Below are 57,671 nucleotides of genomic sequence, written 5' to 3'. Positions count from 1 at the left end.
AGAGCTGACTCAGATACCGCCTGACGTTGAACCTGCATTAATGGCAGATATTAAATATATGTCTCGGGTAATTGAACAACTACTTGATTTATCTCGTGCTCAAAATCAAGCCGGATTTGCCCACAGCTTGGTTGACCTTAAGGAAATTGGAAAAGATGTATGCATGTTGCTAGGTCCACTATCGGTTACGCATAAAAAAGAACTGTCATTGGACGCAGACAACATGCCTTGTGAGATTATCGGTGACAAGGGTGCATTAATCATTCTGACAAAAAACCTATTGGAAAATGCACTAAAGTACGCGGATAAAAACGCCAGCGTACAACTTATTATTGAACAAAAACGGATCAGTGTGAAAGATTCAGGCCCAGGTATAAGTGATGATGACCGAGTGAAGTTATTTGAGCGATTTTGGAGGAAGGAGCAATCAGCATTAACGGGAAGCGGTCTAGGACTCTCTATTGTCAGTGAAATTGCACATGCCCATAACGCTGAAATTGAAGTGATATGTAAAAATGACTTAGGTGGCGCAACATTCAGGGTCACTTTTACGTAAACCAATAAGGTGAAATTGACATTGCCCGAAAACACGATGATTTTGGGCTTTTAACTACCGATAATAGAGAATATTGCGTCAATTCATCAGTGTATCAATACAGTTTAGTTTTTTTAACCAATAAATAACCGGTAATTGATACAATTAAACACCCTAATCCTAGAACAAGATACACGTACTTTTCATCCTGTATGCCTAATGAAACCAGAGCGATACCTATGATTAAATTTACACCCTTTCCAAACACATTTTTCGCCCTATTTACATGAGATATTATCTAAAATTTGCTTGAAACATATCAGGGCTCATCACCAAATAACGGTTAAATTAACCTTATACATCTCCGGACCTAAAATTAACACAAACTAAGGTGTAGCTAAAGTTTTTCTCGCCGAAATAACCCAATGTTTGTAAATAAAAGTAAACCTATTGCTATTTTAATAGATTCTTACACACCATTTCTTGGTTCTAAACACGTGATAAAACAGCGGGCTTTGAATAAAGCCAAGTAATTTTTATTATTTATAAAAAATGCCATGACACTAAAATGTCGTTATTGCCAGGTTTATTTTAGAAAGGTAATAATACGGGGAGAGACACCATTTCCTGCACTTCTAAACTATAACGTATAAGTTATGTAGAAGCACTACAAGCATCATTTACTATACATCACTCATATTAATTCTCCGTGCGCTTTAATTCATGGGGCATTCCAATGTTTTAACTTTTGAAAATGCATAAATTTCATATAAATAATAAAGCAGGCAGACCATTACAATTCATAAAACTAACGTTAATTAAGGTGATCATCTCACAGTCTTGGCTAGTGTGCTTTACGTTATAAAATCATACAAGTTAATATAGGTATACCTATATTAACTTAATTTTTCCTAACCACCGCATAAAAGTTTGGCTATCTTCTGTACATGCATTCGAGTCATCATTTGGGCATTTCTTATTACGGTAATATGGGTACTAGAAGCTGCAGGTTTGCCAAAAACATTACCATCAGCATTGGTAACAATAACTTCTGAGTCAATGCTATTTTTACCACCAAGAACCCAAAAAATAATTCTATTGAAACCCCCTCTCAATCAACAATCAACAATCAATAATCAATAATCAATAATCAATAATCAATAATCAATAATCAATAATCAATAATGTTAGCATGAATATTATTACCGAGATTTTCACTTTATTAAAAACTCTTTCACTCTTCATTTTTATCTACGGTATAATTTAACCATTTTAGAAAACTCATTCTAATTTCACTATCAACCTCAACACCAGAATAATTATCAAGTCTTTGACTGCTTAAATTAACTTCCTGAAATACCGCTGTTGAGCTAGAGCCCCTACTCATCAATATAGTTGAAAAATAACAGTGAAAACTTCGTTAACTTTATTTGACAAATTGCAAGTTAATTACATAGTGTTTTTTATTATAATAAAAAGGTGGTAAAAATAAAATCACTCATTTAAATATACTATTGGCACAACTTAATGTGTTGATGTTGCTTGGAGAAATCCTGAATAACACTAATATCACTACTAATGCGTATATCAATCATAATAGTCACAACTATTTTAGTCTTCAGGCCCTTCTAACGTAAAAACAAGGTGATTGCGCATCTGTTTTAGCACGACTCCTTTTTTCATCATTGCTGCGCTCAATGACTTTTGCCATTTTAATAAATTTGGCTTCGCTGCAGTTAACGCTTGTTCATTTTCAAATTGAAACCGTAGAAGCAATGAACTTGGAAATAAGTGATATTCCATACTAAACCAACATTGCACCATGCCGGGGATCTCAGTACGAGCCTGCTCTTCTAATTTGTCCGCGATGTCTAACACAACCTTTTGTTGCTTTCTTTGTACTGCAGAGAGCTTTTTCATTAATACATCCAATATATAAATATAACTTTTGAAATGACGTCAATCATATCAAACCAAACACTGCTCAGACAGTTATTGGTGCTACTTAGCTTATTAACTTTTGAGTCTTGATGAAATAAAAGCCGAACTTTTGCTTATAAGGCCTACAATATCACCTGAGTAAGTGTGTAAGGTAATATATTTTTGAGCTAAATTACTCATTCTTTTTCTATACAAAGCAATTCCTTTCACAACTAATCTTAGCTTTTTTCTGATCTGCGCCTTCAGTAATGAATTTTGTAATATTTACCTAACAGATATTTTTCGTTGCACAGTACAATATGCAATCGTCCATAGAGCTAATACCGCACCCGTAATATGCATACTTTTTATTTATCTGTTCAGCCGCTTTTTCACCATTATGCACCGTGTCGTTGAGCTCATCCTGGAAACTACTCGATGTAAAAACTCAATAAATGACGAATTTCGCTCTCAATTAAGTCAAAACTACTGAAAACCCTTCTAAAATTAGCGCTTGCCAATCTGAATGTGCCTTTGGCAAAAACAACCACAGTTTAAATAAGCAAGGTACACACCATGAATCGCCAACCGTTCAAGCTAATATCATTGTTATACAAAAATATACCCAACACATAAATATTCGGCTCGGCCAGATTAAAATAAAGCCCCAAAAGGGGCTTTATTTTACTATTTTTAGAAGTGGTAAGTCACACCGAGCGATAGCTCATTAATGTCGTTTTCAGACAAAGGATAACGTGTATATTGCGCATCTAAGTTAACAGAGTCTGACAGGTGATATGCTACACCAACACCATAGTAAAGATCTGTTTGTTGATCTTCATATCGGGTGTGAAAACGTCCATCTCTGGTGCTATCCAGATGATACTTCCAATCAAACGCCCCTAAGAAAAGCTTGCCTTCAAATGAGTTGACATTAAACACATCGTAACCCAATTGCATCGCAAAACCTTCCGGTAAAATGGGCGCTACTCGATTCACTTGCGACTGTGCATCATCTGGCGCAATAACATTACCATTGAAAGTTACCCTACCTTGCCCTAAATCGATATACCGAATACCAATTGTGAATTGTGGAAGTAATTCATAATAAATACCCGCTGACCAACTATTGCTGCTGTCATCAATATTTGAGGCAGCTAATGACGAATCATAGGCAAAATTAGCACTTGATTTACCAGCCGTACCTTGAACAGACCAAGTATTAGCCATAGCCGGAACACTCATTAAACATGTCGCCGATACGAAAGCGAAACTCGGTAGCCCTAGTTTCCTTCTGCGGATCACAAGTGCCGAAATCATTAACACAATTATTCCTCCTAAACTTCCTGATGATTTGTTTTCTATAGAAACTGCTTTTAATGCAGTCACTGTGACTTTTACGACCCCTTGAGACACCGCGCCTTTCGAGTCTTTCAATTGATATGTAATGGTGTCTATGCCTTCAAAGCCCAATTTAGGCGTATAAGTAAGGGTATTATCAATATTAACAACCGCAGTACCTGTTTCTGCGCTTGCCGATATAACAGATAACACATCACCATCAGCATCCGAATCATTTGCTAATACGTCAATAACAACATTACCAGAGCCAACCACGTTAGCTGTATCAGATTGGGCTACTGGTGCTGAATTTGAAGTCAAATTCACTGTAGCAGTGCTGTTAGACGTACCACCCTTACCATCTTTGATACTGTACTGAATCGTAGCCTTTCCTAGAAACTTCACCGGTGGTTGATAGACTAGCTTTTCATTCACAATCGCTACTTGACCAAAGTCTACCGTTGCACCCGTTATTGACAATACGTCACCATCGGCATCACTGTCATTAGCAAGTACATCAATAATGACCTCTTGCCCTGCTGAAATCGTCACCTCATCACTATTGGCAACCGGTAACTGATTCGAGCTAACAGGCACTGCAATCCCACCTGGATCAATAACACTGCGGTTGGCAATGCCATCATCATCATTCGGGCCACCATCAACAATTTGTAACTGCACACACCATGCACCTGCTACCAAGCCACTTTGCCACTCACTGCTTCCTGGTGGTGGGCAGTAACCCGGCTCTCCTTGTGTTGACAATATGTTGTTGTCGCCTGATTCATCAAAGTTTACCCACTGATCATTACGGAGTTTACGATATACCCCATTTTCTGGCACTGGATTCCTTTGTGGTATCACTAAACTATACGTATCACCCGCTTGAGGTAGACCATTAGCAATAAAGCCAAACACACCACCAATATTATTTGCATCTTGGTCTTCAGGTAATTCAGTTACCAATAACTGAACACCGCCCGTGGTGTTTTGAGGGACTGTTGCGCCTTTGCGTAAACACACCCCAGGATCGCCTTCTATTAAGAATTGCTGTGACTCTGCGGCCTGCTCTTGCATTACATTACAATCACTAATGGCATCTTGAAAATCTGGAATACCATCTCCATCTGAATCACTATGCCCCTCTTGATCATCTGGTATGAGATCACCATCCGTATCGTTACTCCCTAACGCTTGTAATTCTGGCACTATTTCAAGGTAGATATCTTGTTGCGTGGATAAACTTGGTACCGCATTATCGGCCGCAATAACTGATAACTTATATACCCCTGATGCAATTCCTTGCGGTGAAAACTCGAACTGTTCAGCTTGATTGCTTTGGTTAACCAACACCGTATCACCAGACCACGTTGTCGTGACTACATCTGATAAGTTTGCATCAAATATACTGGCTGTAACCGTTACTAAATCCTGATTCGATGTTAATGTAAGTCGTTTCTCACCTGCTTGCGCAACAGTCGTTGAAATAGTTGGTGCAACGTTTTGCTCTACAATGGTCACCGTTGACGTTGATTTAGCACCAACATTCAGCGCGTCGCTCAAACTTACGATAATGGTCTCGTTGCTTTCGGCAATGTTGTCAGCAAATACAGTGAATGATATTTGCCCTTGAACACCCGATTCAATGACAAACTCACCCGCGGTTAAATCATGGTCATTGCCATCAGCCGTACCTGATACAGTATAAGGTACCGTTAATGGGTATTGCACAGCAGGACCGTTCAAATAAACATCAATGGTGTGTGTTTGCTCTTCTGCCACCTGACTGTCTTTTTGTAACGATATAAGCGGACGAACTGACACGGTTTGTGTCGCTACAGCTTGCTGACCCTGCTGATCGGTTGTTTGCCAGTAAGCAATATGATTACCCGGCACAAATATAGGTTGCTGTCCAACCAAGGATACTGGTAATGAATTACCCTGGTTGTCTGTGGCTATGGCGGTCCCTAGATCCACTTTAGTGAATAGCCCTGTGGCATCAACACTTATATCACCAGGTGCGGTTATCGTTGGAATAGCCGTTGACTGACTTGCGCTAAACGTGACCGTTGCACTTGCGCCGCTGCGCGCTCCCTGTGAGTCTTCAATTAAATATTTAACAATCACGGTCCCTTGCGTATTGTCTGAACCAACGTATTCAATTTGGTTGTTAACAATCGTTGCGGTTCCAAGTGATGCACTCGCACCAATAATGGTTAATACTTGGTTCTCAATATCTGTATCGTTTTCTAATACATTTAACGAATACGTATTGCTTGAATTTGTATTAAATGCAAATACGTCATTTTGTGCAATGGGCGCGTCATTCACCGCGCTCACCGTCACAAACACCGTCGAAATATTCGACGTTAATTCACCATCAGAAGCACTGTAAGTGAAACTATCGACCCCAAAGAAGTTCGCAAAGGGTTGATAAGTAAACACATCACCCTGAACGGATAAAGTACCATTTTGCGGTTGAGTATTGATGTTTATTGTAAGCTGATCGTTATCTATGTCTTCCACGACAGCGCTAAAACTGGTATTTGCATCTTCCGTTACCGTCGCCTGAATGTTACTTGATGTAGGTGCCGCGTTCACTGCCTCTACAACTAAGTCAAAACGCTCAAGAGAGGCACTTAACTGCCCATCAGAAACTGAAATTTGAATGCCTGAGTACACACCAACATTGTCTCTGCTAGGTGTACCAGTTAAACTCCCTGTTGCTTCATCAAAACTTGCCCAATTGGGCAAGCCCGTTATTGTAAACGTTAACGATGCAGAGTCTTCATCACTCGCTTGAGGCGTAAATGTGTAGCTCTCATCTTGTAAAACACTCAGTGCTGGGATCCCTGTAATAACAGGTGCATCATTAACGTTGTTTACTGTTAGCGTAAATTCAGGTAATGCATCACTTAACTGCCCATCACTCACACTGATAACAATACCCGCGTAACTGCCAACATCACTATTTGTTGGCGTACCACTGAGTGTGCCTGTTGTCGAATCGAAGGTTGCCCATAATGGTTGATTCGTAATAGAGAAGCTCAAGTTGTCTTGGTCGTCATCTCTTGCAGTCGGTGTAAACGTGAATAACACATCTTCGTTTGTATTTAAGGTCGGTGCGCCAGATATAACCGGTGCATCATTAACGCTAGAAACCATCATAGTAACCGTTGCAGCATTAGATGTAAGACCTTCTTGGTCATCGACCGTATATGTAAATGTGTCTTCACCGAAGAAATTTGCATTCGCGACATACGTGATTGCACCCGATGAGCCTATTGATACTTGACCATTTATGGGTTGAGTAACAATGGCAACAGAACTTGCGTTAAGTGTACTATCAACATCGGTATCATTACCTAATACGTTAACCTCAAACTGCCCGTCTTCTAACAACTGCGCGGTATTATCTACTGCCACTGGAGCATCATTAACAGCATTAATACTCACTGTCACCGTTGCTGCTGTTGAGGCAAGATTATCACTATCTGTCAAAGTGTAAGTAAACGTTTGTTGCCCATTTAGATCTGCTTTAGGTGCAATATTCAGTGTGCCATCGGTGTTCACTGTCACCGTTGCAAGTGAATAATTTCCAACACCTTGTCCTTGGTCCTCAAGGGTTATATTGGCGCCGTTAAACGCTTGATCTTCTACATCTGAGTCATTACTTAATATTGCAAGTGTAGTCGACGTGTCCTCAGCGGTTGTCACTGTGTCATTACCAGCGACCGGCCTATCATTTATTGATCCGATATTAACCGTTACTGTGGCGGTATTTGATGCCAACCCAGCTGAATCGGCAACAGTATAAGTATACGTATCAGTGCCATTTTCATTAGCATTCGGTGTATACACCATAGTGCCATTAGTTTGGTCTAAGCTAACTGTACCTCTGGTTGGCTGCGACACGATGCTAATCGCACCTGAGGGGTTGGTATCTTCGACATCTGAAGCATTGGATCTTACAGTTAAGGCATTAGTTGCAATGTCTTCATTCACTGTTTCATTAAAGTTTGCGGCAACAGGTGCATCATTAACCGCGTTTATGGTCATAGATACAGTGGCTTTAGCAGACACAAGCCCTGTGCTATCTTTAACATTATACGTAAATGAGTCAGCCCCATTTTCGTTACTATTCGGTGTATACGTTACAACCCCATTTGCGATTGTCACCGCACCTTTAGTTGGACTGTCTACAATTGCAGCTGACGCCACAACCATATTATTTTCTGCATCGGTATCATTGGCAACAACACTGAAGGTGATTGGAGTATCTTCATTGGTTGAAGAAGCATCTGCCACTGCCTCTGGTGCATCTTCAACAGCGGTCATAGTTAAAGTCACTGTCTGAGTGGCTGATTCCGCATTCGAGGCATCTCTTACTTTATAGGTAAAACTGTCACTGTGGTTTTCGCTGCCATTATGCTGATAACTAAAGCTGCCATCACTATTAAATGTAAGCGACCCATATTGCGGATCTGTTACCTTCACGGCCGATAGCGTATCGCCACTATCGGTGTCATCGTCAGTCGCATTGCTTAATACCCCATTAGCAACTCCCTTCGTTAGCAGTGCACCTTCATTTAAGCTAAACGCGAAACCTTGCCCTACTGGTGCATCATTGGTATTAACTACTTCAATGTTAAACGTGAGTGGGTCGCTATCTTCCGTACCATCTGATACTTTTATTGACACGTTATTCGTAGTGCCTACATGTTCATCAGTCGGCGTGCCCGTTAACGCGCCTGTATTGGTATCAAACGCTGCCCAAGTGGGCTTATTTGTAATAGCATAAGTATGTGTATCACCGCTATCTGAATCAGTTAACGTCGGTGTAAAGCTATAAGCTGCATCTTCATTTACTGAGGTAATTGCTGTACCAGATAAAACCGGTTTTACATTATAACGTTTTGTTGTGGTCGCAGTAACGCTGCTAGCTGCATTGCCTGCAACGTCGCTCACGGTCGCTGAAAGTGTCAGTGTTCCTTCATTCAAGTTTGACACATTAACGTTTGTAACTTGCGCTGTAGACCCAGTAATTGTTGTTGCTGAGCTGCTAGAAACCGTACTTGCACCATCAGAGATTTGATACACAAATGATCCCGAACTTTCTAACCCACTTAATGTAAAGCTTAACGCAGCTTCATTACTCGCATTTATCAAGCTCTGATCTATCGCTGCGGTTTGGCCTGTGGGTGCGATGTTATCGAGTGTAATTGTGTGTGTTGAAGAGTTTGACGTATTGCCTGCACTATCTAACTGTGTCGCTGTAACCGTCAAACTACCATTATTTAATGCGCTAATATCTAACTCATTGCCTGACAGCGTCCAGTTACCGCTTGAATCAGCCGTGGTCGTTTTACTGACTCCCCCAATATCAATAGTCACTGTAACACCCGACTCTGCACCAGTACCCTGAACCAATACATCACTATCTTCACTGGCATTCACAATGCCATCACCTTCAATTGGCGTGGTGATTGTTAACGTACTCGGTGCTTGGTTATCAAGCGTTATGGAAGTGGTTGCTGCAGTAGAAGTGTTACCCGCCGCATCCGCTTGGCTGGCCGATACCGTTAAGCTGCCGTTATTAAGCGCACTGATATCTAATTCATTGCCTGACAGCGTCCAATTTCCGCTTGAATCTGCCGTGGTGGTTTTACTCACCCCGCCAATATTAACCGTCACCGTTGCACCCGACTCCGCACCACTGCCTTGCACCAATACATCGTTATCTTCGGCGGCATTCACAATGCCATCACCTTCAATCGGCGTAGTGATAGTGACTGCACTGGGCGCTTGGTTATCAAGTGTTATTGACGTGGTTGCTGCTGTAGAAGTGTTACCCGCCGCATCTGCTTGGCTGGCCGATACCGTTAAGCTGCCGTTATTGAGCGCACTGATATCTAACTCATTACCTGACAGTGTCCAATTTCCGCTTGAATCTGCCGTGGTGGTTTTACTCACCCCGCCAATATTAACCGTCACCGTTACACCCGACTCCGCACCGCTGCCTTGCACCAATACATCGTTATCTTCGGCGGCATTCACAATGCCATCACCTTCAATCGGCGTAGTGATAGTGACTGCACTGGGCGCTTGGTTATCAAGCGTTATTGACGTGGTTGCTGCTGTAGAAGTGTTACCCGCCGCATCCGCTTGGCTGGCCGATACCGTTAAGCTGCCGTTATTTAATGCGCTAATATCTAACTCATTGCCTGACAGCGTCCAATTACCGCTTGAATCTGCCGTGGTTGTTTTACTCACCCCGCCAATATTAACCGTCACCGTTGCACCCGACTCCGCACCACTGCCTTGCACCAATACATCGTTATCTTCGGCGGCATTCACAATACCATCACCTTCAATAGGTGTGGTTATACTGGGTGTGCTTGCACTAGTATCAATGTTAATAGCAAGTGCGCTCGATGCACTGCTATTATTACCGGCCAGATCTGTCGCGACGACCGTAATTAAATGTGTGTTTGCAGACAATGCAGATGATGGCGTAAAGCTCCAACTTCCACCAGCAGGCACCACCACCGACCCTAACACACCATCCTTATCTGAAGTGAGTGTTATCGTGTCTCCAGCTGTCGCCGTTCCATCAATGGTCGGCGTAGTATCTGATGTAATATTATCCGTATTTGAGCTACCTGTATCACTTGCACTGTTTAAGTCTGGGATGCTTGGTACACTTGGAGCTGTTGTGTCTAGTGTAACACTCAAACCCGATGAAGTTGACGATGTATTATTACTAGCATCCGTTGCTGTTGCTGTAATCGTGTGTGATGTGTTAGATGTTAGCGTGCTTGTTGTTATCTCCCATGTACCACCGGTTGCGGTGCCTGAGCCAATAACAGTCGTGCCTGACACACTGCTAAATAGCTTAACCGTTGACCCTGCCTCTGCAGAACCTGACAATGTTAAAGTTGTATCATTGGTATAATTATCAGTGCTTGAAGCGCCCGTATCTGACGCTGCATTTAAATCTAATGAAGTGGGTGCATTTGGCGCTACATCATCACTGACTGTAATGGTAAATGACTCTTGAAAAGAAGACGTACCATCATGAGATTGTACACACACAATATAACTGCCAGCGCTGATTGCTGCTTGTGTTTCTAATATGCTGCCATTTATCTGGAAACTGCTGTTGCCACTATTGGCTGCACACGTCCCGCTTGTTGACGTACCAGCATTAACTAAAGTGTATGTATGACTACTATCATCCACATCCGTGGTACTTAATGTACCAACATCAGCCCCCGCACTTGTGCTTGATTGGGTCATACTTGATGAAGACAGTGCAATATCGGTTGGCGTATCATCCACTGCAGAAATCGTGACAGTCGCTTGGTTTGTCCCTGTACTATCAGATGTACCATCATTAAAGGTGTAATCTAATGTCACACTACTTGACGGGTCTTCAGACGTATTAGCATAAGTAAGTGATGAAATAACCGAATCAACAATACTTGATGTTGCACTGCTATTAAATGTGAGTTTAATCGTACCGGCAGAATTGGTCGTTACGGTGCCGACTGACACACTATTATAAGTAAAGCTATTACCTTGGGTCAGTGCTCCTAATAAGCCAGTGTTAGCAAATACATCAGTGCTATTTGCACCACCATTTCTTGTTATTGTTAAACTGGCATTATTATAATCACCGGTATTGCCGTTGAGCGCATCTAGTTCTGTGTCAGCAACGGTTACATCACTGTCTATTGTGATTGCACTGCCGTTTTCTGTGTATGTTGTCCCTCCATTTAATGAAGAAAAAACAGGTACATCATTATTAGCAACAAAGGTGATCAAAGTATTCGCGCCACTGTCTGCCACAGTAAATGATAAACTTGATGCCGGTGCGTTGGTCAGCGACAGTGTCAACTCTGATATATTAAAATCCGTTGCATCGGTATCAACTTCTAATGTACTTGAGCCATTAAAGCGTACATTGTTAGTCGATAACCCAGTGACACCTGTTATCGTGATCATGTCCCCAATTGCTAAGTCTACGATGGTATCGCCCGACAGGTCAGACGCACTGCCTATGAAGTTGTCATTGCCACCGTTACCCGTCATTGCATCTGTGCCGCCTCCAGGGCGAATCGTATCGGCGCCAGAACCACCCGTGTACGTGTCTGCCCCATTTAAGTCAGTCGCTGATATAGTTAACACATCGCCACTAAAAGCACTTGCATTTAAGGTAATAGCGCCCGTTACAGCACTGCCAGTTGCATTGGTTATATCAACCGTCCCCCCATCTGAAGCAAAGTTATCTGTTAAAGTCAGTGTAAAGTTACTATTAGTCCCTATAGCAACGCCTTCAACAGATGATACAGATGTACCACTGAAATTAAACGTGCCACCATCCATGACCTTTAGTATTTCGCTCCCAGCCCCACCAACAATTGACGTACTAAAATTACCAATATTGGCAGCGTCGATAGCAACCGTTGCACCGCTACTTAAGCTCAGGGTCCCTATATTAAAGTAGCTGCCACCAGACACATCTGCGCCATTAGAGGCTGATACAATATCCACCTGCGAGCTATCGCCTGTTAATGTGCCCGTGTAAGCACTTGAGCCTATATCAAACGTTATTACATCTGTTGATGAGTTAGCTGTCACATTCGTTGTACCATTACTAATAGTAACTGTTCGCGTATTAGTACTATCATCACCTATGGTATAGGACTCAACGGACGAGAATGTGGTTAAGTTACCATCCCCACTGATAATAATTGTCTCAGAGCCTGCCGCAGTCACTGTTCCACTAAACGCGTTGTGCTGACTGGCAGTCATAGTCACTGAGGCGCCCGACGCTAAGGTGAGGTTATTCACATTAGAAATAGACCCTGCTGATATATTCGCACCACTGCTTAAGCTGAGCGTATCTGCAACGGTATTGTCACCCGTAATAGTGCCTGTAAACGCAAGCGTGCCTAAATCAAACGTAATGGCATCAGTCGCTGAGGTTGCAGTAACAGAATGCCCTGCACTGGTTACAGTCACCGACCGATCGTTTGTACTGTCATCATTTAAGGTATAATTCTCAATGGCCGATACGGTACTCACATTACCATCACCAGAAACAGATACCGTTTCTGTACCGCTGCCAGATATCGTTCCAGTAAAACTAGACAATTGGGCTGCATTAATTGTTACAGTACCACCAGCAGCAACCGATAGATTCTCAAAGCCACTGACGGTCGCACCCGATATATTTCCGCCGTTTGTAACAGCCAATGTATCTGTGCCACTTCCACCCGCTAAAGTCCCTGTCGCACTCAGTGCATTCACATTAACCGTGTCATCGTTACCACTACCCGTTAGGTTTTGTGACGCGCTGCCTAAAGTAAATGTATTCGCTGCACTCAACACATACGTTTCAATCGCACTGTTCCCCGTTAAGCCATCTGTCGCTGAGCTTATGGTGATTGAATCAGTGCCGGTTGCAGTTACTGTTGAAAAGTTATCGTGTTGCGCTTCCGTCATTGTGACCGATGCGCCACCGCTCAATGTTAAAGATTCGAATGCACTGACTGTTGCATTGCTGATACTAGCCCCTGTGCTCATTTGCAGCACATCTGTATCAGCACTACCAGCAAGCGTACCCGTAACGTTTAACCCAGCAATATTAACGGTATCTGCGCTACTACTACCTGTAATATTTTGCGCCGCACCAGATAAGGTAATATTAAAACCGGCATTGAGAATATATGTTTCGATATCCGCATCAGCAGTCACCGTGCTATCCCCATCGGCACTTGCCAAAGTAAACGTATTTGTTCCGGTACCATTTATGGTTGTAAACCCATCGTGTTGCGACTCACTGAGCGTTAATGAGCCATTATTAAAAGTCGAAAGAGTTTCAAAGGTGGTTAAACTGGTAAATTGCGTCAGATCACTGCCGTCTATTACAATAATTTCATCTGTACCACCGCCACCTTGCGCGGTTGACCCTGCAATATGACTGGCGGATGCTATGGTCAGTGTTTCATTGTCAGCACTAAATGATATAGCTGGGCTTAAGTTGGCACCCGATGTAGTATTAAATGATGCTGCGGAAGTACTGGCCGCTGTCACATTGGCCACACTTAGTACTGCACTTCGTGACGTACTGTTATCAGTACCATCGTTAACAACAACAGTGACTGTTCTAGATGTAGTATTAGGCGTCGAACTCGTATTATTATAAGTCACCGCTTGTAAAAATGTTGCTACTTCAGCGGTCGTCGCAGTTGCGCCCGTAATTGAAAGTGTGTCTTGTAGTGAAATATCAGCGGCACCACTTACCCCTGTCAATGCATTTTGCGCACTTGCTGATACATTGAGCCCTTCCGATGCACCATCTTGATCATTCGTTAAACTCACTGTAATCGTTGTGATTGTATCTGTATCAGTAACCGTCGGGCTCGTCATGAAACCAACTGCACCTGACCCTTCAGAAAACGAGGCTGTAGTATCGTTACCTGATGTGCCACTATTTAAATCAACCACAGGTGCCGCATTAATCGTAGTGAAATTAAAGGTCGTATCATCACTGATACCTGCAAAGCTATTGCCTGCTGAGTCATCAACTGCGGTTGAGTCCACACGTAATGAATAGTTATTGCTGCCCGTTAAGTTACTCGTCGGATTAATATAAATCTTGTCGTTTACAATGCCAATGCGGCCCGCACTTGGGTTGGTCGTTGCGCCATCACTTTCAGTCGCAACGTTAAACACCTCAAAATCACTTGACCCTGTGACATCTCGAATCGTTATATTACCCGTGCTTAACGCCACATTCTCACTGAAATCAATGACGATGTTATCAGACACTGAGACATTGGTAGAATTATCTGCAGGCGTTGAGTTTGCGCTGTTAAATGTCGGCGCCGTAGCATCGGTACCCGTACCACTTAGGGATACATTATATGAGCCTTCATCAGCATCATTACTCGTTACTCGCAAGTTGCCTGACACAGCTCCTACTGTAGTCGTTTGTAGCTGAACAACAATCGTACACTGCATGCCAGATGTTAACGTTTGCCCATTACTAATACATGTACTTGCATTAGTAATAGAAAAGTCGCTACTACCACTGGTTATAGAAACAGCTGATGTAGTTAAGCTGCCCGTCCCTTCATTTTTAACGGTAAATGTTTTTGTAGTAGATGCTGCGCCATTCGCTGCGACATTGCCAAAGTCTTCGCTGGTTGTTGTAGCCCCACTTTCTTCAACATCTATTTCTGGAGATGAGCCACATGCACCAACAGTACCACCTCTCAGTGTACAGCTAGACGAACTTAGATTAGTACATGCACCACCTGGCAACACACAGTTTCCACTAGCAAACACCTTCCTTATTAGTAGATCACTTTTTACCAGAGTGTTGTCGCCAGAAACAATACTCACTTTCTGCTCGTGAGTTTCAACTAACCCCTGCTTCTTTAAAAAATTTAGTGTATTAGTGCTGTCTGAGTTGACTAAGGCTGGCTGAGTTTCAAGTGCTCGGCTAAATACTGAGAATGGGTTGACTGGCCCTGTAGCCATTTTTGCAACGCTTGCTTCTCGTACCGGTTTTTTTAAGGTTTGCTCTGACTCTAACTGGTCATTCACCGTTTTTGCGTATGCCCCATTCGCTATTATCGCAGGGATGGCTGCCCCTAAAAGAGTTTTATTCAAACTTAAACGTTCCATGGTATTTACCCTCGACAAAATTCAAAAATATGGCTAGACAAGGCGTCTGCGCTTTGAAGTAGTTCTGGCTTTTTACTGTTCGGCACAACTGCAATGTCGTAAATCTGTTTAACATCACCTGAAAACGTCAAATTGCCAATCACCTCACCTGTATTTACATCCACTAACCACACTCCACACTCACTCTGTCCATCTAGTAACCTCGGATGTGCTTTAAAACGAATATGTTCTTCTGATTTGCGTAAGGTGCTCGTACCGACAAGCATTAAGTCACCAAAGAACGTCATCCCTCGAGTGAAACCTTGAAGTTCACACAAAACTCGACTAACTCCAAGTTTTGGATCGTATACATGTATATCTCCATCCCCAGATGCACAATAGTATACTTTGCCTGCATGGCACCGCGGGGAGTGTGGCATTGAAATACCAGACTTTACGACTTTATTTGCAACAATATCTATCAGAACCCCATTACTTCCTAACTCATCTCTCCAGCCTTCTGGCGTATCCGATTCACCAAACGCTGTTGCATAGCGAGGCTCACCCTCGAGCATTGCCATGCCATTTAAATGGCATCGGTTATCAGGTTTTAGCTCTGAAATAAATGATGGTGTCCATGCGGCAACAAAACTATGATTAGGGCTTAATTTACAGAGGCACGAAAACATTGAATTAACTACCCACAAGCCATCATTTCCCCAACCAATATCATGAATATTAATCATACCAGTTGACAGCGTGGCTCTTTCCATAAACAGACTATCGGCAGCCTTTACGCTTTGAATTTGCTCATCCCACTGTTCTCGAAATTCGGTTATATCTTTAAGTTCACTATCTTGTAGCTTTTTTGGCAACTCTTCATAACTGTCTAAATCGCCATTAATTACATCAGCATAACCACTGTCTGCTCTTTGAAAATCGATAACTTGATTTAGTGTTCCAAGGGTAATCCTATTTGAATCGGCATAAAGCCCCATAGGCCTTGGAAATGCTTTTAGTTTTGTTTCTAATTTACCATTATTTGAGCGTACCAAAATAACACGCTGTGACTGGTAGCTTGTTACAATCAACGATATTCCCAACTCAGATAGTATTTTAGGAAAATTATCGCTATAGGTACTGCTAAAATCCAAAATATTCAACTCAGAGTCCATTAGTCTTACTGCCTTTAAATCTACTCAAAACCACATACTCCTTTTTATTTTTTTTCAACTGTATGCGCAGGATATATATTGTCAATCATGCTTAAACTCGATAACGGATGTTCAATTCCACATGCTTTTAACTGCGCCAAAATACCTGTGAATATAGCGGCAGATGACGAGGTTCCGCCAAAATGAGCGTACCCATTTAATGAGGTTGATTCAATTGAAGAAGGGGCATAATAGTCAACACACTTTCCGTAATTAGAAAACTTTGCGCGCTCACCATTGTTTATTGATCCAACTGTCACAGTTGCTTCTAATTCTGACAGTTGATTAATCTCACATGCCTTTTTACCGCTATTACCCGCGGCTGCAACAATTATGGGGTTATTTGGCAACGCAGAAAAATCTTCAATAACTTGGGCTACAATATCTGACAAAAACGGTAAAACCCAACTGCAATTAACCACATCTGCTTTCATTAACTTTGCAACTTGAAACGCCAATATAAGTGAAGAAGTCCACGTAGATACTTGTCTAATGGCGATAATCTCACTTGTAGGTGCAAACCCTTCAATCCCTTTATTATCGCGCTTAGCCGCAATAACCCCAGCGACAAGTGTCCCATGCTCATCAATCGGCCCCGCGGCCTTTGCGGTCATCACTTTCTGCTCTGCATCATATTCAAGTAATACCTTTAGCTGGTCGAATTCTGGGTGTGTAAAATCAAACCCATCATCAATAATTGCAACCCGAACCCTACTTACGGGGTTTTCACACAGTGAAAGCTTTTGTAATTCGGTTACGCTATTATCGATTTGCAGCTGTTTTTTGCTTGAAAATAGAAGTTTTCTGACAGGTGCAATATCAGGCTCTATCGCAAGGATCCCTTGATGCTTTCTCAACGTGCTATAAACATTAAAATACTGCTCTGTAGTTGGTGTTATCCAATAAACCGATTCGTTGCCTATATTTGCAATAACTTGAACTTTATTTATGTGATCGTGTATCGCTGAAACTTCTCCAACTGATAATAACGACTGTATTATAATTTTTTTGTTAAAAGCATACTTTGTCCCTGTATCATCTATCAAAAACCCGTCATCATGCTTGGTAAGAACAATATCATTTTTAGAGTATTTAAATTGCACCTTACTCAAATTCACCTGACCATATATTTCTTTGACATATAAGCACCCACCCAAAACTAAGCAGCCATAGAACATACGCCAGCTTAGAAGTAAATTATTGCCCATACAACATCTTAAAAAGATATACATCTAACTTCCTTTACGAACATCGCCTCTTTGTCCGTAATACTAAAAAGCACAGGCTTTAACATGAAAACCTGTGCTTTTTACATCAATTTCTTGGTGGATAAATCCCGTCTAATGCAATACAAAAATTGAGCGCTAACGCCGGTTGCATATTTTCATGCGGTAAACTCGAGCCAGACGTTGCTAAACTGCCACTACTCATAACACTCGCATCACTATCAAGTGGTGCAGTATATCTAAGCGCTCCACCCGAGGAAGCTACGTCAATCGCAAGTTGGTTGTTACTCGGCTGATCTGTATTTCCGGCTTGAAACACGCCAGAAATAATATGGTCATGTGCGGGGAGCTCCAATGGAATCAGTGCAACTTGACTAATTCCTCCAAAATGAGAAAAAAACCTAGGAGTCAACCCAGGAGCTTGCCCAGCCTGCAGTGGCGCCCGGCCTTGTAAATCAGGGATCCCAAATGTAGTGCGTCCATTACCACCAAAATTAGCGCCTATTAAACTAAATATCGCTGTAAATTGCGATATGCTCATAATTTGCCCAGCGCATTTAGTCCAAGACTCTGGGCTATATGTTTGGCCAAAAATTCGAATCTCGGCCATAAATGGTTCTGCCATAATAAGTCTCCTTTAATTTCTTGATGGGAAAGTGCCTGCTAAGCTAATAATAAAATGTATTGCTAAGTAAGGCATCATATTGGTATGCGCTTGACCAGCTCCCTCCGTTTCGACAGCTGCCTCGTTTAGCTCCTGCTTAGTTCCCGTAACAGTTCCAGATATATAGGTTGATTCTGTAGTTGGGCTCATTGCTAATACATTACCAATTGCATTGGAAGTATTCGCTCGGTTATTACTCGCTTGCAAACGATGTGTATGAGGAGGAATTTGTTCTGGCTGAAGCACAACTGATTCCACGCCAACTCTTGCCCCTAATGGGTAATTGCGCAGTCCTGGCCCTTGCCCATAATGGACGGGTACACGACCTCTCAAATCAGGTAACTGAAAAGATGACCGTCCATCCCCCCCATATTGCGCACCAATAAGTGCAAACAAGGCTTGATTTTGATTTACTGTAAGAATAGAGCCACTACAAAATGCCCATTGTCGGGGTGAATACGTGGTAGCTATCATTTTGATTTCACCAATAAAAGATTCTGCCATACCTTTCTCCTTATTAATTTCTTGGTGGAAATATACCATCAAGTGCAATACAAAAATTAAGCGCTAATAAAGGCTGTAAATTAGTATGTGATGCACCACTCCCGCTACTACTAACGACATCCTGAGAAAGCTCAGTTAAGTTTGAAGGTGAGTTATATACAAAGGGTTCTGCCGATGTACCTTTTTTATCTTTTGATTCAGAAAAAATACGATCAGTGAACGCTGGGCTGTCGGCAGCACTAGTGGCAGTGGCTTGCACATCATGGGTATGGGCTGCCATTTCAGCTAAACTTATCGTTACATCCTCTACCCCAACACTCATTCCAGCAATAAAAGAGCGGCCTTCTGTGCGCAAGGTCCCTTCTCCTATAGGTGTTCTACCGCGTAGCTCCGGTAATTTAAAATTAGTTCGACCATCGCCTCCAAATTGAGTCCCTAACAAAGCAAAAAGTGCCCCGTTTTGTGTGATCGAAATGATCCCACCATTACAAAACGCCCAATCTTTTGGGGCAAAACTAAACGCAAATGGCCTTATTTCTGACATATACGGATCTGCCATAGAAATCTCCTTACTTACTTAATTAAACGGATAAATTAGTCTGTTAAACTCAGAATACGGCAAACTACTTTTGTGTCGTAATGTATATCTCATACTCTGTTTCACTATTTGGAGATAAAAATAATTCAGCTTCACCAAACGCCTCATGTGTTAATCTATATGTGCCTTGCTCTAAAGGTTCATCTGCTTTGCCTTTGAGCATGACGCGAAATGCATCCCATTGCTCCCCATTGAGTTTCGTTCTATCAACTGTTGATACCTCTAACTCTACTTCTCCATCTTGACCAGCTACTTTGACAACAGCCCCTTGTGCACTTTCAACATTTTCAAACGTAAATTTATCCATATTAAACCCCTATGCTTACTTTTACTTAGTTACACACCGCTCATTAACTTCACTGGGTGCGGGTACCACACCATAAATTCATATGGTGGGCTAATAGATTCAACTTGAAACCCTAAACGACAATATAACTGCTTTGCTGCCACATTATTTTGTTCAACACAGAGCGTTAAAGGTGCACCCGACTGTAATGCCGCACTTTGAAACGATTGAATGATTGCAGAACCAAAGCCATGTCCACGGGCGCTGGGTAAAAAGCCTATGTCTACTATGCGAATTTCGTTCGGGCCAAAATCGATGGTTGCTTTACCTATCGCTTCATGGTGCTTTTCAATAATAAAGTACATTGCATTGGGAAACTTATCTCCATATCCTTCGGTTTGAGCCCGGAATTGCATTTCCACAATCGACTCTACGAAATCTTTTTCTCCATCAATTAGCTGTAAATCCTGGCGCATCGTATGGTGCAGCTTTTCTAAAAAAGGTTTATCTGCTGTATTAGATGGCCTTATATTGAGCCCTTTTGGAATATTAAATTTCATTACCTCATTATCTCCTTAACTTACTTTTTTACAGCAATATGTTTTGTTTTTAGAGTTCATAATTAAGTCAAATAGCCACTCATTAACATTGCAATCTATGACAAGGTTAATCCTTGACGTATCTCCGGTGTTTTTCACTGAATGTTCCGCATCGGCATTTATATACCAAACACTATTTACAACCATCGGCACAGTTGCGCCGTCTACTTGAAACTGAACTTCTGGAGAAATCTCTAAAGGAATATGAATACGCGCTTGTGATGAAGCCTCAAGACTGAGCCCTTGATCTCTATGGGGTTTAATATATGAATTAGCATGTAAACGCATCAGACGTACAGACAAAACGTCACATTCGAACCGATCAATAAGGGCCCTAATAGAGGGCAAACGTTTCAAATACTGACTTTCTACCCAGGGGCTTTCACAATTGTGTGAAAATGCTTGTAAAATGATATGGCTATCTAGGTGCTCTTTGGGAATTATTAAAGGCAATACATCCCAATCTCCGTCATAGCAAGAGGTATTTACGTGGCTTACCCAGTCATGGCTTTTTGCAGCTTCAATATCAGATGATAGCTCCAAGCCTTCTAACAATAGGTCTAACGTTGCAAACGCCAAGATAGGCTCAGACATCCAACTTCCTTATAATTATTTGGGAGATAATGTATGCCTCTACATAATCTGTCCATAATCATACAATACGATTAATTGCTTTAATATAAATAATTACACAGTTTGGCGTAATTCCAAATTACAGTACATTACACTGGCAAAAACTGCCTAAATATGTGCTTAACTCTTTCTCACTATTACAAAAAGCGTATTGCTATCTTTTAGTAGCTGCATCAAAATATAGCCTACTTCTAGCCATTATCAACTATTGATAGTCCATTTCAATCGCATGTATTTCTTGCTCCGACACAGCTTTAAGTAAGCCACTTAGTATCACTGCCTTTTCATGATTTTGATCTGAATAACCTATAAACTGTCTTTGTGAGTGAACCAACTCAGGTAGAATTGAGACAGGTAAATTAAATTGAGAGATGATCTTTTCAGCCCAGCGTCTGTCTACTAACACCGCACCTACACGATTAGATGACAAAATGTCAAACAGTGCCTTGGCGTCTTCATCTGAACCTTCATAGTAAGAACGTTTAATAATAACCGCGTTGATATCCGCCAAGGTCTTTAGTGCTGCTTTTGGGTAGGGGTATTCTTGTGCTATTACTACGCTGAATAAAGGTAACGACTTGATTTTTTCTAACGTTAAAAACTGATTATTAACGTTTACCGCCAATGCCATTTCCCATACAGATACGCCATGCTCTACGAGATTTAAAGAATCTGAATGGTCTAGATGTAACGTAAAGTCATATTTACCACTTAAAACATCATCAATACAACGCTTGTAAGGAAGTTCAGTAAACGAAGCCGACATATTTTCATTGTTTAACACATACTTTAGTAAATCGACTTGAATACCTTTCGCATCTCCAGCTTCTTCAACGAAACTGAATGGCCACCATCGCGAAAAACAAAAGCTATACGTGTCTGACTGGGCAATTACATTACAATGAAATAGCCAAATAAAAATTACCACCCATTTCATGCCTAACAACCTATGAACTGCGCTAATACTTAATTAAGCGTAATCGGTTTTAGACTAGGTGCAAATAAACACACTGTATTTTATTTCAATTACCCCAACCTTCAAGGCTAGCGTATGATCGGCAGGGTATTACTTAGCAGCACACATAACACAACACCCAGTGACATAATAAACCATAGCTTTGCAAATTTTGTTTGTTGACATGCATTGTAATAACACTGGGTGGGGTTATCCGGGTCAATCAAAATAAACGTAGGTTCGTTGGCACTAAATGAGTCACATAACTGGGTTCTATAAGCAGTTTGACAACTATATTGTTTATCTAAAAAAGTAAATTCAACTAATAAACTTTGCTCAGACAACATTTCCATCGGACCCGTTTTATGCTGCTTCACTTTTATTAAATTATTGACTTGTACTTGTCGCCACACGCGTTTTTTTAAGCGCTTTCTTTTACCTTGCCAGTATAATAACGACGCCATAACCAGCATTACTGCGCCTAAAACCAATAGCCAGCTCATAAAACCAACCTATACACTAAATGCGCCGTTAGCAAATCACTTAACGCCATCCCGACTGATTTAAACACAGTAATATCATCACCTGAACGTACAAAACTGACATCATGTAGCTCACTTAGTTCAGCAACAACAAACGCGCTATCGATCAGTCCTTCCGAGATCGGAATGAGTACTTCCCCCGCTTCATTAAGCACGTTTACGCGGCTATCTACAAACAATTTAGAGCGGGTAACCGTTATCGAGTCACACTCTCTGTATTGTTTATGATGATTACCTATCAAATCAACATGGGCTCCAGGCTTTAACCAAGCGCCATTAAAAAGTGGTTCATGAGATCCAGTTGCACAACTGACTATATCTGCACTGTTTATTGTCGCTTCGTTTGCATTTCCAGATATAAATTTAATACCTTTAAACTTAGTCGAAAGTGTTGAAATTAATGATGCTACTTTTGCTTTATCACGAGCAACCAAGGTCACTTTTTCTATCGGTCGTACGGACAAGTGCGCTTCTATCATATAAAGTGCCAAATTACCGGAGCCAAAAAATACCAAATGACGGCTGTCAGGGCGAGACAAGTAAGAAGATGCTAAAGCAGACACACTTGCGGTGCGCCAAAACGTCACGCTTGTACCGTCAATCAAGGCTAATGGTTCACCGTGTTGTCTGTCGAAAAGCATAATTTTCGAGTATAAGCTTTTAAACCCTTTTTCTGCATTACTTGGAAAATAAGTGAATGACTTAACCCCAATGACTTCATTGTTCCATGCCGGTAACACCGCAAAAGCATCATGATTGTTCGCATCTTCTGTAAGAGGAAACACCTGTCTTGGTGGCGTACCAGCAGGCTTTGCAAATCCTATTTTTAGCGCTTCAATCACAGCCTTAAAATTTAAACTGCTGTGTACTTGTTGCTCTGAGATGATATGCATATCTCTGTTACTCCACTATAAATTGTTTCGGTGCATGAGTTAAACACTCAAATCCCTCGTGCGTTACCAAAATGTCGTCTTCAATCCTGACACCTCCAAACTCTGGAATGTATATCCCAGGCTCTATCGTAATTACATTTCCAGCCTGTAATACAAAATCTGTTTTCGGTGTGATAAATGGTGTTTCATGCAAATGCAACCCTAAACCATGTCCGAGCCCCTTACCTGCATATTCCTCATAGCCTGCGCCAAATAAAACGTGTTCTGACGCTGCGTTCAATGCAATACAATTTATGCCTGATTTAACCAGTTCAAGACTGCTATTTTGCGCCGCAATAACCGTATCATAGATATGCTGTTGCTTAGCTGTTGCTAATTGATAAACATAGGTGCGGGTCATATCTGAGCGATATCCATTAACCACAGCGCCAAAGTCAATGAGGATCATGTCACCCTCTTTAAGCTGTGTGTTGCCAGGCTTACCATGAGGCAATGCACTACGAGACCCAAATAATAGTATTGTATCAAAGCTAACACCATCAGAGCCCAGCTTCTGCATCTTGTAGTCAAGCTCAGTGGCAAGTTCTTTCTCTGTTACGCCTAAACGCACATGTCCTAACATGTCAGCAAGTGCAAGATCAGCTATTGCAGCCGCTTTTTTAATGCTTGTGACTTCCCATTCACATTTTACCGTTCTAAGTTGCTCTATCAGACCTGTTATCGGCCTAAGTACTCTATCTAGTGTGGTTGCGATTTCTTGCCATAAATTCACTGTAATATACGCAGCATCAAATCCTGTATCGCCGCTGGGTAAATAACGTTGAATACACGCCCCCAATGTTTCACTGCTGCGATCTCGGCACACAATTTCGCAATGTTGGCACTCTTGCTGAGCTCGCTCAAAGTAACGGTAATCTGTGATTAAAATGTATTTTTTTGGGCTAGCAATCAGATATGCTGCGTTACCGGTAAACCCTGTTAAATAGTTAATATTTTCAGGGCCAAACACCAGCATGCTATTGAGCTTACTGTCGTTCAAAGTCTGATTAAATTTGGATTGTCGAGAAGTGTACCTTGAGATCATTGCGCTATTAGAGTCGTTTTCCATGCGACACAACATAGCGCAATATTAAATTGCATACAATATTAAATATTCAATAAGTTCACATATTTGTTATTTTGTTTGCTCTGTTTTTAGTAATAATTGCTTAATGTCATCTTTGGCAGCACTAATATGCAGCTTCAAGTACTGGCATGCTTTTTCTGCATCTTTGGTTTTGCACAATTCAAGTAAAGTACGGTGCTCTTCCGGTGCGGTTTTAATACCACCCGCCAATAATATATGCATGCGCACGTAACGCTCTGAATTTTTGCTATACATAGCAACTAACTCCGCCGTTTGCGGACGATTCGCTCTGCTATACAACTTTACATGAAACTCGGCATTAAGCTTACCTGTTGCTAATTGTGTATCACCAGCTTCTGTGGCTTCTTCTAAGTCGTATAATATAGCTTCAGCTTCAAGTAAATCTCGAGGCGTTAAATTAGCGATTGAATGACGTAATAGCTCAGCCTCCAGCAATGCCCGTAAATCAAAGATTTCATCAATTTGATCTGCGCTCAGCATTGTCGCCGTTGCACCTTTATGCGCTTCAAAATTAACTAACCCTTCTGCTTCAAGTTGTAACAAGGCTTCTCTAACAGGAATGCGACTCACGTTTAACTCGTCCGCTAACGCAGCTTGACGTAATGGGTCGCCGGCTTTAATTTCTCCTGAAAGAATTTTCTCTCTTATTGCTTCTGCGACAAGTTGTGTACGTGTTTTATGCTCAATTCCCATGAGTGCCCCTATATTTTGCATTTAGCATACATTATACATATATCAGCTATTGCTGCTACATTTGACGGATAAACATCACAAATGCTGTATGATTTAATTATTATTAAGCTACAACGCGCTGGCTTAATTTATCTTCTGCCAAACCTCTCGTTCAACCAGTTTACCATTTTTATGAAGTGTATGGTGCCACAAGTCTTGCTCTATTTGATACGTAAATGCCATCGACTTACCTATCAAATTGTTTACATTGCCATATTCAACGTGCTCGGTGAAATGGGTATTATCCAATTGGTACGATCCACCTCCTGCATACAAAAATTTTCCGTTATTTTGTGTTATGTAACTAAAGTGACTTTTTGAAATTATCTTTACGGAACTTAACTCAGGCGCGCGTGCTGTAACCAGCCCTTTATCAGTTGCGTACTCTCCTTTAACAAACTGCCACGTGCCTATTAATGGATTTGCTATCACAACATTGATATTTAAAACAACCATTGCCAGCCCTAGCTTTAACCTTATCATAAATTAACCTATTGATTTTATTAAAAAACAACCAAGATATTAGAGCATATTCCATCAATTTTATCACTTGAGATACTTTCATATACTAAGCAAGCTCTCAATATAATGTAATTTTTATATAAAACACAGGTCTATTATTAATTAGTCGTAGTTCAATTAACAATAGCGAAAAATAATGTATATGAACCTCAACAAACTTCTCATGCTGGTGCTTTCTATCACTTTTATTTCACGTGAGGCACTCAGTATAGAATTGAAGTATCAAAACTTTGATGCGCTGTCTACTCAACAACAGTCTGTTGTTAAATCTTGGATAGAATATGGCGTACTGGCTAGCGAAAATACATTGGGACCATTATCCCAAGATTATGTCCCCGTTAAATTAAAACCACGATACTTTGCATTTGAGCCAGTTCCTTGGGCAACAGTAAATAGAGGTAACCCTGACGGTATTGAGCTACACTTCAACCGCTACGCAGCAGAATCTACCTTAAAAAAAGATTGGACGCTCTATCACGAAATTGCCCATTTGTATCATCCACTATTAAACTACGAAGACTTTTGGATAAGTGAAGGGTTAGCCACTTACTTGCAAAATATTACCATGTTAGAAAATGGCATTATTTCTTACCATGATTTTAAGAATCGCTTATGGTCTGGCCTCTCAAGAGGGAAACAACAAACTAAAAGTAAGCAAGGCAAATTATCCAGCGTATCAAGTAACATGTGGTCACTACGCGCACAGCAAAGAGTCTACTGGAGTGGTGTAGCATTTTTTATTGAAGCTGAAATTGCGCTAAAATCCAAAACACCATCTGCGCCCTCAGTTGCTCAACTGATCAAGCAATATCAACTATACCGCAAAGACCCCACCCAAGATACTAACCACTTTATTAGTAAGCTTGATCAGTTAAGTCACAGTGCTGTTTTTACAAACTTATATCGTAAATACATACACAGAAAAGACTTTCCAATCATTACCCGAACTCAAATTGATCAGTTGAGGCATTAATAAATGATAAAATATCATGACTAAAAGCAGCCAATGACTGCCCCGAATCGGCACTTCTTTCGTATATGGTAATATTTATATAAAGAGTAGAGCGATGAATTATAAAGAACCAGACATTTCACGAATAATTGAAATGGCGTGGGAAGATCGTACTCCTTACGAAGCAATTGATAATCTATATGGGTTATCTGAGCCTCAATTAACTAAGTTTATGCAAAACCACCTGTCTCGTCGCAGTTTTGTTACATGGAGAAAAAGACATCGAGGTCGCAAAAATAAGCACTTTCACCTGCGCCTTACAACAGTAACTCGTAGCCACTGTAAAACTCAATACAAATTAAAATAGTCTCCCAAAAAAGCCCAGTGCAATGGCGCTTCATATTATTGGCTGGCTTTTTTACAGATGGATTGCCTCTGAACAACACCAAAGCATTCATTTTGAGTTCAGAATGCAATTTAAAAAAGATTGTTTCGGTCTATTACACTATAATTGCAACACTTTTGCTAAGATTACAATTAGTTGCGCTTCATTCAATCTTATATGGGTATCAAATTGGACTATTTATCAACTTTAAAAGTAAAAACACGATTGGGAATAGGATTTGGCTTTATATTAAGCTTGCTGATTCTACTCACTATAATGGGTATCATTAAAGTTAACTTTATTGATCACACGTTGGCAGAGATTACCGATGTTAACTCTGTTAAACAACGTTATGCCATAAATTACCGAGGCAGTGTACACGACCGAGCTATTGCAATCAGAGATATCGCGATGGCACGTTCACCTCAAGAGATAACACGCTTTCAAAACGAAATTAAAGAACTCGCCGAATTCTATTTAGAATCTGAAGAAAAGATGTCAAAAATGCAAAGAGACGGCATACACTTTTCCAGAGATGAACTGCGCATCCTCAATAACATTGATAAGATCCAATCACAAACCTTACCTCTGATTGAAAGTATCATTAATGATAAACGCCGTGGAGAGGTCATGACGACAACCATTTTAGACTCGGCCCGTCCCGCGTTTATTGAGTGGTTAAATGCAATAAATGAATTTATCGATTTCCAAGAAGTTAAAAACCAGCAGTTGACCCCTGAAGCTCGCTCCGTTGCAGGTGGCTTCCAAGAGCTCATGTTGTCCCTTTGTGCACTTGCCATCGCAATATCCATTTTCGTTGGGCTTATGATAGAGCGTAGCTTTAGATCTTCCTTGGGAGGAGAACCGTTTGAGGCAGAACAAGCCATAAAAGCTATGGCCAATGGTTCCTTAACACATACTAATACGGATCACCCTACAGGCAGTATTCTCCACTCTTTATCCGAAATGAGTAAAACACTCACAACCACAGTGCGCAACATCGTCACTGCATCACAAAATGTGTCAGTGCAAGTCAATGATGTCGCTCAAGGTTCAGCTTCTGTGTTAGACGCGGCCCGCCAACAAGCATCCTTAACTTCCGATACGGCATCTAAGCTCTCTGACATGCGCCACAGTATTGATCAAGTCTCTCAAATAGCGCATTTAACGGAAAACAACTCGTCAATGACAACTGACAATGCCAAGCAAGGTCGAGAGCTCGTATTCGATGCAGCCCAAGAAATGGAAAAAATTGCCACGACAGTTGATGAAGCAGTAAACCAAGTAAAAAAATTGGAAGAAAGAACCAAAGAGATTGGCGGTATTGTTAATGTGATCAGTGGCATTTCTGAACAAACCAACTTACTAGCGCTCAATGCTGCTATTGAAGCGGCCCGCGCCGGAGAAACCGGCCGAGGATTTGCCGTTGTCGCCGACGAAGTTAGGCAGCTAGCACAGAGAACAGGTGAGGCAACCTCACAAATTGAAACAATGATCTCTGAAGTGCAAACCGAGACAGCGGCCAGCGTATCAGCAATGGAAACAACCCAACCCCAAGTGGAAAGTGGTAAAGAACGTACAACTAAAGCAAGCGAGCTTCTCGCTAATATTGAAGAGCAGGCTGCAGATTCACTTAACAGAATAAAAGAAGTCGCCAAGGCCACCTCGGATCAAGTTAATGTAGTCAGTGATATAGCCACTGCGATGGAACAAATATCCGCGATGTCATCAGACGCTATTCATTCAATGCAAAATAATGAAAAAGCCGTAGATTCGCTGAATAACCTATCTAGTCAGCTTAAAGGGGAAGTGGACTACTTCAAAATTTAACATTCGACGCCTGAAATCTAAATAAGCATTCAGGCGTCTTTTTTCCACTATAATTGGGTCTAAACAACATAATTGGATAGACTATGGGATTGAATTGGATACCTTGGGTTATTTCAATGACGCTTTCTCCTGCACCATTATTTAATGCGCTAAATGAAATTAAATCGCTTAACCGAACCGCACCAAATAAAGCGCTGCAATACTATGAAGAAATCATAGACCGCATTCCAGTCATCCCCTCAAAAGGTTCAATGGAGCTGCATTTGGCTGGACTAGAAGCCGCGATTCGAGCTAATAATAGCCAACTCATCTCACATTCACTGGGTATCATTACTCAGACCCGCTGGCTTGATACGGCTACAGATAGCCATTTTCGCATATTCGTACCAATGGCCATCCATCATCGCAGAATAGGTGATTATGACTATGCAAAATATTTGAACTTATGTGCACTTAATTGGGCTGCAACAGCCCGTGACTATACCAAAGTAGTTGGTAATTTGACCGTTGTATATCGTTATACCGGACAACATGAAGAAGCGGTCACATTACTCCAAAAATCACTACTTCGCGCCAGCACTCAAACTGTAAAAGCAGGAGTTTATAACAACCTCGGTAACTTTTATCTACTTGAGAAAGACTATGAACAAGCCGAGTCTATGTATAAAAAAGCGCTAAAAATTCATAATTTAGAGAATGATACCTTGCTGTCGTCAAGTGTTGGTTTAAACCTTTTGTACATCATGACCCAACAACAAGATTGGCAAAGCTTTGCGCGTTACAAAGACGCTATACAACAAACCGTTACACACAGTGGAAAAGCTGACTTTATTGAGTATCTAAATTGGCTATTACTCGTATTTCGCACGCGCGGTGATGGCACATTATTAGCAACTGATGAGGTTGACAGATTAAATACACATATGTCCATGTTAGTCACGACTGAAATTGCACCGTCAATTGCCGAGTTTGTATTATTGTTTGACCATAAAGAATTAAGCGCGTCGTGGGACCAAGTCTACCCTTTACCTATCAACAAAATAGTTAGCACTGGCAAACGTGCTCCTATTGAACTCTCATGCTCACCTCAGGCCCAGTGAATTACTGCTATAACGGTTTCAATAATCATAAATAGTACTTATAATTACATTAATTTATTTAAAAACTCAGTGAGCAAAGATGAACAACAAAGATCTATACCGGAGCAATCCATTAACCGGTGTTAAACTTGACCAAGTGATTAACGAACTTGTCGAGCAGTATGGTTGGGAGCTTCTTCATGCATATTTACAGCTTAACTGTTTTAAAAATAACCCGAGTACCGAATCAACCGTAAAGTTTTTAAAAAAAACAGTATGGGCACAAGAAAAAGTGGAAAATTTTTACCTGTACCGCTTAAAAAACCTACCTAAGCCTGATGATGTACAATACGAACTGCCCCCACGCGACCGTATTATTCCTGAAGGTCATGTACCAGGCACACCGTGCGAGTTAAGCTTTTCGGATGCAAAACGTATCCAAGAAAAAAAAGCGGCTAAAGATAGAGCCCGTACAAGAAAGCAACGTTCATCTGCACAAAACCCCTGGGGTAACTAATCATGTATCGCTGGGCAGCTGCCCAGCTTATTTTTGTATTAATGTTACGCTTTATAAAAGCAGCAATATTTAGCAATAACCTCACCTTTCACCCTTGCTCATAGCGTTTCACTAAATCATCAATTTTAGGCTTTAAACTTTTGATAATATGATTAATTTCTTCAACTTGCTCTAAGGTGAAACGCTCTTTCCTAAGTAGAAAGTGCACATCATTGTCATGTACTGGATATGGCCAAACTTTCAACTTATCTAGTGCCAGTTTACTTGCTATGTATTGACCTGTAATCTTATCTTCAATAATGTAATCAACTCGTCCTATCGCTAAAAGCTCTGCTCTGCGTTTAATGCTCGCAATCGCAATAAACTGCTCTTGATATTTATCTTGATTAGCCAAATCTTTGACTTCTTCTCCATAATACGAGCCTAAGCTCACACCAATACGAATGTTTTGAGTTAGAATTTGTTCTAAAGAAGTGATATTAACCGGTGAATTAATTGAAAATAGTCGCATTTTTTCTGTGCGATAAGGCGCGGAATAGAGCCCGAGTTTGGCCCTTTCTTTCGTATAACTGGTCATCAGAACAACATCCACGGAGCCGCGCTCAAGTTCATTAAAACTGCGAGCTGAAGAGGGCAGTTTTACAAAAAATGTGCACTGCCCCCATTGCTTGAAAACCATTTTTGCGATATTCACATCTAAACCATCAGCTCCAGATGCAGTCAACATGGTGAGCGGAGGCCACTCTACCACAAAACCCACTTTAACTGGGTCAATACATTCCTTCGCTGTATTTACAAATGAAACACACAAAAGCAAAGTTGCAATACTAAATTTAAATATATATGTAATGATTGGCATAGCTTTAGATACGAGGAAAAGCGACGCCGCTTTTCCTCACAGTACCTTAAAACTGCTTAATTACTTTAACTTGATCTGTCACAGCACCTGAAGAAACAAATCCGATTGTATCAGGGTTAGCGGCAATCATTTTCAGCACTTCGGCATCATTCGACACCTCTTTTGGCGGCGTTCCTTTACCAGTAAAAATTAATTTAGACCAATACGCTTTAAGTTGCGCTGAAGATTTATTCAACACTTTGTCGTTAAACTCATCGGTTACCGCACTCCCCGCTCCTTGCGAAATTGGGATAACTTTATTGCCATTAGAAAAAGACTTCTCTTTACCTGTAAAAATACGCTTAATTGTCGAAGCCTCAAAATTACTTCCGTTACTTGGATGAACAATAACAGACACATCAGCATATGCATTGATTGCACCGGTTAATAGCAGTAAACATGTTAACTTTTTCATGATCTATCCTCCTAAAAAACCACATCGATACCAAGTGTCAGCGCTTTACTGTCACCTGCAACGGCCAGTGATACTGAGTCATCGTTAACTTTATCATATTGAACTTTAAATGCCGCTGATGGGTGGAAATCCCACCGCACACCGACAGCTTGCGTATCGTGTTTTTCTGCATCTTGACCTTCACCTTCAAAGTTAGAAACCATCACATATGGGGTGAAATCATTGATCCGATACCCAGCACTAATCATGTAGGTATCTAAATTGCCGCCTAGATCTAATCGGTTAAATTCGGATAAGATAAAGAAATTACCAAAGTCAGCATTAGCAGCTAGCCCATAAAACTTGCCATCTCTTGAGTCTTTGCCATCCCACATGCTCGCTTCACCGTTACGGAATCGTTTGTTGGTATATTGCATATGGGTAAATCGTAGCTCTAACCAATCGTAACTTAACTGTACCACCCCCCCCAAAATATCTTCCCAGATTTCTCGCGTTGGTGTTTGAAAAAAGAAATCGGACAGAAGTTTGTTTTCGCCATCATCTTCACGCCCTGTATAAACGTTTGCAGATATCCCCCAATCTCCAATTGAGCCGTTATAAAGTACGTTTATTCCTTCATAGTTGAATATTTGCCAAGTATAATTATCAGCAGGCGCGCGCATCCAAACGTAAGCATAGCCTACATCGTAAAAATCTGAATAATAGAACAAGGGTAAGCGCTTTTTACCTGCCTGAATTGTCCAATTATCGTTAATATCGTAAGACACATATGCCCATTCAAACTCCGCGTCATAGTCATTGGCACCACGTGCAACAATTTGCCCTGTTACACTTAAACCATCTCCTAAATCACCGCTAACTTGTAAGCCTATCAGTGATTCTGGCGAAAATGAGAAATCCTCTTTATATGCACTAACAATTGGATAGTCAGCAAGAAATGTGGGTTCTAAACCGAATTGAGGAACCCCTGTTCCACTTAAAACTTTACCACCATTAATACTTGCAAACCCAGATATATTTACCTCTGCGTGAAGCGCTGTTGAAGTCAACGCTGCGAGCAAGAGAGTTGATTTTAATTTCATAGATAGCTCCGCTAATCTAGTGTTATTGGCAGAGCTAAGTATAGTTAAACATCCGAAAAAGAAAGTTTTATTGATAAAAATTGGATTGGGACTAAGCTTTACTCAGATGATGGATACATCCGATATAGGCACTCAGCCTTATGGACCGACTCATCTGGTCGTATATCACAACTAATATGTTGTAATATTGTTAGCTAATAAGGTGTTATATGTCTTCACTATTGCATTTAAAAAATCTTAGTATCTCCAAAAAGATACACGCAATAACGATCGTGGCTGTGACGGCATTTGTCGTACTGGTTATGATTAACTACAACTCTATGCAAGCAAATCAGCACTCATTGGATGAGCTTGAAAACCAAACCTATAAGCTCCTCATACTCACATCAAAAAATGTGACAACGATGCAGGCGTTAGATGAAACCTACACGCAATCAGTTACCTTTGGTGATGCCGAATTGATTGATAAAGCAGAGGGAATGAGCGAGACGTTGCTTGATAATTTAGAAGAAATACCAGCACTTAATCGTAATTTTCCAACAACGAGTACCATCAATGATATTAAAAAGTATGAGGTTATCGCAAAAAACATAGCGAATAGCATGATCGATGGAACAGCAGACTTTGCCACACTTCCTCAAAAAGCAAAACAAAAAAGTGATTTGTTTGACGAAGTGATGGCTCAGCTCAGCAGTGACCAAAAAAGAGCTGATGAGCGATTTTTCGAGCTGATCAATAATACCAAAGTTAATGCTGATAGCGCACTGACGAAAATGTTTATCGTCACGATTATTTCTTTAATTATTGTTATTATGCTGGCTGTCATGATTGCAAAGGGGATCAGTTCTGCTGCGAAAGAGGCAGCCGGGAATTTGAACTTACTCGCTGAAGGGAAAGGTTCTTTGAGCTCTCAATTAACTGTGCACTCTGCCGATGAAATTGGTCAAGTCTCTCGCAACTTCAACGCTTTTGTAAACTTGTTACGCGCAACTGTCGTTGACGTGATAGCCGTTGTTGAACCACTTACACAAAACTCAACAAGGCTCGTTGAAGGTATGCAATCTGCAGAACACGCCACCCAACAACAATCGAGTGACGCTGAAGTTGTGCGTCAATCTATGGAGGAAATGAAACAAAGCGTTGGGGATATTTCACAGTCTGCAGCAAATGCATTCCAAGCTGCTGAGCTCGCGGAAAATGCAGTTGATGAAAGTATGAAACAAATCAATGTATCTGTGGCTCAGTCTCAGGATTTAAGCGAGGAAATTAATAAGGCAGCAAATACAATCAACAAGCTTGCTGACGACACCCAAAATGTTACTCAAATCTTAAACGTGATCACCTCAATTGCAGAACAAACCAATCTACTTGCTTTGAACGCAGCTATTGAGGCTGCCAGAGCCGGTGAGCAAGGCCGAGGCTTTGCGGTGGTAGCTGATGAAGTTCGAGAGCTTGCATCTCGTACAGCTAAATCAACCAACGAAATACGCGAACTGATCAGTATTTTGACCGTCGCAGCGTCAGATTCAGTTACAGCAATGAATAGCGCAAGAGATATGGCAACAAACAATGCTCAGGCTGCCGAAGCAACAGGGACATCAATACAGTTAATTTCTGAACAAATTTTAGCCATCAACGGTATGAACTCTCAAATTGCAACGGCCACTGAAGAACAAACATCTGTTGCCGCAATGGTGGTCGATAACGTATCGAGTATGCATAGCTCTTTTGAAGAAACAATGAACTCCCTTTCTCAAGTTGGTGATGTAGCTCAAAATCTACATAAGCTATCTGACAACCTGCTCGACTCTACATCTAAGTTCAAAGTTTAGCCTATTTTTATTAATTAAAACCCCAGTACTTTTATCTGGGGTTTTAATTAATCTCAGGTTTGGATAAGGGTTTTGGAATAGGAAATATTTTGAAAACAAACTTAGGTACAACCCAATGATGATATTTTGTTCAATATCAAGGCGCTTTTATGCAGTAATAGCGGGCTATTACAAATGAAAGCAACGCCGAGAGTGAGAAAAATAGTTTTTTATTGGGCAAATTCGCTTATCTAGAGCTGAGGTTGATTACCTAAGTGTCAGGCTGCATCAATCACATTAAACATAGACACTCTATTTGCACGATAAACATCGTATAATCACAAGGAAAAAGTTGGTTATAGATAATGCGTATTGATATTACTGTTATCCACACCCACAAAAATGACATTTTTGATGTGTATTTTAATCGACTAGTCTCTTACTCTGCGAACGATTTAACCATGCTGCTGTCATCCGTAGAAATGAACAAAGATAATAATAGTGAAGAGTTTTAAAGGAAGTTAATCTAAAAGTGATATGAAAGAAGTTGAATTGAAACGGGCCTAAACGAATGGCTTAAGCCCGTCAAATGCGCTGCTTTTATTACTTGATTAGGTCTAAACCACCCATATAACCACGTAACGCTTCAGGCACAATAATACTGCCGTCGGCTTGTTGATAATTTTCTAAAATTGCAACAAGTGTACGGCCAACAGCTAAACCAGAACCATTTAAGGTATGTAGCAACTCTGGCTTTTTTTCACCCTGTCGACGGAATCTAGCCTGCATGCGACGAGATTGGAAGTCCCACATATTTGAGCACGAAGAAATTTCTCTGTAGGTGTTTTGTGCTGGCAACCAAACCTCAAGATCATAAGTTTTACACGCGCCAAAGCCCATATCACCGGTACACAATACAACCTTGCGATAAGGAAGCTCCAGTATTTGCAAAATTTGTTCTGCATGACCGGTTAGCTCTTCCAAAGCGGCCATTGAATCTTCAGGCTTAACTAACTGAACAAGTTCTACTTTATCGAATTGGTGCTGACGGATTAAGCCTCGTGTATCACGGCCATAACTGCCGGCCTCACTTCTGAAACACGGAGTGTGGGCTGTCATTTTTACTGGCAGCTCCTTTTCGTCAAAAATTTCGTCTCGCGCACAGTTGGTCAGCGGCACTTCCGCTGTTGGGATCAAACTAAAGCCATCCTGTTCAACACCATCATCACTAACCAATCCTTTCGTGTGAAATAAATCTTCAGCAAATTTTGGTAGTTGACCTGTACCTAGTAAACTATCTTTATTAACTAAATAAGGCACATACATCTCTGTATAGCCGTTTTTATCTGCGTGAGTGTCTAGCATTAACTGTACTAACGCACGATGCATACGGGCAATACCACCACGCATTACCGTGAAACGAGAGCCGGTAAGTTTCACACCAGCTTCAAAATCTAAGCCCTTACCTAAAGCTTCACCGAGGTCAACATGATCTTTCGGCTCAAAGTCATATTGCTTAGGTTCACCCCACTTCAATATTTCAACATTTTCATCTTCATCTTTACCTTCAGGTACATCTTCAGCTGGTAAGTTTGGCAACGTCATTGCTATATTGTTTAACTCAGCCAAGATCTTATCTTGCTCTGCTTTTGCAGCGCTCAGCTGGTCTCCAAGGTTTGCAACAGCATCAAGTAACGGCTGAACATCTTCACCTTTGGCTTTCGCTTGGCCAATTGCTTTGGAGCTACTATTTCGTTCACTTTGTAATTCTTGAGTTTTTGTTTGCAGTGCTTTGCGCTGTTCTTCTAACGCATTTATTGTTACTACATCCAGATCATAGCCACGCTTTGCTAAGCGTGCAGCTGCTTCTGTAATGTCTTGACGTAAATATTTTGAATCTAACATTTGCTATTTCTAACCTTTTTGCATGACCAAGCAAAGGCCTAACCAAGCCATAAAAATACACACAACCACGTTGAGTGTGACATTAAGAGCCATTTTCATAATGTGCCCTTGTTGTAATAACAACACAGAGTCCATCGAAAATGTTGAAAACGTTGTCAATGCGCCTAAAAAGCCAATCCCGAGTAAGGATTTAGCTGGGCTTACAGTAATTATTTGTTTTTCGATAAGACCATATAATATACCCATCAACAGTGAACCAAGAATATTAACGGTCAACGTGCCAAAAGGGAATCCCCTTCCTAGCAGTTTTAAGGCCATATCACTAATGAAAAACCGTAAACACGCACCAAGCGCGCCGCCAAGTGCTATTGTAAGGTACATTTTAATCATCTTGATATCTTTTTCTATTACTTTGCAAATTTTGTTGCTGTAAATATTCCAATTTCGATTTTATTTGTTTTTCTAGCCCTCTATCAGTCGGCTCATAATAAGTTCTATCTTTAATCTCTGCAGGAAAATAGTTTTCCCCGGCTGCAAATGCCCCAGTTTCATCGTGCGCGTACCGGTATTCTTCACCAAACCCTAACTCTTTCATAAGCGCCGTCGGAGCATTACGTAAATGAGCGGGAACTTGAAAGTCTGCATCCGTCGTTGCATCCCCTTTCGCTTGTTTGAATGCAACATAAACAGCATTGCTTTTGGGGGCACTGGCTAAATACAAAGTCGCTTGTGCAATAGCGCGTTCGCCTTCACTTGGGCCTACTCGTTGATAAATATCCCAAGCATTTAACGCCACTTGCATTGCTCTTGGGTCCGCATTACCTATATCTTCTGTTGCAATTGCAAGTAAGCGACGAGCGACATAGAGCGCATCGCCACCTCCCGCTAATATACGGCACAGCCAATACAAAGCGGCATCTGGACTACTTCCTCTGACAGACTTATGAAAAGCAGATATTAAGTCATAATAAATATCGCCACCTTTGTCATACTTTGCCAAATGGGTTGGTAAGATGTGGGTCAACACTGCGGAATCAATAAAAACGTTATTGTCGTTACGCTGCGCTAAATCAACCGCTTGTTCAAGTAAATTAAGTGCTTTACGGGCATCGCCCCCGCTGGCTTTTGCAAGCGCATTTACGGCCAACGAGTCAATATGAATTTCCAATTGACTCAACTGACTGTCCTCTACTATCGCGCGTGATAGTACGCTTTCAAGTTCTGAATCTGTTAATGTTTTTAGCGTATAAACACGGGCTCTAGATAGAATTGCATTGTTAAGCGCAAAACTGGGGTTTTCTGTCGTTGCTCCAATAAAAATAAAGGTGCCATTTTCTATGTGAGGTAAAAAAGCATCTTGCTGTGATTTATTAAAACGGTGTACTTCATCAACAAACAACAAAGTACGTTTTCCTTGCATTAACCGCTCCTTGGCTAGATTCACGGCATCGCGTATATCCTTAACACCTGCCGCCACAGCCGAAAGTTGCGTCAACTCAGCATCCGCATGATGGGCAATAATTTCCGCTAGTGTGGTTTTACCAACACCCGGAGGACCCCAAACAATTAGACTATGACAACGGCCTGAAAGTATGGCTTGATACAAAGGTAGCGCTGGATCTAAAATATGATTTTGCCCTATATATTCATTGAGGTTTGTAGGCCTCATACGCGCAGCCAATGGCCTTACATCTGGTGCAAAGTCAAAACCAAGATTTGTCACAATCCACTACTCACTGCTTGTTTGATCATCGATTACCACCCCTTCAGGGATCTCAAAGCTGAACAGTTTGTCCGTTAGCACTTCATTTATTTGACTGTTTTTAAAAGCAAACTCTGATATTTGACCTGACACATCCGTGACGCTGACTGACTGCAAGGTATCTGACGCGGTAAACGCAATATCCAATATTTCAACTTGCGATTCAACACCCGTCTTCGGTGTTATTCTAAATCCTTTTTTAGTTTTACTAATTTGATACTTTTGCCATTGTTTTTCATCACGTGTCGTTAATAAAATAAAGGGTGTGGTATCAATAAGCCCATTGGTGCTCATTATCGTTACTTGCTCAGCAAACGCATCATAGTAAAATGTTTTTTTTCCATCAGAAACAAACAATGTTTCATCTGGCGAGGCTTGTTGCCAGCGTATTTTTAATGGATGAGCTAATGCAATATTACCTGCCCCAGACTGCAGTACTTCACCTTGTTCGTCTTTTACTTGTTGTGAAAATTGTGCTTTAAAGCTATTCATCGACGCCAATTTGGTTTTTAAGTCACCAGCTGCGTCGGCCCAAGACTGTGAACTTAACATCAAACCAACAACAAGTACTGTTGGTTTGATTAAAAAAGAGTTTAAAACTTTAGATTGAAAGGTCATTAATTTACTCCACCTTTTGGCACCAAAACTTCTCTGGCACCGTTATGACCTGGTGAACTAACCACACCAGATGTTTCCATTTGTTCCACTAATCGCGCCGCTCTGTTGTAGCCTACACGCAATTTACGCTGCACGCTCGACACCGATACTTTACCGGTTTCAATAACAAACCCAACCGCTTCGTCATAAAGTGGATCAGATTCATCATCGGCATTTTCTGGTGCCTCTCCAGGTAATAAAATATCTTCTGTCGCATCTCCGCACAATATTTCTTCAATATAATTGGGCTTGCCACGTGCTTTCCAATCACTCACCACCGCATGTACTTCATGGTCGTCAACAAATGCGCCATGAACTCGAATAGGTACACTGGTACCAGGTGGCAAATACAACATATCACCCATACCTAATAAGTTCTCTGCGCCTTGTTGGTCAAGTATGGTTCGCGAATCAATTTTACTCGAAACCTGAAACGCCATTCGTGTCGGTATATTTGCCTTTATCAAACCCGTTATGACATCAACTGAAGGTCTTTGCGTTGCCAACACTAAGTGTATGCCAGCTGCTCGGGCTTTTTGCGCAATACGTGCTATAAGTTCCTCCACTTTTTTGCCAACAATCATCATCATATCGGCAAACTCATCAATAACGACCACGATACTCGGCAATTTATCCAGCTCTTGTGCTTCAGACGCCATACCATCAGTGTCTTTAAACAGCGGATCTAAAATCGGATGGCCTGCGTTTTTAGCGTCTTTGACTTTCTGGTTATATCCCTTTAAATTTCGAACGCCCAACGCAGACATCAACTTATATCTGCGCTCCATTTCCCCTACACACCAACGCAATGCGTTAGACGCTTCTTTCATATCTGTCACAACTTCACATAACAAATGGGGGATCCCTTCGTATACTGATAGCTCCAACATTTTTGGGTCAATCATGATCATTCGTACATCTTCAGGCGGTGATTTATACAGTAAGCTTAATATCATGACATTAACGCCCACTGACTTACCCGAGCCTGTTGTACCCGCAACAAGTAAATGTGGCATTTTGCCAAGATCTGCCACTACAGCGTCACCTGCAATATCTTTACCCAAAACCATGGTTAGAGGTGACTCATTATCAGTGAATTTTGGCGCACCGATAACTTCAGATAGGCGCACGATTTCACGATGCTTATTGGGGAGCTCTAAACCGACATAAGTTTTACCAGGGATCACTTCAACAACTCGTACGCTCACAGCTGACAATGAACGAGCTAAATCTTTTGCAAGACCAGTGATCTTCGCCACTTTAATACCCGGTGCAAGATCTAGTTCAAAGCGTGTTACAACCGGACCTGGATAAACCCCCACAACGGCTGCCTGAATATTAAAATCAAGTAACTTTACTTCTACCAACCTAGAAACAGCCTCTAGTTCTTCTTTAGAAATAGGGTTCTCTTTTTTGTCTGGCCTATCTAATAATTCTAACGAAGGCAGCGGTGCCATTGGCGGCCGCTCTTCTAGCAATGCTTCAAACTGTTCTTTAGCCGTTGGGGGTGGCACATACTGAGAAGCTACATTTTGCGCTTCAGTATGGTTTACCGTTTGTTTTATTGGTCGAGCAGGAGATATCACGGTTGTTTCTCTTGGTACTTCCCGTGATACAACGGGGGCTGCTGATTCATCAAGGGCATTTAATGCAGCCGCCGTATCAAACCCCTCATCATCAATTGCTGAAAAGTTAATCTCTTGCTCTAATATATTATCAAGTTCATCAAATACCGAGGCGCCTTCAATTACTTCAGGCTCTATATGAACAGCCGGTGTCGATTCTTCATTATTCTTTGTATTATTGTTGCCAAATAATTTATCTTTCAATTTTCGAGTTTTGGGATGAGTTGACTCGTTTTCAGCATTTTTTTCGAGCTCTTTATCAGCACCTGCTTGCTCATCTGACTCTGTACTAACTGACTCAGTTATTCCTATATCAACATCATTTTCATTTTTTGGCGGTATTCGCTCTGCTTTTGACTTTTGTGTAGCTAAATCGACTACACCCTCTACTTGCTCATCAGACACAGCGTTAACTTCATTGACTCTATGTGCAGAAGCGCTTTGTGAGAGCTTTTTTGACAACCATTTAAAGAACCAAACGACCTTTTCACCCAAATAATCAACAAATTCGACCCACGAAACCCCAGTTAGTAAGGTTAATCCGGCAAAAAAGAAACACAATAGTAAAATGGAGGTCCCAGTAAAATTGAATGCAGGCATCATCGCATCGGCAATAACGTCGCCAATAAAGCCGCCTGATGGAAACTGAAAAATATCGTCGAAGTTAATACTACTTATGGCACTCGCTGACGCCACAAATAAAGTCATGCCAATAACACGCAAACCCAACGTGGTATAATCTAATTGTAGTATTTTATGTGGCTTTTTAAATAACAAATATCCAAACGTTTGGATAACCGCGGGAACTAAAAAGGCAAGCCACCCAAAACTCAGCAATAATATATCCGCAATCCACGCACCCGCAGTTCCAGTTATGTTTTTAACTTTTATAAACTCACCGGTTTGAGACCATGACGGATCGACGGGATCATAACTGATCAACGCGCATAAAATGAAAATGGCAGCAGCGGTGCTTATAATTAAGCCAGTTTCAAGGAGGCGTTGTATACCATTTAAACGCATACGAGCGTATTCCTCTATTTTATTCTTTTAATCATCATTTTAAGACACACCTTAGCAAGAATTTCCTTATGGTGCACAAGGTTTTATAATTTCCCCTTCCTCTCCTTTTACTTCTTCCATGACTACATATGTTCGGCTTTCACTCACATTGGGTAATTTTAGCAAAATATCACCTAAAACACCTCGATACTCAGACATATCTGTTACCCGTGTTTTTAACAAAAAATCAAAATTACCTGACACTAAATGGCACTCAATGATTTCATCATGCTGTCTAACCGCTTGATTAAACTTATCAAAAACATCTGGGGAATTCTTACTAATGGTGATTTCTACGTATACCAATAAGCCCTGCCCTACTTTAGCAGGATCCACTACTGCTTTGTATCCGCGAATAAACCCTTCTCGCTCTAACTTTTTTACACGCTCTAAGCACGGAGTTGCGCTTAAACCAATGCGTCTAGCAAGTTCGACGTTAGAAACCCTACCGTCTTTTTGTAATTCAACTAAAATACTTCTATCGATTCGGTCTAATTGTTGATGCATTTCACTAGTTACTTAAACTACACATTCCATAATTAAAGAGTATATCACTACAAAACCACTTTAAAAAGGTGAGACACACTAGCTGGGCATGAATATAATAGTCGAAAATTTTATCCCGTTCTATTTTAAGGCGATTTATTATGATTATCGGTGTACCTAAAGAAATAAAAAACCACGAGTACCGCGTAGGTATGGTTCCAGCAAGTGTTCGTGAACTAATTAACCATGGCCACCAAGTTTTTGTTGAAACTAATGCAGGTAATGGTATTGGTTTTACTAACGAAGACTACATTCAAGCAGGTGCAGAAATTTTAGATACTGCTGCTGATGTGTTTGCTAAAGCAGATATGATCGTAAAAGTAAAAGAACCTCAAGCTGTTGAACGCGCTATGTTACGTGAAGGACAAATTTTGTTCACATACCTTCACCTTGCACCAGATCTTCCACAAACTGAAGACCTTGTTAAAAGTAAGTCTATTTGTATTGCATACGAAACGGTTACGGATCCGCGCGGCGGCTTACCGCTTCTAGCACCAATGTCAGAAGTTGCTGGTCGTATGTCAATTCAAGCTGGTGCACAGGCACTTGAAAAATCAAATGCCGGTCGCGGTATGCTACTAGGTGGTGTACCTGGTGTTGAGCCTGCTAAAGTGGTTGTTATCGGCGGTGGTATGGTTGGTAACAATGCAGCTCAAATGGCTGTTGGTATGGGTGCAGATGTTGTTATCCTTGATCGTAACACTGACGTACTTCGTCGTATTGATGCACAGTTTGGTAACCGCGTTAAAGCGATTTACTCTACTGCAGATGCATTAGAGAAGCACGTTTTAGAAGCTGACCTCGTGATCGGTGGTGTGCTAATCCCAGGTGCAGCAGCGCCTAAGCTAGTTACAGCAGATCATATTAAACGCATGAAGCCTGGCGCTGCTATCGTAGACGTTGCTATCGACCAAGGTGGTTGCATCGAAACGTCTAAAGCAACAACACACGCTGACCCAACATATATTGTAGATGAAGTTGTTCACTACTGTGTTGCTAACATGCCGGGTGCTGTACCTCGCACGTCAACATTTGCCTTGAATAATGCAACTCTACCTTACATTATTAAACTGGCGAATAAAGGCTACAAAGCAGCACTTCTTGAAGATCAACATTTCATGAATGGCCTAAACGTACTTAACGGTAAAATTACATGTAAAGAAGTTGCTGAAGGCTTCAACATGGAGTTCGTTGAACCTCGTGCTGCACTAGAAAACGCATAATTATTATCGCATTTCAAAAACCTGCTTTCTACTAAGCAGGTTTTTGTATTTGGTACAGTCATCATCATATCAATTAACTCCTCTAGATTCTCACAGAGTACGAACCTACGTTCATACCTACCTTCGAAAACCCGTAAACGCATTAAAAAATAAAACACAACGGTTATGCAGACTATAATTCGTAGTAAACTCACAGATATAATTGTTTATAGCGTGTTTGTACCTGAAAAAACTATATTTCTTTGTTTCTTATAAAAGAAACTCTGTTACAGTAATCACAGCGAATTGTTGCAAGTTTTTGTTAATGTTTTACATTTAAATGATGTCGAGTGTTGGAGAAGTGCCGTGAAGTTCAAACACAAAATAATAGTGGTATCATCTATAGTGTTATTTCTAGCACTAAGTGTATTGTCAATAAAACAATACTTTTCAATCAAAAGTAATCTTGAAACTCAGGTGGACCAAAGCGTTGCTGAGATTATTCAGGGTATTAGTAATACCGTTACGGCGCAAATGGATGGCAGCGCAGACTTAGCCTCTTTAGCAACCAGTTTAGTCGCTGATCTTGACTCTTTGCAAAGTGCAGCACCTTTGTTGTCGCAACCAAAGCTCATCGAGCAATTTATTCTCATTGGATATGGTGAAGAAAATACGGGGAAGTATGTAGCCAGTGACCCATCGTGGAACCCAGGACCAACGTGGGACCCAAGAAAGCGTCCATGGTATACCGATGCAAAAAGTGCCAATGAACTCATTGTGACAGCACCCTATGCTGATTCTGTAAGTAAAGAAATTGTCGTTTCTATCGGTACTCCAGTCAAAAAGAATGGTCGTTTTCATGGCGCGATATTTTTCGATGTGAGTCTGTCTAAACTTGGCAATATGATTAACTCGTTTAATCTTTTTGATGCTGGATTTGCATTTATGGTTAGTAAAGACGGCACCATCATTTCTCATCCAGACACTAAATTAAATGGTGAAAAAGCGTCCAGTTTTCTAGGCAATCTTCCCTTTGACACAACATCTACCCAATCGCTTAATTTGAACAATAAAGAGCATATTATCGTGTTTCGAGAGGTCGCCGGATACGACTGGTTAGTTGGTGTTGCACTTGAAAAAGAAAAAGTATTTTCAGCAATAGATAAACTCACCCAAGACTCTACCGTATTTACGGTTTTATTTGTCATCATTAGCATCATTGTCCTGTCAATCGTTATCAATATACTACTTAAGCCACTTGCTGATATAAATGAAGCAATGGCGAACATTGCGCAAGGAAATGCAGACTTAACTGTACGACTAAATACAGAAAGTGAACCAGAGTTCGCTTCTTTGGCGACAAACTTTAACCTGTTCACGGCTCGGCTTCAGCAGCTAATCGCTGATATTCAAGTGCTTGGACATGAGATTCTTGCTGACGCTAAACAAACCTCGTCTGGGGCTAACCATGCTAGTACTGCTATATCAAGGCAATTAGAATCGTTAAGTGCACTTGCAATCGCCACTGAAAGCATGTCAACCACAGAACAGCGTGTAGCCAATACTGCGCAAGATGCCGCAGAAGCGATTCAAAACACTGACGGCGTCGCACTTGAAGGACAAAAGATTGTATCCGAAACAACCGATACTATTGCACATTTATCGGAGCAAATTACGACTGCGGTGACTGTTGTCAATGAACTAGAAGTTTCTTCCAGTGGCATTGAGCAAATATTATCGGTGATAAATGGTATTGCCGAACAAACCAACTTACTCGCCCTCAATGCGGCGATCGAAGCCGCTCGTGCTGGTGAGTCAGGCCGTGGTTTTGCCGTAGTCGCTGATGAAGTGAGAACATTGGCCCAACGAACACAAGAAGCAACCACTGAAATAAAAACCATGATTGATCAACTACAATCGGGGGCTGTAAACGCAGTACAAGTCATGAAGAAAAGCCAAGCCGTGGTTGAAAAAACCGTTGGTAAAGCAGATGAAACCAAGTCATCTTTACAAGCAATACGCAGCGCAATAGAGCATATTGTTGAGCTCAACTTACAGATTGCTAGTATGTTAAATGAGCAGCGTCAGGTGGTTGATGAAGTGAATCATAATGCGTTAGAGATCAGAAATATCTCTGATATGGTATTCAATGAAGCAAACACGGTTGATCAAACCATGCAAAGTCAAGTAGACAAAATAGCCCATCAAGAAAGTATGCTAGAGCAATTTAAGGTGTAATCACGCTTTCCTTCTTATATGGATGCAAACCTGTTCTGAAGGCTTGCATCTTCCCTTCCCCCTATCATCCGGACTTTTCGTCACGTTCAACAAGTTCTTGAATAATAAATCATGTTCTTTAAATTGCATATAAGTACCTAGCCTCAGCTCTGGATAAGCGAATTTGCCCAATAAAGCTTATTCTTCTCACTCTCGGCGTTGCTTTCACTTGTAATAGCCCGCTATTACTGCATAAAAGCGCCTTGATATTGAACAAAATATCATCATTGGACTGTACGCAAGTTTGTTTACAAAAACATTTTCTATTCTAAAACCCTTATCCAAACCTGAGGTTAACTATTATTCCAATAATACAATTGCGAATACTTATCATTATTCGTATAATCCGCATGAAAAATACTCTCAATCACATATCCTAGGTTGTAAAAATGCAAAAACTGAAACTAAAGTATCCAAAGCTCCTTGCTGCCTCTCTTGTTGCGCTATCTAGCAACGTCATGGCGGAAGATGTTAAACACGATGATATAGAAAAAATTACCGTGAGTGCCAAAGGACTTATCTCATATGTCAGCGCATCGGCAAGTAAATCAGATACACCCATTATCGAAAGCCCTGTATCTGTTTCAGTGTTAACATCGGAACGTATCCAAGACTTAGGTGCTGAAAATTTGCAGGAAGCAATCGGCTATGTAGCGGGTGTATTTAACGGGCCATATGGTGTCGACACCCGAGGAGATTGGGCTAACATCCGCGGTGTTGCGCCTGTTCAATACCTCGATGGCTTACAACTCATGTTTGGCTATTACAACAATGCCCGTCCAAATACATACAATATGGAACGCATCGAAATTCTCAAGGGCCCTTCTTCAATGCTTTATGGGCAAGGCTCAACGGGTGGTATCATAAATATGGTGACCAAACGGCCTCATTCACAAACATCAGGTGAAATCGTTGCGCAAGTTGGTAATTTTGGCCGCACGCAAATTGCTGCTGATTTCAACACCACATTAACCGCGGATAAATCTGTCGAAGCACGCTTTGTTGGCCTGTACCGTGATAGTGATACGCAAACAGACTTTGTAAATAACGACGCAAGCTTCTTCGCACCAAGTATTGCATGGCATATTAGTGAAGATACCAGTGTGACCTTGCTTAGCAATTTTCAAAAAAATAAGTCTGGGTCAAGTACGCAGTTCTTCCCTCATGAAGGAACCATCTTACCCGCAGAACATGGTCAAATAGAGAGTCGTCGTTTTGTCAGTGAGCCTGGTTGGGATCAATACGATACAGAACAAAATGCTATCACATTAATTGTTGATCATATGTTGAGTGAAGATTTCTCTGTTAGCTGGACAGCACGTCACCTAGAAAGTGAAGCCATTTATCGCACTATGTATGCGTGGCCACCAAAGCTGCAAGACGACAAGCGTTCTATTGTTCGCAATTTCAGTTTACAAGATGCTTCGTCAGAAACGGTGACATCTGACTTGCAACTACATGGACTGATTTATACTGGCGATTTCGAACATAACCTAGTAATGGGCGTTGACTATCAAAGTGCAGACACAGATACGGACCGCCTCTACCTCACACCAGATTCAATTAAAGCGGCAATCGGCTTAGACGTAAACACTTCATTAGATTTATATAGCCCAGTATATGGTCAAACAGGGTTTTTACCAGGGTCTGAATTGATCCCCAACACCCCAGAGAAAAATGACCGTCAAGTAGGTCTGTACATACAAGATACAATTAAGTTTGATAATTGGGTCCTTAACGCTGCGTTACGCCGTGATAATGTACAAAGTCAAAGTGATGCACCAAACTCGGTGAAAACAAAACAAAGTGCAACAACAGGTAGATTAGGTATTTTATACAGCTTTGATAATGGAGTTGCACCCTATGCTAGTTACTCAGAGTCTTTTTTACCCATTTATGGCTCGCGCCCACAAGGTGGAGACTTCAAACCTCAAGAAGGTGAGCAAGTAGAAGTGGGGGTAAAATTCCAACCTCAAGGTACTGAACACTTGATCACTGCGTCATACTTTGACATTACTGACAAAAATAAAAAACGCGTGGTTTCTCCTGAACTCACCGTACAAGACGGCAGTGTTGATATCGAAGGGTTTGAGCTTGAAGCACAACTAGAGTTTGATCAGGTTGATGTGTATTCTGCCTACGCTTACACAAAATCAGAGCAAAACACCTCTGATAAAACCCTTTCAGAGCTTGTGCAATTATATGCATCGGGCGAAACAAGCTACTTGAGTCAAGCATTAACAGATACGGCAGCGTTATCTGCAACACCAAAACATATGTTAAATACTTGGGTTACCTATCGTCCAGAACAGTTCATCAACGGGTTTAAAGTGGGTGCTGGATTTAGATATGTAGGTGAAACATATGATGGTAGTCGAGCAATTGAGTTCATGGGTCAATCTATTAATAGTCCAAAGACCACCGATAGCTACACCTTATTTGATTTTATGGTTGGATATGAATTCGACAATATTGATGTCAATCTTAATATTAAGAACTTAAGCGATAAAACGGTTATCACCAGTTGTTTATACCGCGGAGACTGTTTCTATGGCCAGCGTCGCACTGTAACAGCAAACATTAAATACAAGTTTTAAGGACGTGTAAAATATCAAGGGTATGGACCTCGCTTACGAAAGCACCATGCCCTTAGTACACTAAAGTGAAGTATTCGCTCAAACTGAGTCTATGTTAAACTGTCACATGCATTGAAGAGAATTACATCATATCTAACAGTCTCATGTATGTCATTGTGTAACTCCCCCAAAAAAAGTAACGTTAGCTCAACGGCTAAAAAGCCAAACATATTTAAGGTATCAAAAACCATTTCTTCGGTTATATTCATATTTTAAACCCTCATTTCTAGAATTATGGAAGTTAAAATTCTGAATACTGGACGTGTCAACACACTTCCAGCCTTGTTTCAGCAGGGTTAATAAAGCAAAAGAAGAAGGAAGAGTTTTATATTGTTCGGTTGAATATGACAAGCTACTCTCAGAGATCTCATTCTTACAAGATGAGTGTTACATTGAAGATACTAAATGATTAAAGAAACTCGAATGAGGTGGGGATTATATGGTCAATTGGCATCACAGTGCTAAGTTGCTCCAACTATCATCACCTTGCATTTGATCCATTAGCTTCAGCCATGCGATGTAGTTATAAAGATAGTCAGTTCCAACGCCATTAAATTTTCTAAGCCACTGTTTCCAGCATATCATCCAATTTTTGAGCGTTTGAATGTGGTAGATGCCATATATAAGTCGCTTATTATCAATCTCAAAAGGCAGGTTCTTGGTGATTGTTTGATACGACAAATTGCCGTCTGTACACAAGACACTCTAAGGCGTTTAGACAGTTACTAATAACCTCTGTAAAACGCAATGAGTGACAGCACCGTTGCGATCTAATGTAAGAAGAACGGGTACTTTAGGTATATCATTACTATTAACTCCGCGCTTACGTGGTCCCGTTTCCAACAGGCGCTTACCTTTAAATGATTCATTAAGAAAGGTCGCATTTATGCTGCACGATTGCTTGTTGGATTATACTTTCACCAACTCGAGGTAGTCACATTGAAAGTCGATCACCTTCAATGTGCTACTCAAAAATAACTTAAAAGGTCGCTTTATCCTTGTTATCATCAGCTAATTCTGCATCCATATTTTTATAATATTCGTAAGCCTCGTCACCGGGTTTTAATAGAGTCAAAGCTGACTTTATCAATGAGTGGGCTTCTTCTCGTTTATTCATTGACTGATACACATCGGCTAAACCGCCATAAGCATACGTGTGGTTAGGGTATGTTTTAAGGTTATACTTAAAAAGCGCGACAGCCGTTTCTAACTCTCTTCTTTGAAAAAACTCGTATGCAATGCGGTTAACAACCATCTCTGGAGGAGCGATAATTTTACCTCTTTGATGAGAAACTTTAGCGTAATACTCAATGATAGATTGTACCCCATTGGTTACTTTGATCGTTGGCATTTCAATTGGAAAAAACAAATTATGATAGGCGTTAAACTGCCCCGCTGCCGAAGTTAAGCCATGAGGTACATCTGGAAAAGCTTGATTAACAAAACGCATGCCCTCAGGCTGATTGCTCTTCATAAATGACAGTAAATCTTCGTAAACTTCTCTCATCTCACCCGATTCATTTCCCATATTCATATACAAATAGGACTTGTAGGTTTTATTGTTTGTCAAAAACTTTTTAACCCTCTTCGCAGTTGTGCGGTCTGCCCACCAAACCGCAGGGCTGTATGCAAAATGTGCATCAAATAAAAACGGTTGTGACTGCATAGCATGTAAAACAAACAAACCGCCAATAGAGCCACCTGATATCATTTTAAAATCATGAGTTCGATAATTGTCATCGATGTACGAAATAAGTTCTTTTTCAATAAAGTTTAAAAACCCATCAGCTCCACCGCCTTGGCCTACAGGCCCTCTCGGGTCTTGATTGACTGTTGGTGTTAAGTCCCAGGTCCTATTTTTACTTTCTATGGCAACAACAATGGCTTCTGGTGCGCCTTGAATTTTTTGCATCCTATCAAGTACACCTTTTACTAAAGACAGGTTCAAATCTCCATCTAGTAGGTAATGTACCGAATACTTTCTATTGCTGCCATCCTCATAACTTTTTGGCAGATGAACTACGAATGATCTATCTTGCTTTAAAATATTAGACTTCAGAGTATGGTGAATTTCTGACTGAGGGTTTGCAAAGGCCAATGACGTAACTAGTAGTAAAGAAAATACGGATAAAGTCGATTTAATTGATATCAAAACAGTTCCTTTTTATTGTTATAAATTCATGGTGATGGATGATAATATAAATGTAATAAACCATTATAGCTTTTTCAGAATAAAAGTTCACTGACATACAGGTATTGCTTCAACTGCTAACTTTAAAAAGACTTATTCGTCTGAGTTAATAACTGCCTAACGCAAGCTACCCCCCCCCAACTTTAGGGTTTAATAAATTACCCCCCTAAAAAGCTGAATATTATTACTTAAACAGCAAAAGAGAAGTATTTGTTAACCTTATCATTGGCAAACGCTTCTAATTTATAAAATATTGGACTTTTAAGGCCTTAACGATAAGAGATTAACCGTTTAATACTTAAGTTAAGTCAAACTTAAATATAACTAGACTTTTATTAAAGCACTAATGCAACAAACATCTTTCCACATTCCATTTAACAAGTGTCACTAATTTACCCGCCACGGTGGGTTTAAACGATTTTCTCCAGCCCAATATAACTTTATTTTATTCCCTGATGGATCATATAGCACGGCTTCACGCCACAGGTAACTTTGATCAACTGGCTGCTGTTCAAAAGTGATGCCCTTGTTCACAAGTTCCTGATACCACTCATCTAACCTATCTGACTCAAAATAAATAACAACGCCGGTATTATGAGCTGATGTCTCTAATGACAAAGAAAATGTTGCACCACCATCAGGGCATTCAAATCTCGCATAATGTCCTGTATCAACAATTTGATTAAAGCCGAGTAGACTATAAAAATCAGTTGCCTCATTCATATTCTTAACAGGCAAAGTTACTTGATTCAAATTCATATAATACTGTCCTTAATTCACTTATAAAACTCATTTTATGTTAAATAGTTACACTATTACACAAAGCGGAGACGGCCCTACCAGAGATGTGTACCTTATCATGATTAACGCTACAATGAAGGACCCCTCCGCGTTCAGAAGCTTGATAGGCAATCAATGCGTTTTTATTGAGTCGGCGAGCCCAAAATGGCGCAAGACCGGTATGAATTGAACCTGTTACAGGGTCTTCATCGCCTCCATTTGCAGGCCAAAAATAACGCGAAACAAAATCATATTTTTGTGATAAAGCAGTCACAACCACATCTCTTGGAGCCAGCTTAATCAGTTCACTCGTCATATATTCCAACGTCTGTACATCGTGCTCTGAATTATAAATTGCAAAGTACGCTTGGGCATTGCAGTAAACCTCTGCCGGTTCAATCGAAAGCCCCTTTAATAAAGGACCCGGTGGAGTAACAACTAATTCAGGCTCTTGATTTGGGAAATTCATAAGAATTGTGCCATCGGCGTGCTTTTCAACGGTCATATCACCAACCGCTTTTGCAGTGAATACTACTTTTTTTAACTTTATGTCTTCTTCAAATAAGTAATGGGCCGACGCAAGTGTAGCGTGCCCACAAAAATCAATTTCAGTTAATGGTGAAAACCAACGTATCTCATATTTATTTTTAGTACGCAGAATAAATGCAGTCTCAGATACATTGTTTTTCGTTGCAATTTCCTGCATTAGTTGTTCGGCTAATGGTAGCTTGACTTCAATAACAGCCGCAGAATTCCCTTTGCAATCATACCCTGTAAATGCATCGATAAATCGTACTAATAATTCCATTACTGAGCCTTTCTGTCTTTATTGGACTATAAATAAATAAGTTACCATAAACCGACATAAATATAACGCCAACAAATTATAATAATTCAAATCTCTTTTTATAAACTCTTTTATATGCAATAAAGTAAACGCTAGGTCATTGTAAATGAGGGACAGCAAACATGAGATTAAATCTAAAAAAGAAAAACATGAAAAATCTATCGATGGATAAGAGCATAGACAAAGCGCAAACTCCCGAAGTTGCTGGTGCCTATAGAGGCCGTCAATCCAATAAATGCCACCAAAGCTGGGAATGCAAATCTGATTACGATGGTTGTACAACAGTGACTTGCTTCTAACTAAGGTTGATGGTGATCCACTTGAAGACATAACAGCACTGCGTAAAACATCACTGGTCATTAAAGGTGAACAAGTATTCAAGCCGGAACAAATTTATAACGCGATTGGTGTTAAACCGTTTGTCCTAGCAAGCAACATCACACATTAAGCAAAACTGAAATAGAACCGCTTAGGTCCTATAACTAAGCGAATTAATCATTAGGATTGGGGGTTATTTTTCACCTAACCATAATGATTAACCAACTGTATAACTTAAACTTATGGCCTGCATATTTAAAACTTTAGTCTAACGAGTCCCTTCATCAGCGCACGCGTTTTCCCGATTTTTATTAACATTGATTTTCCCGTATTCGCCATCGGTGTTCAACGCTAAATTCACGCCATCACGCACTATATCAAGACTTCACGTCAATGAGTCATTCGCATAGTCTATAATTCAACGCTAACAAGCATGGTCTTTAACTTGATTGATAAATAATCAAACTGAGCTGTAACTGATAAGCAAATCCGTCGCTATTACAGTACAGCTCAATTAAATGATTACTCGGCGAGGCAAATCAGGTAAAATAAGCCGGTTTTATATATGAGCATTGTATAGCAAAAGAGGTTTCTATGAGTTTGTACACAGAATACATGGATGAAATCCAAAACCGTAAGCAAGAACTTGGGTTGAATCCAAAGCCAATCGATAGCGAAGCGTTACTATCAGAGATTATTGGCCAAATAAAAGATACGGGTCATGCGCACCGCGCAGACTCATTAAATTTCTTTATCTACAACACACTACCAGGAACCACCAGCGCAGCCGGTGTAAAAGCAAAATTCCTAAAAGAAATCATTCTTGGTGAGTCTGTTGTTGAAGAAATTACGTCTACTTTCGCTTTTGAATTACTATCTCACATGAAAGGTGGTCCTTCTATTGAAGTACTGCTTGATCTAGCGCTAAGTGATAACACTGACGTATCTGCTCCAGCAGCCGATGTGTTAAAAACGCAAGTATTCCTTTACGAAGCAGATACTGAACGTCTAGAGGTTGCATTCAAAGCGGGCAATGCAATTGCAAAAGATATTCTAGAAAGTTACGCACAAGCTGAGTTTTTCACTAAGCTACCTGAAATTGAAGAAAAAGTTGACGTTGTTACTTATATTGCTGGTGAAGGCGATATCTCAACTGACTTACTTTCTCCAGGTAACCAAGCTCACTCTCGTGCAGATCGTGAATTACACGGTAAATGCATGATCACACCTGAAGCACAACAAGAAATTGTAGAGCTACAGAAAAAGCACCCTAACGCAAAAGTTATGCTTATTGCTGAAAAAGGTACGATGGGTGTGGGTTCGTCACGTATGTCTGGCGTTAATAACGTGGCTCTTTGGGCTGGTAAACAAGCAAGCCCATATGTCCCATTTATTAACATTGCACCAGTGGTTGCAGGTACCAATGGTATTTCACCTATTTTCTTAACGACGGTTGGCGTAACTGGCGGTATTGGTCTTGACCTTCAAAACTGGGTTAAGAAAACAGATGAAAATGGTAACAATGTTACCGACGCAAATGGCGACCCAGTACTTGAAGAAGCTTACTCAGTTGCAACGGGTACTGTATTAACAATCGACACCAAAGAGAAAAAGCTTTACAACGGTGACAAAGAGCTTGTTGATGTGTCTTCTGCGTTCACACCTCAAAAAGTTGAGTTCATGAAAGCAGGTGGTTCTTATGCGGTTGTATTCGGTAAGAAACTACAAACTTTTGCAGCTGAAACATTAGGTGTTGAAGCGCCTGCTGTATATGCTGCGTCAAAAGAGATTTCTCATGAGAACCAAGGCCTAACTGCAGTTGAAAAAATCTTTAACAACAACTCAGTTGGTGTAGCATCAAAAACTGCACTACACGCAGGGTCTGATGTGCGCGTTAAAGTAAACATTGTAGGCTCGCAAGATACAACTGGCCCAATGACATCACAAGAACTTGAAGCTATGGCTGCATCTGTAATATCACCAATTGTTGATGGTGCATATCAGTCAGGTTGTCACACGGCTTCAGTTTGGGATAGTAAAGCACAAGCTAACATTCCAAAACTAATGGCGTTCATGAACAAGTTCGGTTTAATCACAGCACGTGACCCGAAAGGTGTTTACCATTCAATGACTGACGTTATTCACAAAGTACTGAATGACATTACCATTGATGACCGCGCAATTATTATCGGTGGTGACTCGCATACTCGTATGTCTAAAGGTGTCGCATTTGGTGCTGACTCTGGTACTGTTGCTTTAGCATTGGCTACAGGTGAAGCGGCAATGCCTATTCCTGAGTCGGTAAAAGTGACTTTTAAAGGCCGCATGAAAGGCCACATGGACTTCCGTGATGTAGTACATTCAACTCAAGCGCAAATGCTTAAGCAATTTAGCGGTGAGAACGTTTTCCAAGGCCGTGTTATTGAAGTACACATTGGTACGCTAATGGCCGACCAAGCGTTTACTTTTACTGACTGGACTGCAGAGATGAAAGCGAAAGCGTCAATCTGTATTTCAAATGATGAAACGTTGATCAAATCTATCGAGCTTGCGAAGAGCCGTATCCAGATCATGATCAACAAAGGTATGGAAAACGACGCTAAAACACTTCAGGGTCTTATCGATTTAGCTGACAAGCGAATTGAAGAGATCAACTCTGGTACTAACCCAGCCCTAGCACCTGATGACGCAGCGAAATATTATGCCGAAGTTGTTGTTGATTTAGACCAAATCAACGAACCAATGATTGCTGACCCTGACGTAAATAACGAAGATGTATCTAAGCGTTACACGCACGATGTGATCCGCCCAGTATCATTCTACAACGACAAGCCAGTTGATTTAGGATTTGTTGGGTCTTGTATGGTACACAAAGGCGATATGAAGATCATCGCGCAAATGCTTAGAAACCTTGAGGCTAAAAATGGTGCAATTACATTCAACGCGCCATTGGTTGTAGCGCCACCAACATATAACATTGTTGATGAGCTTAAAGCAGAAGGCGACTGGGATATTCTTGCTAAATACGCTGGTTTTGAGTTCGACGACGAGAAGCCTAAAACAGCAGCTCGTACTAAGTACGAAAACATCATGTATTTAGAACGCCCTGGTTGTAACCTTTGTATGGGTAACCAAGAAAAAGCAGAGCCTGGTGATACAGTTATAGCTACCTCTACACGTCTTTTCCAAGGCCGTGTTGTTGCTGATACGTCAGAGAAAAAAGGTGAGTCATTACTGGGTTCTACACCACTTGTTGTCCTTTCAACTGTATTGGGTCGTTTCCCAACAATTGAAGAGTACACAGCTGCAGTTGATGGTATCGACCTAACCGCATTTACGCCGTTAGAAGAAGAGCTAACAACAAAATTCAGTGCTGAAAAAGCAGTGCCTGTAAAGGTTGTTGACGCTAACTAATAGCTGCTGAATTAAAAGCGTACCAGATTACGTTTTTATAAGGTGTTTAAAAGGCTTATGTTGTTACTGATATTTATATCATAACTTATTAAGCCTTTTTTATTTACGCTGAGTAATGCAGAGCCAGCTGCTTATCACTATCTTTATTCGGCTCCATTAAAATATCACATACATAACTCCATCGGCTGATAGATAAGCCCTGATGACTCTTGTATTTCACCAACGCAGTTAAATCCATACTTTTTATAAGCGCCCACAGACGTTAATGACGCACTGACTGTTAAAATATCAGCGCTTACATGGTTGAGTATCGCGTGTAACAAAGTACGACCCACCCCATTATTTTGAAATTCAGGGTCAACAAAAAGCATTGCTACATGACATCCAGCCTTTAGTTCAATCATACCAACTAGGGTACCATTGCACTCCACGGCCAAAAGTACGTTGTCTTGCTGCATCCTCTGTAAAAACGCGCTGTGTTCTACAATACTTTTAAAAGTATGAATGCCTTCTGCATGCAAGCTACTTGCAATTGATTTTTTAAATGCTCGGATACAAATCGCTCTCACCCGTTCAAGATCATGCTCTTGGACTTTCCTAACCTGCATCACTCTCCCCTTCACTATACCCCATGTCATTTCTGACTCTAAACTGTACATAACCATCGGGTGAAAATAAACTAATCAGTGACATCCCCTCACCAATAAACTCGCCCTATCGCGGTCTAAACTTACACCCAGATATAAGCACTGTGTATACTTTGCCAAATATGGATTATGTTATATGCGTACTACACCTAAGCAAAAATAGAACAAAGTTTCATACGTTTAATTTAGGTAACCTCAGGTTTAGATAAGGGTTTTGGAATAGAAGATGTTTTGTAAACAAACTTACGTACAATCCAATGATGATCTTTTATTCAATATCAAGGCGCTCTTATGCAGTAATAGCGGGCTATTAAAAATGAAAGCAACGCTGAGAGTGAGGAAAATAGCTTTATTGGGCAAATTCGCTTATCCAGAGCTGCGGTTAAGTATACTAAAACCTACCGCAATCATATTAAAGATGCTTTCTTTGTAATGCGCGTTGATCTCCATAAAACGCATGGAAATAACTTGTCGTATAAAAAATAAAATTACATACATCATTAAGTATGCACACTGCAAAGTCATTATTTGATGTAGAAAGTAATTATCCAAACATTCCCAGGTACAATAATTGGAATGTTTTATTTCATATTTAGCCAAAACCAGCCTCATATGCATGATTTATACGTTAATCAACCAAAAATTGATGTATTTTTAGCTCCAGCAGTGAAAATAATTAATTCCGACAAATTATTTTTTCACTAATTTTTTTGTCATATGAAAGATACCCTTTGTCACAGTGTGTTTAGCCATACGACTTTGCGACGCAGAAAAATGCCCAATTAAAAAATAATATATAATATTTTCAATAATTTAATTAGTGCATACTAACCAATTTAGCCA

General features: G+C 40.7%; 44 protein-coding genes (1 of these 44 cut by a window edge). 14 read left to right on the top strand and 30 right to left on the bottom strand.

Annotated features, from left to right (window positions below; translation table 11 throughout):
- Window positions 1-556: the end of a sensor histidine kinase gene (locus tag PAUR_RS08635; protein ID WP_192507364.1), read on the top strand. 812 nt of this gene lie to the left of the window's left edge; 556 of the gene's 1,368 nt are visible here — the last part of the coding sequence; its start codon lies beyond the left edge, outside the window; it ends in the stop codon at window positions 554-556.
- A gap of 1,590 nt (window positions 557-2,146) precedes the next feature.
- Here PAUR_RS08635 and PAUR_RS08630 read toward each other — a convergent pair.
- The 16 genes from PAUR_RS08630 to PAUR_RS08555 all read right to left on the bottom strand — a co-directional run bounded on the left by PAUR_RS08630 (window position 2,147) and on the right by PAUR_RS08555 (window position 25,951).
- The gene (locus PAUR_RS08630; protein WP_192507363.1) at window positions 2,147-2,455 is read right to left on the bottom strand and encodes a hypothetical protein; all 309 of its coding nucleotides are present in this window, start codon (window positions 2,453-2,455) and stop codon (window positions 2,147-2,149) included.
- Between the two features lie 693 nt (window positions 2,456-3,148).
- Window positions 3,149-15,496, bottom strand: coding sequence for an Ig-like domain-containing protein (locus tag PAUR_RS08625; RefSeq protein WP_192507362.1), 12,348 nt, complete (start codon window positions 15,494-15,496; stop codon window positions 3,149-3,151).
- Window positions 15,497-15,501: 5 nt separating this feature from the next.
- Complete coding sequence (locus tag PAUR_RS08620; RefSeq protein WP_192507361.1) at window positions 15,502-16,650, bottom strand: TIGR03032 family protein; 1,149 nt, start codon at window positions 16,648-16,650, stop codon at window positions 15,502-15,504.
- Between the two features lie 44 nt (window positions 16,651-16,694).
- Window positions 16,695-17,897, bottom strand: coding sequence for a S8 family peptidase (locus PAUR_RS08615; RefSeq protein ID WP_192507360.1), 1,203 nt, complete (start codon window positions 17,895-17,897; stop codon window positions 16,695-16,697).
- 106 nt (window positions 17,898-18,003) lie between these two features.
- The gene (locus tag PAUR_RS08610; protein WP_192507359.1) at window positions 18,004-18,540 is read right to left on the bottom strand and encodes a phage tail protein; all 537 of its coding nucleotides are present in this window, start codon (window positions 18,538-18,540) and stop codon (window positions 18,004-18,006) included.
- A 12-nt stretch (window positions 18,541-18,552) separates the two neighbouring features.
- Window positions 18,553-19,083 carry a phage tail protein gene (locus tag PAUR_RS08605; protein WP_192507358.1) on the bottom strand — a complete coding sequence of 177 codons (531 nt, stop codon included), beginning with the start codon at window positions 19,081-19,083 and terminating at the stop codon, window positions 18,553-18,555.
- 13 nt (window positions 19,084-19,096) lie between these two features.
- Complete coding sequence (locus tag PAUR_RS08600; RefSeq protein ID WP_192507357.1) at window positions 19,097-19,642, bottom strand: phage tail protein; 546 nt, start codon at window positions 19,640-19,642, stop codon at window positions 19,097-19,099.
- Window positions 19,643-19,706: 64 nt separating this feature from the next.
- On the bottom strand, window positions 19,707-19,988 hold the full coding sequence (locus PAUR_RS08595) for a DUF6916 family protein (RefSeq protein ID WP_192507356.1): 282 nt from the start codon (window positions 19,986-19,988) through the stop codon (window positions 19,707-19,709).
- Window positions 19,989-20,017: 29 nt separating this feature from the next.
- Window positions 20,018-20,527, bottom strand: a complete 510-nt coding sequence (locus PAUR_RS08590; RefSeq protein ID WP_192507355.1) for a GNAT family N-acetyltransferase — start codon at window positions 20,525-20,527, stop codon at window positions 20,018-20,020.
- 15 nt (window positions 20,528-20,542) lie between these two features.
- Window positions 20,543-21,160: an aspartyl/asparaginyl beta-hydroxylase domain-containing protein gene (locus PAUR_RS08585; protein WP_192507354.1), complete on the bottom strand. Its 618-nt coding sequence runs from the start codon at window positions 21,158-21,160 to the stop codon at window positions 20,543-20,545.
- A gap of 244 nt (window positions 21,161-21,404) precedes the next feature.
- A complete protein-coding gene (locus PAUR_RS08580) occupies window positions 21,405-22,136 on the bottom strand; it encodes a type 2 periplasmic-binding domain-containing protein (protein WP_192507353.1) in 732 nt (243 codons plus the stop codon).
- 107 nt (window positions 22,137-22,243) lie between these two features.
- Window positions 22,244-22,657, bottom strand: coding sequence for a hypothetical protein (locus PAUR_RS08575; protein WP_192507352.1), 414 nt, complete (start codon window positions 22,655-22,657; stop codon window positions 22,244-22,246).
- A complete protein-coding gene (locus PAUR_RS08570) occupies window positions 22,654-23,589 on the bottom strand; it encodes an ornithine cyclodeaminase family protein (RefSeq protein WP_192507351.1) in 936 nt (311 codons plus the stop codon). Before PAUR_RS08570 ends, PAUR_RS08575 begins: the two co-directional genes overlap by 4 nt.
- Before the next feature lie 7 nt (window positions 23,590-23,596).
- Window positions 23,597-24,697: a M24 family metallopeptidase gene (locus tag PAUR_RS08565; protein WP_318782602.1), complete on the bottom strand. Its 1,101-nt coding sequence runs from the start codon at window positions 24,695-24,697 to the stop codon at window positions 23,597-23,599.
- A 66-nt stretch (window positions 24,698-24,763) separates the two neighbouring features.
- Window positions 24,764-25,429 carry a GntR family transcriptional regulator gene (locus PAUR_RS08560; RefSeq protein ID WP_192507350.1) on the bottom strand — a complete coding sequence of 222 codons (666 nt, stop codon included), beginning with the start codon at window positions 25,427-25,429 and terminating at the stop codon, window positions 24,764-24,766.
- A gap of 123 nt (window positions 25,430-25,552) precedes the next feature.
- Window positions 25,553-25,951: a hypothetical protein gene (locus PAUR_RS08555; protein WP_225738317.1), complete on the bottom strand. Its 399-nt coding sequence runs from the start codon at window positions 25,949-25,951 to the stop codon at window positions 25,553-25,555.
- A gap of 175 nt (window positions 25,952-26,126) precedes the next feature.
- Here PAUR_RS08555 and PAUR_RS08550 point away from each other — a divergent pair, with 175 nt between their 5' ends.
- The 5 genes from PAUR_RS08550 to PAUR_RS08530 all read left to right on the top strand — a co-directional run bounded on the left by PAUR_RS08550 (window position 26,127) and on the right by PAUR_RS08530 (window position 30,753).
- Window positions 26,127-26,963, top strand: coding sequence for a M61 family metallopeptidase (locus tag PAUR_RS08550; protein WP_225738316.1), 837 nt, complete (start codon window positions 26,127-26,129; stop codon window positions 26,961-26,963).
- A gap of 94 nt (window positions 26,964-27,057) precedes the next feature.
- Entirely contained in the window at window positions 27,058-27,309 is a 252-nt protein-coding gene (locus PAUR_RS08545) for a TIGR03643 family protein (RefSeq protein WP_192507348.1), read from the top strand.
- A 207-nt stretch (window positions 27,310-27,516) separates the two neighbouring features.
- The gene (locus tag PAUR_RS08540; RefSeq protein ID WP_192507347.1) at window positions 27,517-29,157 is read left to right on the top strand and encodes a methyl-accepting chemotaxis protein; all 1,641 of its coding nucleotides are present in this window, start codon (window positions 27,517-27,519) and stop codon (window positions 29,155-29,157) included.
- Window positions 29,158-29,240: 83 nt separating this feature from the next.
- Entirely contained in the window at window positions 29,241-30,257 is a 1,017-nt protein-coding gene (locus tag PAUR_RS08535; protein ID WP_192507346.1) for a tetratricopeptide repeat protein, read from the top strand.
- Window positions 30,258-30,336: 79 nt separating this feature from the next.
- Window positions 30,337-30,753 carry a VF530 family protein gene (locus tag PAUR_RS08530; RefSeq protein WP_192507345.1) on the top strand — a complete coding sequence of 139 codons (417 nt, stop codon included), beginning with the start codon at window positions 30,337-30,339 and terminating at the stop codon, window positions 30,751-30,753.
- An 88-nt stretch (window positions 30,754-30,841) separates the two neighbouring features.
- Here PAUR_RS08530 and PAUR_RS08525 read toward each other — a convergent pair whose 3' ends face one another.
- From PAUR_RS08525 to PAUR_RS08515, 3 genes are read right to left on the bottom strand one after another with little or no spacing between them, the layout of a single operon-like run.
- Window positions 30,842-31,612: a substrate-binding periplasmic protein gene (locus PAUR_RS08525; RefSeq protein WP_192507344.1), complete on the bottom strand. Its 771-nt coding sequence runs from the start codon at window positions 31,610-31,612 to the stop codon at window positions 30,842-30,844.
- Between the two features lie 46 nt (window positions 31,613-31,658).
- Window positions 31,659-32,066, bottom strand: coding sequence for a type 2 periplasmic-binding domain-containing protein (locus PAUR_RS08520; protein ID WP_192507343.1), 408 nt, complete (start codon window positions 32,064-32,066; stop codon window positions 31,659-31,661).
- Between the two features lie 11 nt (window positions 32,067-32,077).
- Window positions 32,078-33,148 carry a porin gene (locus PAUR_RS08515; protein ID WP_192507342.1) on the bottom strand — a complete coding sequence of 357 codons (1,071 nt, stop codon included), beginning with the start codon at window positions 33,146-33,148 and terminating at the stop codon, window positions 32,078-32,080.
- Between the two features lie 209 nt (window positions 33,149-33,357).
- Between PAUR_RS08515 and PAUR_RS08510 the strand changes: the two genes are divergently transcribed.
- Both PAUR_RS08510 and PAUR_RS08505 read left to right on the top strand, forming a co-directional pair.
- The gene (locus PAUR_RS08510) at window positions 33,358-34,980 is read left to right on the top strand and encodes a methyl-accepting chemotaxis protein (RefSeq protein ID WP_192507341.1); all 1,623 of its coding nucleotides are present in this window, start codon (window positions 33,358-33,360) and stop codon (window positions 34,978-34,980) included.
- Between the two features lie 344 nt (window positions 34,981-35,324).
- On the top strand, window positions 35,325-35,474 hold the full coding sequence (locus tag PAUR_RS08505; RefSeq protein ID WP_192507340.1) for a hypothetical protein: 150 nt from the start codon (window positions 35,325-35,327) through the stop codon (window positions 35,472-35,474).
- An 88-nt stretch (window positions 35,475-35,562) separates the two neighbouring features.
- Here PAUR_RS08505 and serS read toward each other — a convergent pair whose 3' ends face one another.
- From serS to lrp, 6 genes are all read right to left on the bottom strand, one after another.
- Entirely contained in the window at window positions 35,563-36,864 is a 1,302-nt protein-coding gene (serS, locus tag PAUR_RS08500) for a serine--tRNA ligase (RefSeq protein WP_192507339.1), read from the bottom strand.
- 9 nt (window positions 36,865-36,873) lie between these two features.
- Window positions 36,874-37,254 (bottom strand): fluoride efflux transporter CrcB, encoded by a 381-nt coding sequence (gene crcB, locus PAUR_RS08495; RefSeq protein WP_192507338.1) that lies wholly within the window; start codon window positions 37,252-37,254, stop codon window positions 36,874-36,876.
- Window positions 37,247-38,587 carry a replication-associated recombination protein A gene (locus PAUR_RS08490; RefSeq protein ID WP_192507337.1) on the bottom strand — a complete coding sequence of 447 codons (1,341 nt, stop codon included), beginning with the start codon at window positions 38,585-38,587 and terminating at the stop codon, window positions 37,247-37,249. The genes crcB and PAUR_RS08490 overlap by 8 nt, the downstream gene beginning before the upstream one ends.
- Before the next feature lie 6 nt (window positions 38,588-38,593).
- Complete coding sequence (lolA, locus tag PAUR_RS08485) at window positions 38,594-39,244, bottom strand: outer membrane lipoprotein chaperone LolA (protein WP_192507336.1); 651 nt, start codon at window positions 39,242-39,244, stop codon at window positions 38,594-38,596.
- Window positions 39,244-41,931, bottom strand: coding sequence for a DNA translocase FtsK (locus tag PAUR_RS08480; RefSeq protein WP_192507335.1), 2,688 nt, complete (start codon window positions 41,929-41,931; stop codon window positions 39,244-39,246). The genes lolA and PAUR_RS08480 overlap by 1 nt, the downstream gene beginning before the upstream one ends.
- Before the next feature lie 66 nt (window positions 41,932-41,997).
- Window positions 41,998-42,477 carry a leucine-responsive transcriptional regulator Lrp gene (gene lrp / locus PAUR_RS08475; RefSeq protein WP_192507334.1) on the bottom strand — a complete coding sequence of 160 codons (480 nt, stop codon included), beginning with the start codon at window positions 42,475-42,477 and terminating at the stop codon, window positions 41,998-42,000.
- Window positions 42,478-42,617: 140 nt separating this feature from the next.
- On the opposite strand from lrp, the gene ald reads away from it, so the two are divergent.
- The 3 genes from ald to PAUR_RS08460 all read left to right on the top strand — a co-directional run bounded on the left by ald (window position 42,618) and on the right by PAUR_RS08460 (window position 48,592).
- Complete coding sequence (gene ald / locus PAUR_RS08470; protein WP_192507333.1) at window positions 42,618-43,739, top strand: alanine dehydrogenase; 1,122 nt, start codon at window positions 42,618-42,620, stop codon at window positions 43,737-43,739.
- Window positions 43,740-44,084: 345 nt separating this feature from the next.
- Entirely contained in the window at window positions 44,085-45,956 is a 1,872-nt protein-coding gene (locus PAUR_RS08465; RefSeq protein ID WP_192507332.1) for a methyl-accepting chemotaxis protein, read from the top strand.
- Between the two features lie 428 nt (window positions 45,957-46,384).
- Complete coding sequence (locus PAUR_RS08460) at window positions 46,385-48,592, top strand: TonB-dependent siderophore receptor (RefSeq protein WP_192507331.1); 2,208 nt, start codon at window positions 46,385-46,387, stop codon at window positions 48,590-48,592.
- Window positions 48,593-48,681: 89 nt separating this feature from the next.
- On the opposite strand, the gene PAUR_RS08455 is transcribed toward PAUR_RS08460, so the two are convergent.
- The 4 genes from PAUR_RS08455 to PAUR_RS08440 form a co-directional block, all read right to left on the bottom strand.
- Window positions 48,682-48,840, bottom strand: a complete 159-nt coding sequence (locus PAUR_RS08455; RefSeq protein ID WP_192508600.1) for a hypothetical protein — start codon at window positions 48,838-48,840, stop codon at window positions 48,682-48,684.
- A gap of 770 nt (window positions 48,841-49,610) precedes the next feature.
- On the bottom strand, window positions 49,611-50,783 hold the full coding sequence (locus PAUR_RS08450) for an alpha/beta hydrolase-fold protein (RefSeq protein ID WP_192507330.1): 1,173 nt from the start codon (window positions 50,781-50,783) through the stop codon (window positions 49,611-49,613).
- 426 nt (window positions 50,784-51,209) lie between these two features.
- On the bottom strand, window positions 51,210-51,581 hold the full coding sequence (locus tag PAUR_RS08445) for a VOC family protein (protein WP_192507329.1): 372 nt from the start codon (window positions 51,579-51,581) through the stop codon (window positions 51,210-51,212).
- Between the two features lie 40 nt (window positions 51,582-51,621).
- Window positions 51,622-52,410, bottom strand: a complete 789-nt coding sequence (locus PAUR_RS08440; RefSeq protein ID WP_192507328.1) for a PhzF family phenazine biosynthesis protein — start codon at window positions 52,408-52,410, stop codon at window positions 51,622-51,624.
- Between the two features lie 161 nt (window positions 52,411-52,571).
- Here PAUR_RS08440 and PAUR_RS08435 point away from each other — a divergent pair, with 161 nt between their 5' ends.
- From PAUR_RS08435 to PAUR_RS08425, 3 genes are all read left to right on the top strand, one after another.
- The gene (locus PAUR_RS08435; RefSeq protein WP_192507327.1) at window positions 52,572-52,748 is read left to right on the top strand and encodes a hypothetical protein; all 177 of its coding nucleotides are present in this window, start codon (window positions 52,572-52,574) and stop codon (window positions 52,746-52,748) included.
- Window positions 52,739-52,897 carry a hypothetical protein gene (locus PAUR_RS08430; RefSeq protein WP_192507326.1) on the top strand — a complete coding sequence of 53 codons (159 nt, stop codon included), beginning with the start codon at window positions 52,739-52,741 and terminating at the stop codon, window positions 52,895-52,897. Before PAUR_RS08435 ends, PAUR_RS08430 begins: the two co-directional genes overlap by 10 nt.
- A gap of 464 nt (window positions 52,898-53,361) precedes the next feature.
- Window positions 53,362-56,181: a bifunctional aconitate hydratase 2/2-methylisocitrate dehydratase gene (locus PAUR_RS08425; protein ID WP_192507325.1), complete on the top strand. Its 2,820-nt coding sequence runs from the start codon at window positions 53,362-53,364 to the stop codon at window positions 56,179-56,181.
- A gap of 164 nt (window positions 56,182-56,345) precedes the next feature.
- Here the strand turns inward: PAUR_RS08425 and PAUR_RS08420 are convergent, their stop codons facing one another.
- Window positions 56,346-56,789: a GNAT family N-acetyltransferase gene (locus PAUR_RS08420; protein ID WP_192507324.1), complete on the bottom strand. Its 444-nt coding sequence runs from the start codon at window positions 56,787-56,789 to the stop codon at window positions 56,346-56,348.
- Between the last annotated feature and the right edge of the window lie 882 nt (window positions 56,790-57,671).

It is taken from the genome of Pseudoalteromonas aurantia 208 (assembly GCF_014858725.1).
GTDB classification, from domain to species: Bacteria; Pseudomonadota; Gammaproteobacteria; order Enterobacterales; family Alteromonadaceae; genus Pseudoalteromonas; species Pseudoalteromonas aurantia.
Note: the sequence above shows the minus strand (reverse complement) of the source record. Positions and strands in the feature narration are given on the sequence as shown.

Bases quoted from the DNA above. Each gene is read 5' to 3' on its own strand.
- PAUR_RS08630 (WP_192507363.1), bottom strand. From the start codon at position 2,455: ATGAAAAAGCTCTCTGCAGTACAAAGAAAGCAACAAAAGGTTGTGTTA.
- PAUR_RS08625 (WP_192507362.1), bottom strand. From the start codon at position 15,496: ATGGAACGTTTAAGTTTGAATAAAACTCTTTTAGGGGCAGCCATCCCT.
- PAUR_RS08620 (WP_192507361.1), bottom strand. From the start codon at position 16,650: ATGGACTCTGAGTTGAATATTTTGGATTTTAGCAGTACCTATAGCGAT.
- PAUR_RS08615 (WP_192507360.1), bottom strand. From the start codon at position 17,897: ATGGGCAATAATTTACTTCTAAGCTGGCGTATGTTCTATGGCTGCTTA.
- PAUR_RS08610 (WP_192507359.1), bottom strand. From the start codon at position 18,540: ATGGCAGAACCATTTATGGCCGAGATTCGAATTTTTGGCCAAACATAT.
- PAUR_RS08605 (WP_192507358.1), bottom strand. From the start codon at position 19,083: ATGGCAGAATCTTTTATTGGTGAAATCAAAATGATAGCTACCACGTAT.
- PAUR_RS08600 (WP_192507357.1), bottom strand. From the start codon at position 19,642: ATGGCAGATCCGTATATGTCAGAAATAAGGCCATTTGCGTTTAGTTTT.
- PAUR_RS08595 (WP_192507356.1), bottom strand. From the start codon at position 19,988: ATGGATAAATTTACGTTTGAAAATGTTGAAAGTGCACAAGGGGCTGTT.
- PAUR_RS08590 (WP_192507355.1), bottom strand. From the start codon at position 20,527: ATGAAATTTAATATTCCAAAAGGGCTCAATATAAGGCCATCTAATACA.
- PAUR_RS08585 (WP_192507354.1), bottom strand. From the start codon at position 21,160: ATGTCTGAGCCTATCTTGGCGTTTGCAACGTTAGACCTATTGTTAGAA.
- PAUR_RS08580 (WP_192507353.1), bottom strand. From the start codon at position 22,136: ATGAAATGGGTGGTAATTTTTATTTGGCTATTTCATTGTAATGTAATT.
- PAUR_RS08575 (WP_192507352.1), bottom strand. From the start codon at position 22,657: ATGAGCTGGCTATTGGTTTTAGGCGCAGTAATGCTGGTTATGGCGTCG.
- PAUR_RS08570 (WP_192507351.1), bottom strand. From the start codon at position 23,589: ATGCATATCATCTCAGAGCAACAAGTACACAGCAGTTTAAATTTTAAG.
- PAUR_RS08565 (WP_318782602.1), bottom strand. From the start codon at position 24,697: ATGGAAAACGACTCTAATAGCGCAATGATCTCAAGGTACACTTCTCGA.
- PAUR_RS08560 (WP_192507350.1), bottom strand. From the start codon at position 25,429: ATGGGAATTGAGCATAAAACACGTACACAACTTGTCGCAGAAGCAATA.
- PAUR_RS08555 (WP_225738317.1), bottom strand. From the start codon at position 25,951: ATGATAAGGTTAAAGCTAGGGCTGGCAATGGTTGTTTTAAATATCAAT.
- PAUR_RS08550 (WP_225738316.1), top strand. From the start codon at position 26,127: ATGTATATGAACCTCAACAAACTTCTCATGCTGGTGCTTTCTATCACT.
- PAUR_RS08545 (WP_192507348.1), top strand. From the start codon at position 27,058: ATGAATTATAAAGAACCAGACATTTCACGAATAATTGAAATGGCGTGG.
- PAUR_RS08535 (WP_192507346.1), top strand. From the start codon at position 29,241: ATGGGATTGAATTGGATACCTTGGGTTATTTCAATGACGCTTTCTCCT.
- PAUR_RS08530 (WP_192507345.1), top strand. From the start codon at position 30,337: ATGAACAACAAAGATCTATACCGGAGCAATCCATTAACCGGTGTTAAA.
- PAUR_RS08525 (WP_192507344.1), bottom strand. From the start codon at position 31,612: ATGCCAATCATTACATATATATTTAAATTTAGTATTGCAACTTTGCTT.
- PAUR_RS08520 (WP_192507343.1), bottom strand. From the start codon at position 32,066: ATGAAAAAGTTAACATGTTTACTGCTATTAACCGGTGCAATCAATGCA.
- PAUR_RS08515 (WP_192507342.1), bottom strand. From the start codon at position 33,148: ATGAAATTAAAATCAACTCTCTTGCTCGCAGCGTTGACTTCAACAGCG.
- PAUR_RS08510 (WP_192507341.1), top strand. From the start codon at position 33,358: ATGTCTTCACTATTGCATTTAAAAAATCTTAGTATCTCCAAAAAGATA.
- PAUR_RS08505 (WP_192507340.1), top strand. From the start codon at position 35,325: ATGCGTATTGATATTACTGTTATCCACACCCACAAAAATGACATTTTT.
- serS (WP_192507339.1), bottom strand. From the start codon at position 36,864: ATGTTAGATTCAAAATATTTACGTCAAGACATTACAGAAGCAGCTGCA.
- crcB (WP_192507338.1), bottom strand. From the start codon at position 37,254: ATGATTAAAATGTACCTTACAATAGCACTTGGCGGCGCGCTTGGTGCG.
- lolA (WP_192507336.1), bottom strand. From the start codon at position 39,244: ATGACCTTTCAATCTAAAGTTTTAAACTCTTTTTTAATCAAACCAACA.
- PAUR_RS08480 (WP_192507335.1), bottom strand. From the start codon at position 41,931: ATGCGTTTAAATGGTATACAACGCCTCCTTGAAACTGGCTTAATTATA.
- lrp (WP_192507334.1), bottom strand. From the start codon at position 42,477: ATGCATCAACAATTAGACCGAATCGATAGAAGTATTTTAGTTGAATTA.
- ald (WP_192507333.1), top strand. From the start codon at position 42,618: ATGATTATCGGTGTACCTAAAGAAATAAAAAACCACGAGTACCGCGTA.
- PAUR_RS08460 (WP_192507331.1), top strand. From the start codon at position 46,385: ATGCAAAAACTGAAACTAAAGTATCCAAAGCTCCTTGCTGCCTCTCTT.
- PAUR_RS08455 (WP_192508600.1), bottom strand. From the start codon at position 48,840: ATGAATATAACCGAAGAAATGGTTTTTGATACCTTAAATATGTTTGGC.
- PAUR_RS08445 (WP_192507329.1), bottom strand. From the start codon at position 51,581: ATGAATTTGAATCAAGTAACTTTGCCTGTTAAGAATATGAATGAGGCA.
- PAUR_RS08440 (WP_192507328.1), bottom strand. From the start codon at position 52,410: ATGGAATTATTAGTACGATTTATCGATGCATTTACAGGGTATGATTGC.
- PAUR_RS08435 (WP_192507327.1), top strand. From the start codon at position 52,572: ATGAGATTAAATCTAAAAAAGAAAAACATGAAAAATCTATCGATGGAT.
- PAUR_RS08425 (WP_192507325.1), top strand. From the start codon at position 53,362: ATGAGTTTGTACACAGAATACATGGATGAAATCCAAAACCGTAAGCAA.
- PAUR_RS08420 (WP_192507324.1), bottom strand. From the start codon at position 56,789: ATGCAGGTTAGGAAAGTCCAAGAGCATGATCTTGAACGGGTGAGAGCG.